At 71.5% G+C, this 57,671-nt stretch carries 41 protein-coding genes and 2 rRNA genes (2 of these 43 running past the window's edge); 25 read left to right on the forward strand and 18 right to left on the reverse strand.

Annotation, left to right across the window (positions count from 1 at the left end; translation table 11 throughout):
* From GWK25_RS36865 to GWK25_RS36885, 5 genes are all read left to right on the forward strand, one after another.
* On the forward strand, nucleotides 1-1,528 hold the 3' portion of the coding sequence (locus tag GWK25_RS36865) for a bifunctional glycosyltransferase family 2 protein/CDP-glycerol:glycerophosphate glycerophosphotransferase (protein WP_251829209.1). 716 nt of this gene lie to the left of the window's left edge; the window shows 1,528 of its 2,244 coding nt (coding positions 717-2,244); its start codon lies off the left edge, out of view; it ends in the stop codon at nucleotides 1,526-1,528.
* Nucleotides 1,529-1,778: 250 nt separating this feature from the next.
* The gene (locus GWK25_RS36870; protein WP_215455816.1) at nucleotides 1,779-4,016 is read left to right on the forward strand and encodes a CDP-glycerol glycerophosphotransferase family protein; all 2,238 of its coding nucleotides are present in this window, start codon (nucleotides 1,779-1,781) and stop codon (nucleotides 4,014-4,016) included.
* 4 nt (nucleotides 4,017-4,020) lie between these two features.
* The gene (locus GWK25_RS36875; protein WP_215455817.1) at nucleotides 4,021-6,267 is read left to right on the forward strand and encodes a bifunctional glycosyltransferase/CDP-glycerol:glycerophosphate glycerophosphotransferase; all 2,247 of its coding nucleotides are present in this window, start codon (nucleotides 4,021-4,023) and stop codon (nucleotides 6,265-6,267) included.
* Nucleotides 6,264-7,607, forward strand: coding sequence for a hypothetical protein (locus GWK25_RS36880; protein WP_215455818.1), 1,344 nt, complete (start codon nucleotides 6,264-6,266; stop codon nucleotides 7,605-7,607). The genes GWK25_RS36875 and GWK25_RS36880 overlap by 4 nt, the downstream gene beginning before the upstream one ends.
* A gap of 39 nt (nucleotides 7,608-7,646) precedes the next feature.
* Nucleotides 7,647-9,290: a hypothetical protein gene (locus GWK25_RS36885; protein ID WP_251829210.1), complete on the forward strand. Its 1,644-nt coding sequence runs from the start codon at nucleotides 7,647-7,649 to the stop codon at nucleotides 9,288-9,290.
* A gap of 76 nt (nucleotides 9,291-9,366) precedes the next feature.
* On the opposite strand, the gene GWK25_RS36890 is transcribed toward GWK25_RS36885, so the two are convergent.
* Nucleotides 9,367-9,780 carry an organic hydroperoxide resistance protein gene (locus GWK25_RS36890; RefSeq protein ID WP_184893393.1) on the reverse strand — a complete coding sequence of 138 codons (414 nt, stop codon included), beginning with the start codon at nucleotides 9,778-9,780 and terminating at the stop codon, nucleotides 9,367-9,369.
* 149 nt (nucleotides 9,781-9,929) lie between these two features.
* Here GWK25_RS36890 and GWK25_RS36895 point away from each other — a divergent pair, with 149 nt between their 5' ends.
* The 7 genes from GWK25_RS36895 to GWK25_RS36925 all read left to right on the forward strand — a co-directional run bounded on the left by GWK25_RS36895 (nucleotide 9,930) and on the right by GWK25_RS36925 (nucleotide 17,728).
* On the forward strand, nucleotides 9,930-10,457 hold the full coding sequence (locus GWK25_RS36895; protein WP_251829211.1) for a MarR family winged helix-turn-helix transcriptional regulator: 528 nt from the start codon (nucleotides 9,930-9,932) through the stop codon (nucleotides 10,455-10,457).
* A 134-nt stretch (nucleotides 10,458-10,591) separates the two neighbouring features.
* Complete coding sequence (locus GWK25_RS36900) at nucleotides 10,592-12,211, forward strand: glycosyltransferase family 2 protein (RefSeq protein ID WP_215455819.1); 1,620 nt, start codon at nucleotides 10,592-10,594, stop codon at nucleotides 12,209-12,211.
* A 110-nt stretch (nucleotides 12,212-12,321) separates the two neighbouring features.
* The gene (gene galE, locus GWK25_RS36905; protein WP_215455820.1) at nucleotides 12,322-13,284 is read left to right on the forward strand and encodes a UDP-glucose 4-epimerase GalE; all 963 of its coding nucleotides are present in this window, start codon (nucleotides 12,322-12,324) and stop codon (nucleotides 13,282-13,284) included.
* Nucleotides 13,285-13,409: 125 nt separating this feature from the next.
* A complete protein-coding gene (locus GWK25_RS36910; RefSeq protein WP_215455821.1) occupies nucleotides 13,410-13,844 on the forward strand; it encodes a DUF6507 family protein in 435 nt (144 codons plus the stop codon).
* On the forward strand, nucleotides 13,841-16,108 hold the full coding sequence (locus GWK25_RS44035) for a hypothetical protein (protein WP_308404411.1): 2,268 nt from the start codon (nucleotides 13,841-13,843) through the stop codon (nucleotides 16,106-16,108). Before GWK25_RS36910 ends, GWK25_RS44035 begins: the two co-directional genes overlap by 4 nt.
* 16 nt (nucleotides 16,109-16,124) lie before the next feature.
* Nucleotides 16,125-16,748, forward strand: coding sequence for a pentapeptide repeat-containing protein (locus GWK25_RS36920; RefSeq protein WP_308010835.1), 624 nt, complete (start codon nucleotides 16,125-16,127; stop codon nucleotides 16,746-16,748).
* On the forward strand, nucleotides 16,745-17,728 hold the full coding sequence (locus GWK25_RS36925) for an ADP-ribosylglycohydrolase family protein (RefSeq protein WP_374200664.1): 984 nt from the start codon (nucleotides 16,745-16,747) through the stop codon (nucleotides 17,726-17,728). The genes GWK25_RS36920 and GWK25_RS36925 overlap by 4 nt, the downstream gene beginning before the upstream one ends.
* A 9-nt stretch (nucleotides 17,729-17,737) precedes the next feature.
* Here GWK25_RS36925 and GWK25_RS36930 read toward each other — a convergent pair whose 3' ends face one another.
* Nucleotides 17,738-18,235 (reverse strand): DUF6174 domain-containing protein, encoded by a 498-nt coding sequence (locus GWK25_RS36930; protein WP_308010834.1) that lies wholly within the window; start codon nucleotides 18,233-18,235, stop codon nucleotides 17,738-17,740.
* A gap of 113 nt (nucleotides 18,236-18,348) precedes the next feature.
* The gene (locus GWK25_RS36935; protein ID WP_215455824.1) at nucleotides 18,349-18,987 is read right to left on the reverse strand and encodes a TetR/AcrR family transcriptional regulator; all 639 of its coding nucleotides are present in this window, start codon (nucleotides 18,985-18,987) and stop codon (nucleotides 18,349-18,351) included.
* Between the two features lie 194 nt (nucleotides 18,988-19,181).
* Here GWK25_RS36935 and GWK25_RS36940 point away from each other — a divergent pair, with 194 nt between their 5' ends.
* Entirely contained in the window at nucleotides 19,182-20,114 is a 933-nt protein-coding gene (locus GWK25_RS36940; protein ID WP_215455825.1) for an ABC transporter permease, read from the forward strand.
* The gene (locus GWK25_RS36945; protein ID WP_215455826.1) at nucleotides 20,107-20,964 is read left to right on the forward strand and encodes an ABC transporter ATP-binding protein; all 858 of its coding nucleotides are present in this window, start codon (nucleotides 20,107-20,109) and stop codon (nucleotides 20,962-20,964) included. Before GWK25_RS36940 ends, GWK25_RS36945 begins: the two co-directional genes overlap by 8 nt.
* A gap of 91 nt (nucleotides 20,965-21,055) precedes the next feature.
* Here GWK25_RS36945 and GWK25_RS36950 read toward each other — a convergent pair whose 3' ends face one another.
* Nucleotides 21,056-22,147 (reverse strand): glycosyltransferase, encoded by a 1,092-nt coding sequence (locus GWK25_RS36950; protein ID WP_215455827.1) that lies wholly within the window; start codon nucleotides 22,145-22,147, stop codon nucleotides 21,056-21,058.
* Nucleotides 22,144-25,026: a bifunctional glycosyltransferase family 2 protein/CDP-glycerol:glycerophosphate glycerophosphotransferase gene (locus tag GWK25_RS36955; RefSeq protein ID WP_308404412.1), complete on the reverse strand. Its 2,883-nt coding sequence runs from the start codon at nucleotides 25,024-25,026 to the stop codon at nucleotides 22,144-22,146. Before GWK25_RS36955 ends, GWK25_RS36950 begins: the two co-directional genes overlap by 4 nt.
* A gap of 193 nt (nucleotides 25,027-25,219) precedes the next feature.
* Between GWK25_RS36955 and GWK25_RS36960 the strand changes: the two genes are divergently transcribed.
* Nucleotides 25,220-26,263, forward strand: a complete 1,044-nt coding sequence (locus GWK25_RS36960) for a serine/threonine-protein kinase (RefSeq protein ID WP_215455829.1) — start codon at nucleotides 25,220-25,222, stop codon at nucleotides 26,261-26,263.
* Between the two features lie 221 nt (nucleotides 26,264-26,484).
* A complete protein-coding gene (locus tag GWK25_RS36965) occupies nucleotides 26,485-28,440 on the forward strand; it encodes a serine/threonine-protein kinase (protein ID WP_308404413.1) in 1,956 nt (651 codons plus the stop codon).
* A gap of 79 nt (nucleotides 28,441-28,519) precedes the next feature.
* Here the strand turns inward: GWK25_RS36965 and GWK25_RS36970 are convergent, their stop codons facing one another.
* Nucleotides 28,520-33,493, reverse strand: coding sequence for an NAD-glutamate dehydrogenase (locus tag GWK25_RS36970; protein WP_215455830.1), 4,974 nt, complete (start codon nucleotides 33,491-33,493; stop codon nucleotides 28,520-28,522).
* Between the two features lie 535 nt (nucleotides 33,494-34,028).
* On the opposite strand from GWK25_RS36970, the gene GWK25_RS36975 reads away from it, so the two are divergent.
* Complete coding sequence (locus GWK25_RS36975) at nucleotides 34,029-34,595, forward strand: DJ-1/PfpI family protein (RefSeq protein WP_215455831.1); 567 nt, start codon at nucleotides 34,029-34,031, stop codon at nucleotides 34,593-34,595.
* Between the two features lie 48 nt (nucleotides 34,596-34,643).
* On the opposite strand, the gene GWK25_RS36980 is transcribed toward GWK25_RS36975, so the two are convergent.
* Nucleotides 34,644-35,312 carry an HAD family hydrolase gene (locus GWK25_RS36980; RefSeq protein ID WP_215455832.1) on the reverse strand — a complete coding sequence of 223 codons (669 nt, stop codon included), beginning with the start codon at nucleotides 35,310-35,312 and terminating at the stop codon, nucleotides 34,644-34,646.
* Between the two features lie 105 nt (nucleotides 35,313-35,417).
* Nucleotides 35,418-35,933 (reverse strand): hypothetical protein, encoded by a 516-nt coding sequence (locus GWK25_RS36985; RefSeq protein ID WP_215455833.1) that lies wholly within the window; start codon nucleotides 35,931-35,933, stop codon nucleotides 35,418-35,420.
* 381 nt (nucleotides 35,934-36,314) lie between these two features.
* Here GWK25_RS36985 and GWK25_RS36990 point away from each other — a divergent pair, with 381 nt between their 5' ends.
* Nucleotides 36,315-36,848 (forward strand): Rv3235 family protein, encoded by a 534-nt coding sequence (locus GWK25_RS36990; RefSeq protein ID WP_215455834.1) that lies wholly within the window; start codon nucleotides 36,315-36,317, stop codon nucleotides 36,846-36,848.
* Nucleotides 36,849-37,034: 186 nt separating this feature from the next.
* Here GWK25_RS36990 and secA read toward each other — a convergent pair whose 3' ends face one another.
* Nucleotides 37,035-39,881 (reverse strand): preprotein translocase subunit SecA, encoded by a 2,847-nt coding sequence (gene secA, locus GWK25_RS36995; protein ID WP_215455835.1) that lies wholly within the window; start codon nucleotides 39,879-39,881, stop codon nucleotides 37,035-37,037.
* 280 nt (nucleotides 39,882-40,161) lie between these two features.
* Between secA and GWK25_RS37000 the strand changes: the two genes are divergently transcribed.
* Nucleotides 40,162-40,731, forward strand: coding sequence for a GNAT family N-acetyltransferase (locus GWK25_RS37000; protein ID WP_215455836.1), 570 nt, complete (start codon nucleotides 40,162-40,164; stop codon nucleotides 40,729-40,731).
* A 106-nt stretch (nucleotides 40,732-40,837) separates the two neighbouring features.
* Nucleotides 40,838-42,028 (forward strand): winged helix-turn-helix domain-containing protein, encoded by a 1,191-nt coding sequence (locus GWK25_RS37005; protein WP_215455837.1) that lies wholly within the window; start codon nucleotides 40,838-40,840, stop codon nucleotides 42,026-42,028.
* Nucleotides 42,029-42,031: 3 nt separating this feature from the next.
* Here GWK25_RS37005 and GWK25_RS37010 read toward each other — a convergent pair whose 3' ends face one another.
* The 7 genes from GWK25_RS37010 to mtnA form a co-directional block, all read right to left on the reverse strand.
* Complete coding sequence (locus GWK25_RS37010; RefSeq protein ID WP_184893352.1) at nucleotides 42,032-42,781, reverse strand: response regulator transcription factor; 750 nt, start codon at nucleotides 42,779-42,781, stop codon at nucleotides 42,032-42,034.
* A gap of 205 nt (nucleotides 42,782-42,986) precedes the next feature.
* The gene (gene hpf, locus GWK25_RS37015; RefSeq protein WP_374105775.1) at nucleotides 42,987-43,679 is read right to left on the reverse strand and encodes a ribosome hibernation-promoting factor, HPF/YfiA family; all 693 of its coding nucleotides are present in this window, start codon (nucleotides 43,677-43,679) and stop codon (nucleotides 42,987-42,989) included.
* Between the two features lie 315 nt (nucleotides 43,680-43,994).
* Nucleotides 43,995-44,789 (reverse strand): ComF family protein, encoded by a 795-nt coding sequence (locus GWK25_RS37020; RefSeq protein ID WP_215455839.1) that lies wholly within the window; start codon nucleotides 44,787-44,789, stop codon nucleotides 43,995-43,997.
* Between the two features lie 335 nt (nucleotides 44,790-45,124).
* Nucleotides 45,125-46,951: an LpqB family beta-propeller domain-containing protein gene (locus GWK25_RS37025; RefSeq protein WP_215455840.1), complete on the reverse strand. Its 1,827-nt coding sequence runs from the start codon at nucleotides 46,949-46,951 to the stop codon at nucleotides 45,125-45,127.
* Nucleotides 46,941-49,034 carry an MtrAB system histidine kinase MtrB gene (gene mtrB / locus GWK25_RS37030; RefSeq protein ID WP_215455841.1) on the reverse strand — a complete coding sequence of 698 codons (2,094 nt, stop codon included), beginning with the start codon at nucleotides 49,032-49,034 and terminating at the stop codon, nucleotides 46,941-46,943. Before mtrB ends, GWK25_RS37025 begins: the two co-directional genes overlap by 11 nt.
* A gap of 1 nt (nucleotide 49,035) precedes the next feature.
* On the reverse strand, nucleotides 49,036-49,725 hold the full coding sequence (mtrA, locus tag GWK25_RS37035; protein WP_189823911.1) for a two-component system response regulator MtrA: 690 nt from the start codon (nucleotides 49,723-49,725) through the stop codon (nucleotides 49,036-49,038).
* A gap of 8 nt (nucleotides 49,726-49,733) precedes the next feature.
* Entirely contained in the window at nucleotides 49,734-50,879 is a 1,146-nt protein-coding gene (mtnA, locus tag GWK25_RS37040; RefSeq protein WP_215455842.1) for an S-methyl-5-thioribose-1-phosphate isomerase, read from the reverse strand.
* 140 nt (nucleotides 50,880-51,019) lie between these two features.
* Here mtnA and GWK25_RS37045 point away from each other — a divergent pair, with 140 nt between their 5' ends.
* Genes GWK25_RS37045 through GWK25_RS37065 form a run of 5 tightly spaced genes read left to right on the forward strand, consistent with a single transcriptional unit; the run spans nucleotide 51,020 to nucleotide 56,633 of the window.
* On the forward strand, nucleotides 51,020-52,414 hold the full coding sequence (locus GWK25_RS37045) for a glycerophosphoryl diester phosphodiesterase membrane domain-containing protein (RefSeq protein WP_215455843.1): 1,395 nt from the start codon (nucleotides 51,020-51,022) through the stop codon (nucleotides 52,412-52,414).
* Between the two features lie 40 nt (nucleotides 52,415-52,454).
* Nucleotides 52,455-53,144, forward strand: a complete 690-nt coding sequence (locus GWK25_RS37050; RefSeq protein ID WP_215455844.1) for a DUF4129 domain-containing protein — start codon at nucleotides 52,455-52,457, stop codon at nucleotides 53,142-53,144.
* Nucleotides 53,141-54,334: a DUF4350 domain-containing protein gene (locus GWK25_RS37055; protein ID WP_215455845.1), complete on the forward strand. Its 1,194-nt coding sequence runs from the start codon at nucleotides 53,141-53,143 to the stop codon at nucleotides 54,332-54,334. Before GWK25_RS37050 ends, GWK25_RS37055 begins: the two co-directional genes overlap by 4 nt.
* A complete protein-coding gene (locus tag GWK25_RS37060) occupies nucleotides 54,334-55,323 on the forward strand; it encodes a MoxR family ATPase (protein WP_215455846.1) in 990 nt (329 codons plus the stop codon). Before GWK25_RS37055 ends, GWK25_RS37060 begins: the two co-directional genes overlap by 1 nt.
* Nucleotides 55,323-56,633 (forward strand): DUF58 domain-containing protein, encoded by a 1,311-nt coding sequence (locus tag GWK25_RS37065; RefSeq protein WP_215455847.1) that lies wholly within the window; start codon nucleotides 55,323-55,325, stop codon nucleotides 56,631-56,633. The genes GWK25_RS37060 and GWK25_RS37065 overlap by 1 nt, the downstream gene beginning before the upstream one ends.
* Nucleotides 56,634-56,740: 107 nt before the next feature.
* On the opposite strand, the gene rrf is transcribed toward GWK25_RS37065, so the two are convergent.
* Together rrf and GWK25_RS37075 are read right to left on the reverse strand one after the other, a co-directional pair.
* A 5S ribosomal RNA gene (rrf, locus tag GWK25_RS37070) occupies nucleotides 56,741-56,857 on the reverse strand.
* Nucleotides 56,858-56,952: 95 nt separating this feature from the next.
* Nucleotides 56,953-57,671 (reverse strand): 23S ribosomal RNA (locus GWK25_RS37075); it runs 2,405 nt beyond the window's last position.

Genomic DNA, 57,671 nt, shown 5'->3' on the forward strand with positions numbered 1-57,671 from the left:
GTTCGCGTACGTCGACGAGCGGCCGGAGCTCGCGCAGTGGCGGCCGGTGCTGTTCCGGCGCATGCTCGACCACCTCACCTCCGTGTACTCCCGGCGCCACCGGCTGCCGCGCGAGGCGCGCGCCGAGTTCCTGCGGACGGTCCGCGCGCACTGCGCCCGCTACCGCACCCCCGGCGTGCCCCTCCGCGCCCGCGCCCGGTTCCGGCACGCGCTCCTGCGGCTGGGCAGCCCGCGCCTCTACCGCGCCCTGTGGGCCGGAGCGCGGCTGGGCCGGGGGGCCGGGCGCCTGGTGCGGGGCGTGGCCGGGCTGTTCCGCTCCGCCGGTCTGCGCCTCCACTACCGCGTCCAACGGCTGCTCCCGCTGCGCGCGGACCGGGCGGTGTTCGCCGCGTACGGAGGCCGGGGCTACGAGTGCAGCCCGGCCGCGCTGGAGAACGCGTTCCGGACGTCCGTCCCCACGATGCGCACCTCGTGGGTCGCGCGCCCGGAGCACCACCACACGTTGCCGGTGGCGACCCGGCGCGTGCTGCCCGACTCGATGGCGTACTGGACGGCGCTCGCCCGCTCCAAATACCTGGTGAACAACGTCGGCTTCGACAGCCGGCTGGTCAAACGGCGCGGTCAGGTGCTGCTGCAGACCCAGCACGGCACCCCGCTCAAGCACATGGGGCTCGATCTGCGGGACCGGCCGGCGGCGGCGCGCGGCACGGACTTCGAGGACGTCCTGCGCGGCAGCGACCAGTGGGACTACGTCCTGTCCGGCAACCGCCACTCCACGCTCGTCTGGGAGCGGGTCTACCCCTCCCCGTTCACCACCCTCGAATACGGCTCGCCGCGCAACGACGTCCTGCTGAGGGCGAACTCGACGGACGTGGCCCGGGTGCGCGAGCACCTCGGGGTGCCCGAGGGCGCGGTCGCCGTCCTGTACGCCCCGACGCACCGCGACTACCGGCACTCGCAGCGCGCCCACCTGGATCTGGAGCGGGTGCTGCGCAAACTCGGGCCGCGCTTCGTCGTCCTGGCCCGCGCGCACCACGCGTACGACTCCCCGCTGACCGACCTGGCGCACGGCCGGCTGCTGGACGTCACCGGGTACCCGAGCGTGGAGAACCTCTGCCTGGCCTCGGACGCCCTGATCACGGACTACTCGTCCCTGATGTTCGACTACGCCAACCTCGACCGGCCCATCGTGATCCACGCGGAGGACTGGGAGGCGTACGAGGCGGCGCGCGGCACGTACTTCGATCTGCGGGCGTGTGCGCCGGGCGCGGTCGCGCGCAGCGAGGACGAGCTGATCGACATCTTCGCGACCGGGCACTGGCGGGGGTCGCGGTCGGCGCAGTTGCGGGCGGCGTTCCGGGAGCGGTTCTGTCCGTACGACGACGGGCGGGCGGCGGAGCGGGTGGTGCGGCGGGTGGTGCTGGGTGAGTGTGTGCCGCCGGGAGATGTGGTGCCGCTGGGGGAGCGGCGGCCGGTTCCGTCGGCGTCGGGGGTGCGGGCGGGGGCGGATGACTTGTTGGGCACGTAGGCGGTTTTCTCGCCCCCGCCGCCCCTACCCGTCCCGTCCTCAAGGGGCTGCGCCCCTTCGACCCCCAGGCGTCCGTCCGGTGGGGGCTGGTCGCGCAGTTCCCCGCGCCCCTGAAAAGACGGGCTGCGCCCCAGCCTTTTCAGGCCCGCAGGGCCTGAAGCCTTCAGGGGCGCGGGGAACTGCGCGAGAAGCCCCACCGGACCCGCACCCGACCACGCACCCCCGACAACGCACCCCCAGAAAGGAAAGAATGCCCCGCTTCAGCATCATCGTCCCCACCTACGGCGTGGAAGGGCGGCTGCCACTCGCTCTGGAGTCGGTCCTCGGTCAGCCGTTCGGTGATTTCGAGCTGATTCCGGTGCACGAGGCTGCGGTGGACTCACCGGCCGGGGCGATCAGCGCCGCGTACGCCGTCAGGGACACCCGCGTCACCCCGGTCGAGTCGCCGCCGACGGGCGGCCTGAGCGCTGCCCGCAACGCGGGACTGGCCGCGGCGCACGGGACGTACGTCCTCTTCCTGGACGGGGACGACACGCTCACGCCGGGCGCGCTGCGGGCGATCGCGGACCGGCTGGACGAGACGGACGACCCGGACGTCCTGCGCTTCGCGCACGAGCGGGCGCACTGGTGGGAGGGCGGCACGACCGTCGTGCGCCCGGTCGGCCCGGACGCCCCGGCGTGGAGTGCGGCCTACCGCCGGGACTTCCTCAACACGCGCCAACTCACCTTCCCCATCGGCCACTTCACCGATGTCGGCTGGAACGGCCTGGTCGCCCTCGCCGCCGACCGCACGGCCGAACTGCCGGACACGGTCTGCGTGCGCCATCTGCTGCGCCGACAGGGCAGCCGACTGTACGCGCCCGGCGCCCACCACCTCGAACTCCTCGACCAGGTGGAGCTGGTGCTCGCCCGGGCCGCGGCCGGGCAGGCGCTGACGGAGGCGTTGTTCGGGCGGCTCTTCGCGATCGTGCTGCGGAGTCTCGCGCACCCGGAGCGGCTGCCCGCCCACCACCGCCGTGACTTCTTCCGCCGCGCGACCCACCTCTACGGCCTCCACCGCCCGACCGGCTTCCAGGTGCCCACCGGCCACCTCGGACTCCAGCACCGACTGCTCGCGCGCGGCTCGTACGGCGGATTCCGGGTCCTGCACGCCGCCCGCCGCGCCGCCGTCGGCGCCCCGGCTGCGCTCCCCCGCCCGCGCACGCCCCTGGCCCGCGCCGTCCGCGCCGTGCGGCGGCGTCTGCCGCTGGACCCGAATCTCGCCGTGTACCGCGCGCACCGGGTGCGCGGTGTCGGCGGCGACCTCGCCGCACTCCACGCGAAGGCCCGCGAACTCGCGCCCCGGGTCCGCTCGGTGTTTCTCGTCGCGGCGGAGGCAGTGGACCAGGTCCCGCACGGCGCGGAGCACGCCGTGCTCGGCAGTCCGCGCGCCGGGCGGCTGCTGGCCCGCGCCAAGTACCTCGTCGACGACGCCGATCTCGACGACCTCACCGACCTCACCGACCTCAGCGAGCTCGGCGATCTCGGCCACACCGTCGTCGAGCGTCCCGGAGGTGTCCACGTCCGGACCTCGCCCGGCACCCCGCTGAAGGCGACGGGCCTGGACCGTTCCGCGTATCCGGCGGTGACCGCCGCGTCAGGCGGGCCCGCCGCTTCGGCCGCTCTCCTCGGGCGCGTGGACCGCTGGGACTTCGGCCTCTCCGCCAACCGGCACTCCACCGAGACCTGGGAGCGGGCCTTCCCCGGGCGGTACGAACAGCTGGAGTACGGCTGCCCGCGCAACGACGTCCTGTACACGTCGACGGCCGAGGACGTGGCGCGCGCCCGGCGCACGCTGGGTGTACCCGAGGGCAGGAAGGCCCTCCTCTACGCCCCGACCCACCGCGACCACTCGCCCGGCCACGAGCCCCGGCTCGACCTGGAGGCGTTCTGCGAGGCGGTGGGCGAGGAGTTCGTGGTGCTGCTGCGGGCACACCACCGCTCCGCCGCCCCTTCCCCGCGCGCGAGCGGCGGACGGATCATCGACGTCACCGCGCACCCCCGCGTCGAGGAGGTGTGCCTCGCCGCCGACGCGCTGATCACCGACTACTCGTCGCTGATGTTCGACTACGCCCACCTCGACCGGCCCGTCGTGATCCTCGCGGAGGACTGGGAGGTGTTCCGGGAGACCCGGGGCGTCTGCCTCGATCTGCCGGCCGCGCCGCCCGGTCATGTGGCGCGCACCGGGCGGGAGTTGGCGGAGCTGTTCCGGGACGGCTCGTACGCGGACGTGGAGGCCGACGCGCTGCGGGCCGTCTTCCGGGAGCGGTTCTGCCAGTTCGACGACGGGCGGGCGGCGGAGCGGGTCGTCCGGCGTGTGTTCCTCGGCGAGCGGCCGGAGGCGCTGCCGCCGGTCCTGCCGCTCGCCGAGCGCGCCCCCGCCCCGCCCTTCACCCCTCCGGCACCCGCCGCCCCGGCACCCGCCGCCGCGACCCTTGTGAGGAGCTGAGGACATGCCCCGTTTCAGTGTCGTCGTCCCCGTCTTCGAGGTCCGGGCGTATGTCCGCGACTGCCTGGACTCGGTCCTGGAGCAGTCGTACGGGGACGTGGAGGTGATCGCCGTCGACGACTGCTCGCCGGACGGAAGCGGCGAGGTGCTCGACGCGTACGCCGCCCGCGAGCCGCGGGTGCGGGTGCTGCACCTGCCCGCGAACGTGGGCCCGGGCCGCGCCCGCAACGCCGGACTGCCGTACGCCACCGGCGACTTCGTCCTCTTCCTCGACGGCGACGACACGCTGGTCCCGGGCGCCCTGCGCGCGCTGGCGGACCGGCTGGCGGAGGCCGGGGACCCCGATGTGCTGGTCTTCGACCACGCCCGGACGTACTGGTGGGGCGAGACGCGGCGCGACACCCACGCGCACCTCCTGGGCGCGGCGGGCGAGGGCACGTTCACGGTGGCCGAGCGCCCGGAGTTCCTCGGCCTGCCGAGGGTCGCGTGGAACAAGGCGTACCGGCGGGAGTTCCTGGAGGCGCACGGCTTCCGGTTCCCGCCGGGGCACTACGAGGACACGCCATGGACGTTCCCGGTGCTGCTCGGCGCCGGGCGGATCGCCACGCTGGACCGGATCTGTGTGTCCAACCGGCAGCGGCCGCGGGGCACCCTGCTGTCGACCACCGGCCGGGGGCACTTCGATGTGCACGACCAGTACGAGCGGGTCTTCGCCCATCTGAACTCCCGTCCGGAACTGACGCGTTGGCGGGACCGGGTGCGGGAGGCGATGGCGGACCACTGTCTGGAGATCCTCGCCGCACCGGACCGGGTGCCGTCCGGGGACCGGGCCGAGTTCTTCCGGCGGACGGCGGGGCTGTACCGCAAGCACCGGTCGGGCGACGACTCCCCGGTCCCTGCCCACCAGGTGCTGGAGGGCGGCTGGGCCGCCTACCGGGCGCGGCAGTGCGCGGCCCGCGCCCGTAACGCGCTCGGCGTGCGCGGGGAGCGCCTGCGGGCCGTCGGCACCGAGTGGATCGGCCGGGGCTGGTCGCTGGCCCACGAGCGGCTGCCGCTGGACCCGCATCTGGCCCTGTACTCGGCGTTCTCCCATCGTGGGGTGCTGGGGGACCCGGCGGCCGTGTACCAGGCCGCTCGTGAGTTCGCGCCGCACATCCGGGGGGTGTGGGTGGTGCGCCCGGAGCGGGTGCCGGCGCTGCCGCCGGGCGTGGAGTACGTGACGCCGGGCTCGGCCGAGTACCGGCGGCTGGCCGCGCGGGCGACGTACTTCGTCGGCAACGCCGACTGGCCCGGCGCCCTCACCAAGCGGCCGGGCAGCGTGCACGTGCACACCCACCAGGGAACGCCGCTGAAGTTCATGGGCGCCGACCTGCTGCACAAGCCGGGTGCCCGGCTCGGCGTGGACGTGCCGGGCGTGCTGCGGGGGGCCGACCGCTGGGACCACAGCCTCGTCGCCAACCGCCACTCCGAGCTGGTGTGGAGCAGGGCGTACCCGTGCGGCTTCGCCTCGCTGCGGACCGGCAGCCCGCGCAACGACGTGCTCGTGAACGCCGGGCCGGAGAGCGGCGCGGCGGTCCGTGAACGGCTGGGCGTCCCGGCCGGGCACACGGTCGTGCTGTACGCGCCCACGCCCCGCGACCACCGGCGCGGCGGCCACGCCGAACGCTTCGACCTCGCCCGGTTCGCCGCCGATCTGCGGCGCAGCCTGGGCGAGGCGCTCACCCTCGTCGTACGGCTGCATCCCGCGCTCGCGGACGGGCCGGCGCGCGGGTTCGGGCCGTCCGAGCTGCACCGGCGGGGTGTCGTGGTGGACGCGACCGAGGAACCGCATGTGGAGGAGCTGATGCTCGCCTCCGACGTCCTGGTCACGGACTACTCGGCCCTGATGGTCGACTACGCCAACCTGGACCGGCCGATCGTCGTCCACGCCGACGACCTCGACGCCTTCACCGCGAGCCGGGGCATGTACCTCGACATCACCGCCGACCCGCCCGGCCATGTCTCCCGGTCCTACCGGGAGCTGGCCTGGCTGTTCGACTCCGGGCAGTGGCGGGACAGGGAGTCGGCGCGGCTGCGGGCGGGGTTCCGGGAGCGGTACTGCGAGTTCGACGACGGGCGGGCGTCGGAGCGGGTCGTCCGGACGCTGATGCTGGGTGAGGCGGCGGGGGCGGTGCCCGCGCCCCGGCCGGCCCCGTCCCCGGCGGCCGCCAACGCTTTCCCGTCGTCGGCCGCTTTCCCGTCGTCGTCATGAGGGCGCCCACGGCCGACGGGCGGGCGCGGATCCTCGCGACGCGCGCGCGGGCGTGGGTGCTGCTGTTCGCCACCGTCTTCGCGCTGCTCCAACTGGCGAGCGTCACCGGGCGCGCCACCCCCGACACCAAGAACTACGTCTCGTACGCCCTCACGCTGGGCGGTGCGAGCGTGCGGGAGTCCGCGGCCGGGACCATCGACCACTACTGCGGGAGCCGGGCGGCGACGGCCGAGCGGAAGCGGCGCGTGGACGTGGTGCGGTTCCGGGCGCCGTCCCCGGCCGCGCGGGTCGCCGAGGAGTGTCGGCGGGAGCTGTGGCGGAAGGTGGACCGGCGGCTGGCGGCCGGGCAGTCGGGCGTCCCCGTCGCGCCGTTCACCTCGGAGCGGTTCCTGCGGATCTTCGAGGTGCGGCCCGGCTACCCGGTGCTGCTGGCCCCGTTCGTCGCGGTGTTCGGGGTCCTGTGGGGGGTGTGGCTGGCGAGCGTGCTGATCGCGGCGGCGGGGGGCGTCCTGGCCTTCCTCGTCCTGCGCGCCGTCCACGCCCCGGTCCCCGTCGCCCTCACCGGCCAGGCCCTCTACTACGTGCTGCCGTGCGGCGCGACCGCCATGCGGCCCATGACCGAGGGGGTGCTGCTGGCCCTGACGCTGGCGGCGCTCTGGGGGTGCGCTCTGGCGCGGGAGGGCCGGGTGCGGGCGGGGGCGCTGCTGGTCGGCGGTGCCCTGGCGGCGCTCTTCACGGTGAAGCACTCACAGGCGCTGTTCCTGGGGGTGTGCCTGGTGGGAGCGTGCGCGGTGGTCGCCGCACGGCGCGCACCCGGGGGCGCACGAACGGGGGGCGGGCGCGGGCGCGGGCCGGTCGGGGCCCGGGTGCGGGCGGTCGAGCCATGGGTGCTGGCGGTCGGAGCCGTGTCCGCAGGCGCGGCGGTGTGCACGCCGGCGCTCGCCTCGCTCCTGCACTACCCGGCGGCCTCGGAGAGCCTCCAGGATCTGCTGACCGATCACTTCACGCGCCCCGACCGGGCCCGGCCCTGGGCGGAGTTCCTGCGTCTGGAAGTGAACTTCTGGGCGGAGTGGGGGCGTCGGCAGCTGATCCAGCCGCTGTTCCTCGCCGCGTCGGCGGCGGGTGCGTGGGGCGCTCTGCGGCAGCGGCCGGTGTTCGGCTGGTTTGTGCTGGCCGCCGCGTGCACAGGGATCCTCAACCAGGCCGGGCATCCGGACATCACCATCTGGGGCGACCGGCTGATCGTCGCGGCGTGGCTGCTGCCCGTGCTGGGGCTGCCGTTGCTGCTGGAGCGGATCACCGCAACCCGCGACTCACTCGATGTGGTGACCGCGAGCTGAGCCGTTGACCGGTCCCGCCATACCGGGAATACACGGCAGATGCCCCGTACAGCCCAGAATCTTCCCGGTTCCGGCCCGGATCCGCGCGTCCGGCCCGACCCCGGTCCCGATCCGCGCGCCCGGCGCCGCCGGCGTGGCGCGCTCGGGGTCACCGCGCTGCGCGGCGGCCGTACCCGGCTGTCCCGGCGGCCGACGCCGTACGTCGTCATGGGTGCGCTGTTCTGGCTGGTCATCACGTTGGCCTACTGGCGGGTGCCGCTGTGCTGCGATGCCGGTCAGCACGCGGCGGTCGTCGAACGGCTGCGCTGGAACCTGCTGCACCCGGCCCACCCGACCGCCGATCTGCCGGGCGCGGGCAGCCCGTACTACTCCCCCTACACCGTCGCGCAGGGCGCGCTCGCACGGCTGACCGGGCTGAGCGGCTGGTCCCTGGTGAAACTGGCCGGACCGGTGAACCTGCTGGTGCTGCTCACCGGGATCGGCCGCTTCGTGCGCGTGCTGACGCCCCGGCCGTGGGCCCCGGTCCTCGCGGTGCTGTTCATGACGCTGCTGTGGGGCACCGAGCGGATCCTGTGGAGCGGTTTCCTCGGGCTGATGTCGCTGACCGTGAACCTCGGCTATCCATCGGCGTTCGCCACCGGGCTGACGTTCTGGGCCTGGGCGTGGACGGGGGCACGCGCGCGAGGCGGCGGCTGCGCCGGACGGGTTCGGTACGTCGGGCCGAGCGGTCTGGGCGGCGCCTGGGCGTACGCCGGACTCGGAGCCCTGTACGGGCTGATCACGCTGGCACATCCGATCACGGCGGTGGCCTCGCTGGCCGGGGCCGTGGCGATCGTGGCGGCCTGGCAGCGGGGATGGTCGCGCCCGGTGGTGGCCCGCTGGGCGCTGGCAGGCGCGAGCGCCCTCGCGGTGGCGGTGTCCTGGCCGTACTACGCCGTCCTGTCGCTGGCGGGGCACTCGGGCGTGGACGGGATGCACCGCCTTCTGTACGAGAGCGCACCGGGGAACCTCTGGCTGGCGCTGCTCGGGCTGCCGGCTCTGTGGGCGCGGGGCCGCCGGTCGCGGAGGGACCCGTTGGTGCTGATGTGGTCGGCGGAGTGCCTGGTGGTGGCGTACGGCTGGGTCAGCGGGCACTACACCTACGGGCGGGTGCTGGCGCTCGCGGCGGTGCCGGCGCAGTTCGCGCTGGCGGTGGAGCTGGCGGCGCCCCGGCCGTGGGGATGGGCCCGGCGCGCGCTGGGCGGGGCCGCCGCCGCCGGCGTCTGCGTGGGTTTCCTGACCGCCCAGGCGGGCGCGGTCGTACCCCGGGCGCTGGACCCCGTCGGCTTCGAGCAGCCGCCGCGCTGGCCTTCGTACGACTGGGCCGCGCGGCACGTGCGGGCGGGCGAGGTACTGATCACCGACGGGTACTCCGCGATGCGTGCGCTCGTCGGACACGGGGTGAACATGGCGGCGCCCACCTGGCCCGATCCCGCGCTGGAGGAGGGGGAGCGGCTCCGTCGGCACGCCGATGTGCGGGCGTACCTGGATCCGGCGTCGACGCGCGACCGGCGTGCGGTCCTCGCGCGGCGCTACCGGGTGCGCTGGCTGCTGCTGACGCGGTGGCAGAAGGTGCCGGAGGAGGCGGTGGTCGTGGACTGGAGTCCGCGGACCGGGGAGGTGCTGGCGCGGATCGCTCCGTGAGGGGGTGGTACGGAGCGATCCGCGGGACGGCCCGGGGGGCCTGTCGCGTCCCCTGCGGCGGGGACGCGCGGAGGTACTACTCGACGACCAGCTCGACCGGCATGTTGCCGCGGGTGGCGTTGGAGTAGGGGCAGACCTGGTGGGCCTGCTCGACGAGCTTGCGGCCGGTGGCCTCGTCGACGGTGTCGGGGAGTTCGACGCGGAGGGTGGCCTTCAGGGCGAAGCCCTCGCCCTCCTTGCCTATGCCGACCTCGGCGGTCACGGCGGCGTCGCTGACGTCGACCTTGGCGGCGCGGCCGACGAGGCCGAGCGCGCTGGCGAAACAGGCGGCGTAGCCGGCGGCGAAGAGCTGCTCCGGGTTGGTGCCCTGGCCGTTGCCGCCGAGCTCCACCGGGAGGGCCAGGTCGAGGTCGAGCTTTCCGTCGTTGCTGACGGCGCGACCGTCGCGGCCGTGGGTGGCGGTGGCGACAGCGGTGTAGAGCGCGTCCATGGGAGAACCATCCCTTTCACAGGTCAAGTCAGGTCGAGTCAGGTCGAGCCGTGTCCGGCGGTCCGGTCCGACCGCCGTTCACGGGCTCCAGTAGAGCACACAATTCAATTGCCCACAACTAAATGGCGGGCAGGGGTTACCCTGGAGTCATGAGCACGAGTGCCGCACCGACGCCCGAGGGGATCTCCCAGGAGATCTCCGGGCAGGTCTCCGGACAGGTCTCGGAGGAGGACTTCCTCCGCCTCGACCGGCAGATCTGCTTCTCCCTGCACGCCGCCTCGCGCGCCTTCAACGGCGTCTATCGCGTGGTCCTCAAGGACCTCGGCATCACCTATCCGCAGTACCTGGTGATGCTGGTTCTCTGGGAGCGCGGCGAACTGCCCGTGAAGAAGCTGGGCGAGCACCTCCGGCTCGACTCCGGGACGCTCTCACCGCTGCTCAAGCGCCTGGAGACGGCCGGCCTCGTCCGGCGCGAGCGCAGCGCGCGCGACGAGCGCTCGGTGGTGGTGCGACCGACCGAGGAGGGCGCGGCCCTGCGGGAACGCGCGCTGGCGGTGCCGCGCCGGATCGTCTCCGCGACCACCTTCGACCTCGACGAGATCCGCGATCTGCGCGACCGCCTGGACCGTCTGACGGCAGCGCTGGACGAGGCTGCGCTCGCGGAACCGGCCGGGTAGCCGTCGGCGCCCGCACAGAATCCGACAACTCCATACGGAACCCGAGCCTCCCGCCCGCCATCTTCCCCACGGGGCCGCGAAGCCGCCCGTAAGGGAAGATTTGCACACATACCTCTCACAGGTGCGGGGCAACCATGGCTCTTCAGCAGGCGCAGGTCTCCGTCGTCGTCATCGGGTACGACGACGCGGCTCATGTGGCGGACGCCGTGCGCTCGGCGCTCGCGCAGGGACCGGCCGTCCGTGAGGTGATCGCCGTCGACGACTGCTCCACCGACGGCAGCGCGGACCTGCTGGAGCGGCTCGCCGAGGACGAGCCCCGGCTGCGGGTGGTCCGGCGCCCGGTCAACAGCGGCGGCTGCGGCACCCCGCGCAACACCGGGCTGGACGTCGTGACCTCGCCGTACGTCATGTTCCTGGACAGCGACGACGTGCTGCCGCCCGGTGCCGTGGACGCGCTGCTGGGGGCGGCCCTGGAGCACGACGCGCCGGTCGCCTCCGGGCTGTGCGTGCGCAAGGAGCTGCCGTCCGGCCGCGAGACCCCTTGGCAACCCGAGCTGTACGCCCGGCGCGCGCTGCTGGAGCACTCCTCCCAACGCGCACGCCTGGTGCACGACACCCTCTGCGTCAACAAGCTCTACCGGACCTCCTTCCTGCGCGAGCGCGCCATCCGTTTCCCCGAGGGCCGCTTCCCGTACGAGGACTTCGTCTTCGGCGCGCGCGTCCTGGCCGCCGCGCCGCGCGTGGCGCTCGTCCCCGACCCGGTGTACGTCTGGCACGTGCGCCGCGCGGCGGCCCGGCTGTCCATCTCCCTGGACCGCTCCGACATCAGCAACTGGCGGGCCCGCCTGGACGCCGACCGGCTGTCGTACGACATCCTGCTGGGCGCCGGCGAGAAGGGCCCGGCACGGGCCACCCGGACGCGCTTCCTCGACCACTCGCTGCGGATGTACGCCCGCGAGCTGGGCCTGCGCGGCACCGAGTACCAGCGCGAGTGGTGGACGCTGACGCGCGCGTACCTCGCCACGTTCGACGAGGGCGACTTCGCGCCGGCGCCCGCGCCCGGCCGGGTCGTCGCCCGGGTGATCCTCGCCGCCGAGGAGCCGCGCGACCTGCCCCGCCTCCGGGAGATGTCGGCTCGCCCGGCCCGGCTGACCCCGCCGTACGCGCGCGGGGCCGACGGCTCGCCCGTCTGGTCGGCCGAGCTGCCGCAGGTGGAGCTGGACCACCTCCTCGTCCGCCCCGTGGAGCTGCTGCCCGCCGCCGTCGACGCGGAACTGCGGCCCCGCGCACGGGGGACGGTACTGCGACTGCGGCTCCACGAGCTGTACGGGCGGATGGCGGAGGCGGGGCCGCTGACCGTGCGGGCGGAGTTCACAGAACGCAACGACGGACGGGTGGGCTTCGCCGGCACGGCGCCGCTCCTGGCCGACGCGGAGGGCGACAGCGGCGCGGACGCGCCGGACGTCGACAGCTGGACGGCGGAGGTACCCCTGGACCTGACCGCGTTGGGCAGCGGCACGTGGGACCTCCGGCTACGGCTGCGCTTCGCGGACGGCAGCAGTCGGGAGACCACCGCGCACGCCGTCGCGGGCGCCGGGCTCCTCCGCCGGAGCGCACTGTTCAGCGCACGCCATGGAGTGCTCCTGGTGCAGCCGTACGCGACCCACGCGGGGGCGCTCGCGGTGCGACTCGCGCCCGGTTGGCGAGGATTGACCGAGGTCGTCCGCCGACGCCTCAAACGCCTGCTTCACTGAGACCCGACGCGGGCGCGGCCCCGCCACCACGACTACGACTGACTACAACTACGACTACGACTACGACTACGACTACGACTACGACTACGACTACGACGGGACGGTCGTCCATGACCTGGCTGATCACCGGTGGCGCCGGATACATCGGGGCGCACGTGGTGCGCGCGATGCTCGACGCGGGCGAGGAGGCCGTCGTGTACGACGACCTGTCCACCGGCGTCGCCGAACGGGTACCCGCCGGCGTCCCGTTGGAGGTCGGCTCCACCCTCGACGGGGACCGGCTGGCCCGCGTGATCCGGGAGCGGCACGTCACCGGCGTCGTGCACCTCGCGGCGAAGAAGCAGGTCGCCGAGTCCGTCGAACTGCCCCTGCACTACTACCGGGAGAACGTCGAGGGCCTGCGCACCCTGCTGTCCGCCGTCACGGACGCCGGGGTCGCGTCCTTCGTCCTCTCGTCCTCCGCCGCCGTGTACGGCATGCCCGACGTGGACCTCGTCACCGAGGAGACGCCGTGCCTGCCGATGAGCCCGTACGGCGAGACCAAGCTGGTCGGGGAGTGGCTGGTCCGGGCCACGGGCCGGGCCACCGGGCTGTCGACGGCTTCCCTGCGCTACTTCAACGTGGCCGGCGCGGCGACCCCCGAACTGGCCGACACCGGCGTCTTCAATCTCGTCCCCATGGTCTTCGAGAAGCTCTCCGAGGGCGCCCCGCCCCGGATCTTCGGCGCCGACTACCCGACCCCCGACGGCACCTGCGTCCGGGACTACATCCATGTCGTCGACCTCGCGGAGGCCCACGTGGCGACCGCGCGGCGGCTGCGCGAGGCGCCGGGCACGGACCTCACCCTCAACATCGGGCGCGGGGAGGGCGTATCGGTGCGCGAGATGGTCGACCGGATCACCGCGCTCACCGGTCACGACCTGCCGCCCGTGGTCGTCGACCGGCGGCCCGGCGACCCCGCGCGCGTGGTCGCCTCGGCGAACCGGATCGCCGCCGAACTGGGCTGGAAGGCGCGGTACGGCGTCGAGGACATGATCGCGTCGGCGTGGGCGGGGTGGACGGCGCGGCAGTAGTACCTGTGACGGAATCGACGAGCAGTGGGAACTGTTCGGTGCCGTTTGCTCGTGTGTACTAGGGGAAGCGAACGACGAGCAGACCATGAGTACGAGTACGACAGGGCGTTACGGGGGTAGCGACGGTGCCGGCTTGGGACATCGATCCGATCAACGTGCAGACCACGCTGAAGTCGACCGGTGAGGCGGCCGGCGGTCTGGAGAAGGCCGCCAACTCGCTGGTGTCGAACATGGCGAGCGCGGCCGAGTCGGCCGGTACGGCCGTACCGGGTGGGCAGTTCAACGGACCGATGATCGGGCCGGTGGCCGCGGGCACGCCACGGGTGCCGGTCGGTCCGGTCGCGGCGGCGCTGAGCCAGTACCTCCAGGAGCGGCAGCAGAAGCTGGCGTACATGGCGCAGCGGACCATCGACTCCGTGCAGGGCGCTGCCGATGCCACCAACGCCTACGTCACCGGCGACCTGGACATGGCCGCCACGCACCAGGCCAACGCGCTCAAGGCGACGGTCGTACCGCCACCGCCGGGTGTCGACGGGAACGGCGGGCAGGGGCCGAAGTGAGCGACGACATCCCCGTCATCCCGGAGGAGGTCCCCGAGTTCACCGGCAACCTGGAGCTGCTCGACCAGCACATCGCGGGCGTCCGTTCGGCCGGTACCTCCCTGAAGGACTCGGGCTCGGCGATCCACACCCGCTTCGGCGGCCTCTCCGCGTACTACAAGGCGCCCGAGGCGGAGGCGTTGTTCGCGACGACCGCGCCGGTGGCGGCCAAGGGCGCTGAGTTCGCGACCGAGTTGGAGACCGTGGCCTCGGCGCTGGACACGTACGCCGCCGCCGTCGGCCCGCTCAAGCAGAAGTTCGACCAGCTCCGCCGGGACGCGATCGCCTTCCGCGCGAAGATCGAGGGCGACGACGAGTGGCGCGCCGACGGCGACCTCGTCGAGGAGAACAACAACCGCCGCTCCGACATCAACGCCGCGTACGCCGCGTTCCAGGCCGCCGAACGCGACTGCTACAACAAGATCGTCGGGCTGGTCGGCGGCGAGGCGCTCGTCGTCAACGACGGTTCGAACAAAGAGAACATGTACGGCTACCGGGGTGAGGACCTCGACAACGCCGGTGGTCTGCCCTGGGGCGACCCGGTGGAGGAGTCCAACCCCTGGTACTACATCCACGAGCACGCCTGGGACTTCACGGTCGGCTTCGTCGTGGACGGCGTGTGGGGCACGATCAAGGGCCTCGGCACCCTGGTCGGCTTCAACGGCTGGGACGCGGCGGGCCAGGCCTGGGTCGGCCTCGGCAAGCTCGCCACCGGCATCCTCATCACCGCCGTACCGGTGGTGGGCACCGCGTACTGGCTGGCGCCCGACGACAAGCTGCCCTCCTGGCTGCGTGACTCCCGCACGGCGGTCGTGGAGACCGGCAAGGCGCTGATCGCGTACGACGAGTGGGGCAAGAACCCCTCCCGGGCGGCCGGGGCGGTCACCTTCAACGTCCTGACCACGATCTTCACGGGCGGCGCGGGCGGGGCGGTCTCCGGCGCGGGCAAGGCGGGTGCCATCGCCAAGGCGATCTCCTTCGCGGGCAAGGCCGGCAAGATCGTCGACCCGATGACGTACCTCACCAAGGGCGTCGGCGCGACGGCGGTGAAGATCAGCGACGTCATGGCGAGCCTGCGCGGCATCACCGACGGCACGCACATCCGGCTCGGCGAGGGCACGTACCAGATCGCCGACCCGCCGAACATCGCCGACGAGCTGCCGGCCGGTCTCACCCCCGAGAACAGTGTCCGGATGGAGACGCCGCAGGGCGAGGTCGTCTACCTCGACACCCAGACCCTCGTCGTCCACAACGCGGACGGCACGGTACGGGAGTCCCTGGACGCCATCAGGCACGAGGGCACGGCGGCCGAGCGTGGCGTCGACGCCACGCGACCCGAGACCGAGCTGGTGGGCGCGGGGGCGAAGGTGGGCGAGGGCGGCACCGCTGTGGGGCGCGTCGGCGACGACCGCCTGCCGTCGGCGAACCACGAGACGCCGGGTGGCAACGGAGGGCACGGCGGCGACGGCCGGACCGGTGCCACCGGAGGCGGCCGTACGGAGACCCCGCCCGGCGGACGTACGGAGCACCCGACCGGCGGCCACACCGAGACCTCGGGCGGCGGCCACACCGGGAATCCCTCCGGCGGTGGGCACGGCGGGACACCGGGCGGCGGCCACACCGAGCCCCCCACCGGCGGGCACGGCGGCACCCCGGGCGACGACGGCACAGGCGCCCCGCGCGAGCCGTCGGAGGGGCCCACGCCCCCCGAACGCGGCAACGAGCCGCCGCCGGAGCTCACCCCGCAGCAGAAGGCGGACCACTGGGACCACCTCGACGAGGTCGAGTCCCGCAGTCCCGATGAGTTCGACCAGCTCCAGCGCGACCCCGACAAGAACGGCGGTATCTCCGAGCCCTCCAAGGACGAGGCGAGGGTCGGCCTGGACCTGGCCGAGCAGGGGCGTCTCCCGGACGACATCCAGCGCCCCACGGAGGCGGACCGCGGGGAGTTCTACTCACCGAGCACCGGACGCTACTACGACATCAAGGGCGTCCATTCCGACTGGCCTCCCTTCAACAATGTCCGGGACAAGTCCCTGCCGTTCAAGGGCGCTTATGACCCCGCCAAGAACGAACGCTGGGTCAAGAAGCTGGCGGAACAGATCGTCGAGAAGCAGCGCGTCGTTATCCTGGACATGCGCAATGCGAATCAGGCGGCGATCGACGACATCAAGTCCATCGTCGAGAAGAATGGCTGGGAAGACGATGTCATCTGGTACCCGTAGGAATTGGGCACCCCGCGTGTTCCCGACGGATCCGCAGGCAAAAGCCCGCCTGGAGGAGTGGCTGGGCGCGGGAGGCGAGGGCGCCCTCGACGTCATCGGGCTCGACCTGCGTGACGCGGACCTCTCCGAGGCGAACCTCCAGGAGTCCTGGCTCACCGGCGCGAAACTGGCCGGGGTCAAGCTGGTGGGAGCGGACCTCTACCGTTCCGACGCCGAAGGGGCCGACTTCACGGAGGCCGATCTGACGCGGGCCTCGCTGGTCCGTGTCAACCTCGACGACGCCGTGCTCCGGGGCGCGGTCCTGGACGGCGCGGATCTGGTCAAGGCCTCGCTCTACGACGTGGACGCGACGAATGCCTCCTTTCGCGGCACACGTTTCCTGGGCGCTTCCCTCCTCGATGTGGATTTCCGCGGTGCGGACCTCTCCCATGCCGTTCTGCGGGAGAATTCCTTCAAGGTGACCGTCGATCACCGCACCAAGGTCGAGGGCCTTTCGGGAACCGTGTTCGGCCCTGTCCGGGTGATCGACGATCAGGGTGGCGAGCACGAGGTCGCGGGAGCGGCACTGGAACGTTGGGTGAGCGAACGCGGCGGATCCATCGAGGTGCTTCCCGTCCCCGAGGCGAAGCGCAGCCTGTGACCGGATCTCACCGGCGGCCCCAGGCGCTCTCGGACGTGGTCGATCCGCGGCGCGCGCTCGGTGCGGTGCTCGGCTCCGCCGTCGGGGACGCGCTCGGCGCGCCCTTCGAGTTCGGTCCTGAAGGCGCCTTCTCCGCGCGTTTTCCGAAGGCCGGGCACGGCGGAGAGATGTGCGGGGGTGGTGGATGGGACCCCGGTGAGGCGACCGACGACACCCAGATGGCCGTCCTCGTCGGGGAGTCTCTCGTCGAGCACGGTGGGCTCGAACTGCCCGACGTCTTCCGCCGGTTCCAGCGCTGGGCGGTCTCCGGACCGAAGGACATCGGCATCCAGACCGAGGACGTCCTCACCGGCGGCGACCCCTGGGACCTCGCCGCCGCCCGCCATTTCCAGGTGAACCTGCGGGCCGCGGGCAACGGCGCGCTGATGCGGGCCGCCACCTCGGCCGTGTTCTTCGCGCCGTACGGGCGCGACCCCAGCATGGACGCGGCCCGGCGCCTGTCCGCCCTCACGCACGGCGACCCGGCCGCCTGGGAGGGCACCGCCGTCCTCCACGAACTGGTCCGGATCGCCGTGGCCGGCCGCGACCCGCTCACCGCGCTCCCCGACACCCTGGCCGCGCTCCACCCCGACCACCGCCCCCGGTACGAGGTCGTCCTCGCCGCCGACTGGCACCCCGACCGCGCCACGGAGTTCAACGGCGCCGTCTGGCCCTGCCTGGGCTCCGCCGTCTGGGCCGTACGGACGACCGACTCCTACGAGGACGCCGTACGCGCGGCCGTGGACCTCGGCGGCGACACCGACACGGTCGCGGCCGTGACCGGCGGGCTCGCGGGCGCGGTGCACGGGGTCGAGGCCATCCCGGAGCGCTGGCTGGAGCCGCTGCACGTGCCCCTGCCGGGGTTCGCGGACCGCGTCCTGCGCGTCCCGGAACTCACCCGCCTGGCCACGGAGTTGGCGACCCGGCCCGCCGCCCGCTGACCCTCGCTCTCAGCCCGCACCCGGCTGGTAGCCGCTGATGACGTACTCCGCCTCGTCGTCGATGGCGTCCTCGTCCACGTCCAGGGTGATCCGCGCGGGATGCCCGCCGGCGGCGTACTGGATCTCCGCCGTGTCCGCCTGCTCCTGCCAGGCCTGCTCCAGCATGTCCAACAGGTCGCCGATCTTCGGTATGCGGTCGGGCCCCTGCTCCACCACCGACCGGCTGCCCTCGTCGAGTCCGACCGCCTCGGTCACCTTGCCGTCCCGGACCGTCACCCGGAACCTCCCCGCCAGGACCATCGAGGTGGACGTGAGGGTGTAGACGTACGAGGGGGGCTCCTCCCAGGTGATGGGGGTCCCCGCGGTGGGACTGGTCTGCCTCGGCGAGGCTCGTCCCTTCGGTTCCGAGGACGTCCCGCCGTCGCACGCGACGGTCGTCCCCGCCGTCCCCGCGATCAGCGTGGCGACGAGGAGCGCGGAACGAGCACGGGAGCGTAGGAGAGTCACGGCGACCCCATTCATGAGCGGCTGTGACTAAGACGCCATCCGCCGCCGGAACGTTCGGTCTTCGGCGCGTTCGAGTCGTGTCGCCCCGTCCCGGCACCCCCGGGCCTGCGCCCCTACAGCGCCCGCAACGCCGCCGCCGTGGCCCGCGTCAGGCTCTCCAGATAGCCCTTCGGCAGCTTCGGGGCGCGGACGACCACCGAGCGCCAGTACAGCGGGCCCGAGATCACGTCCAGGGCCAGGTCCTCGTCGACACCCGCGCGGACCTCGCCCCGGGCCACCGCCGCCGCGACGATCCCCGTGGCAACACTCTGCTGCCCCTCCTTCAGCGCCTTCTGCATCGCCTCGGCGATCTCCGGATTGCGGGCGGCCTCGGCCTGGAGGTCGGGGATGATCTGGCCCGCCACCGGGTGCCGCAGCGCGCGGGACGTGACCTCGTAGAGCAGTCGGAGATCGCCCTCCAGCGAGCCCGTGTCCGGCATCGGCAGGCCCTGGACCGCCACCGCCGACACCAGGTCCAGCACCAGGTGCAGCTTGGAGCGCCAGCGGCGGTACACCGCCGTCTTGCCGACGCCCGCGCGGCGCGCGATGCCCTCGATGGACATCCGGGCGTAGCCGACGGCCGCCAGTTCCTCGAAGACCGCCGCCCGGATCGCCTCCGTCACGTCCTCACGGAGCACGGCCGCCCCGGCGGGGGCCCGGCGGCGCGGCCGTGGCGGCGGCTGCCCCTCGGAGGGGTCGGCGTTCGTCGTCATGGTGGACAGCATAGGCCGCGACGACGAAACGGTTGCGTTCCGACGTCGAATCGGCTTAGGCTCACGTTGCGACGATACGGTCCCGTCCCGACGTAAGTGCGGGACAAGGACACCGTAAGAAGCTCCAGCGGTACAGCACTGCGAGCAGTACGCGGACGCCCCCACCAGCGACCTCACCAGCGAAAGCAGCGGATGTGAGCCAGGTCCTCCACACACCACCCCCGACCAGGGCGGACACCCCCCGAAGTGCCCCCGTCGCCGAGACCCCGGCCCAGCTCGCCGAGCGGTACGGCCTCAGCGTCAGCGGGGCCCGCCCGTCGCTCGGCGCGTACGTGCGGCAGCTGTGGGCGCGGCGGCACTTCATCACCGCGTTCGCCACGGCGAAGCTGACCGCGCAGTACAGCCAGGCGAAGCTGGGCCAGGTCTGGCAGATCGCGAACCCCCTGCTGAACGCGGCGGTCTACTACCTGATCTTCGGCCTGCTCATGGACACGAAGAAGGGCGTGCCGGACTACGTCCCGTTCCTCGTGACCGGCGTGTTCGTGTGGACCTTCACCCAGAGCTCGATCATGGCGGGCACCCGCGCCATATCCGGCAGCCTCGGCCTGGTCCGGGCCCTGCACTTCCCCCGGGCCTCGCTCCCCCTGTCGTACTGCCTCCAGCAGCTCCAGCAACTGCTGTTCTCCATGGCCGCGCTGGTCGTGATCCTGCTGGCCTTCGGGGTGCCGGTCGCCGCGTCCTGGCTGCTGATCGTCCCCGCACTGTCACTGCAGTTCTTGTTCAACGCCGGCGTCGCGATGGTGATGGCGCGGATCGGCGCCAAGACCCCCGACATCTCGCAGCTGATGCCGTTCGTGCTGCGCACCTGGATGTACACCTCGGGCGTGATGTTCAGCATCGACCACATCGTCGCCGACCGGAACATCCCGGCGTTCGTACATCTGCTGCTGGAGTGCAACCCGGCGGCCGTCTACATCGACCTCATGCGGTTCGCGCTGATCGACAGCTTCCACGGGAGCCAGCTGCCGCCGCACGTCTGGGCGATCGCGGCGGGCTGGGCGCTCCTCGCGGGCGTCGGCGGGTTCATCTACTTCTGGAAGGCTGAGGAGACGTACGGCCGTGGCTGACACCGTCATCAACCCCACCGTTCCCGGCACCCGGCGGACGGCCGACCAGGTCACCGGCCCCGGCGCCGGCGCCCCGGAGCCCGTCCCGACCGTCGTCGTCGACGGCGTCGACATCGTCTATCGCGTCAACGGCACGGGGGCCGGTCGTGGCACCGCCACCGCCGCGCTCAACCGCATCCTGCGGCGCAAGAAGGCGGAGAAGGCGGCCGGCGTCCGCAAGGTGCACGCCGTGCGGAACGTGTCGTTCACCGCGTACCGGGGCGAGGCCATCGGGCTGATCGGGACGAACGGCTCCGGGAAGTCGACCCTCCTCAAAGCCGTCGCCGGGCTCCTCCCCGTGGAGAACGGACGCATCTACACCGACGGTCAGCCGTCCCTGCTCGGTGTCAACGCGGCCCTGATGAACGACCTCACGGGCGAACGGAACGTCCACCTCGGCGGGCTCGCCATGGGGATGTCCCGGGAGCAGGTCAAGGAGCGGTACCAGGAGATCGTCGACTTCTCGGGCATCAACGAGAAGGGGGACTTCATCACGCTCCCCATGCGTACGTACTCCTCCGGGATGGCGGCCCGGCTGCGGTTCTCCATCGCCGCCGCCAAGGACCACGACGTGCTGCTGATCGACGAGGCGCTGGCGACCGGTGACCGCTCCTTCCAGAAGCGCTCCGAGGCGCGGATCCGTGAGCTGCGGAAGCACGCGGGGACGGTGTTCCTCGTCAGCCACAACAACAAGTCGATCCGGGACACGTGCGATCGGGTGCTGTGGCTGGAACGCGGGGAGCTCCGCATGGACGGGGCGACGGACGAGGTCCTGAAGGAGTACGAGAGGTTCACCGCGGGGAAGAAGTAGGTCCCTTCGCCTCAGACTCGGGGGAAGTTGCGGTTCGGCGAGTGCGCGATCGTCGTGGTTGATCGCGCAGTTGGCCGCGCCCCTTCCCTGCTCACCTCTCCAGGAAAGCGAACAGGGCCTCCCACCGGTCCACGATCTCCTCCGTGCCGTAGCGGCGGATGTTCTGCCTGGCCTTGTCGCCCATGCGGTCGCGCAGGGTCTTGTCGGTCATCAACCGGTCCAGTTTGCGGGCCAGTTCACCCGTGTTGCCGGGGCGGACGAGAAGGCCGTCCTCGCCGTCGCGCACGATCTCGTGGACGCCGGGTGCGCAGTCGAAGGCGACACAGGGGACGCCCATGGCCATGGCTTCCATCAGGGCGAGGGGGAAGCCCTCGCCCCGGGAGGACAGCGCGAAGACCGAGCCGCCACGCAGGGCGCCCGGCACGTCGTGCGTGCGGCCCATCCAGGACACCGAGCCGTCGAGACCGAGGGCCGTGCACTGCTTCCTGAGGAGTTCCTCGTCCTCGCCGGAACCGTAGACGAGCAGCGCCCAGTCGGGGTGCCGGGGCGCCACCTCGGCCCAGGTGTCGAGGAGCATGTCGACACCCTTCTCGTCGCTGAGCCGGCCGATGCTGACGACGGCCTTCGCGGTGCGCGGCGAGGGCTCCTCCGGAATCCAGGGCACGGCGTTGGGCAGGTACGAGGCGTTGTTGAGGCCCTGGCCGATCCACAGGTCGGCGTCCTCGCGAGTGAGGACGAGCATGCGGTCGACGTCCCGGTAGTACGTGAGCACCCGCCGGAAGCGGGAGGAGCGTCGGGAGGTCTCGAAGGACTCGTGGCTCATCCCGATGACGGTCAGACCGCCGGTGTCGGCGAGCCGCACCCACTCCATCGCCCACACCTGGGTCACGATCACGACCCCGCCGGGGCGCGCGGCCCGGAACAGGCCGGTCAGCACGGTCGCCCGGTCCCGCATGCTCGCCTCCCGCGCCCGGCCGGGGGGCGGCGGCTGGCCGTCGTACAACCGGGTGGTGGGGTACGGGAGTTCACCGAGGGGGTGCGGGTCCTCGGGGGTGGTGATCCCGATGACGTGGACACGGTGGCCGCGCTCGGTGAGGAGCCGGGCCAGATGATGGGACCAACTGGTCACACCACCCGTCTCGTCCACACTGTTGGACACCAGGAAGACGTCCCGGCCGATCACTTGCGCCTCCACTCGGAGAAGAACTGGTCGACGACGCTCCGGGCCGCGGTCCCCTTGTCGTACTCGCCGAAGGCGGCCGTGAACCGATCCCGCGCGGCGGCGTACTTGAGCGTCTGCTCGTCCAGCGAGGAGTCGCGCAGGACGGCGTGCAGCTCCTCCTCCGTGCGCACGATCGGACCCGGCGCGCGTTCGAGGAGGTCGAAGTAGGTGCCGCGGCCCTCGTGGACGTACTCCTCGTAGTCGTAGGTGAAGAAGAACATCGGGCGGTCGAGCAGCGCGTAGTCGAACATCACCGACGAGTAGTCCGTGATCAGCGCGTCCGCGAGGGCGAGGACGGGCGTCACGTCGTGGTGGTCGGACACGTCGACGACGCGGCCCCGGACCGACGGCGGGAGCACGACGTGGTTGAGGTAGTGGGCGCGGACGAGCAGCACGTACTCGTCGCCGAAGGTCTCCGCGAAGCGCTCCACGTCGAAGGGGAGGGCGAAGCGGCGCTGCCCCTGGTGGCGGAAGGTGGGGGCGTAGAGCAGGACCTTCTTGTCCGCCGGGATCGCGGAGATCTCGGGGATGCCCAACTCGGCGGTGAGCCGCGCGCGTTGGTCCGCCCGGTCCGTCTCCCGGGCCCGGACGAGCGCGTCGTTGCGCGGATAGCCCACCCGCAGCAGCACCTTCTCCCGCAGCCGGAAGGCCTTCGCCAGGGTGCGCACGTCGTGCTCCGAGCGGATCAGGAAGTGGTCGAAGCGGTCGAGGGTGCGCTGCTGCTCGGCCTGCTCGGCGCGGGACTTGAGCTTCCAGCCGGGCTCGTCGAAGCCCATGCGCTTGAGCGCGGAGCCGTGCCAGGTCTGGAGGTAGGTCGTGCCCGGACGCTTGGTCAGTTTCAGCGGGAAGCTCTGGTTGTCGATCCAGAACTCGGCGCGGGCCAGCGCCCGCAGATACGGCAGCGACCAGCGCCGGACGAGGGTGGCGTCGGCCGGGAACCCCTCGGGGCGGCCCGTGTACGACCACACCGCCTCGAAGTCGAGACCCTGGCGGCGCATCTCCTCGTAGATCGCCCGGGGGCTGTCGCTGTACTGCCGACCGAGGTGGCTCTCGAACACCACCAGCCGCCGCTGCTTCGGCATCCGCTGGAACACCTCGCGATACAGGCGGATTTTGGCGTCTCCGGAGGTGGCCTTCTTGCGCAGCGCCTTCGCCTTGCGGTAGCCGGACTTGGCGAGTCTGCCGGGCGCACCCTGGAGGCCCCGGGTGACGAGGACGGTGGCCTTCTTGTCGGGGACCAGCCGGAACGCGAGGTGGCCGCGGGCGGAGATCTGCGGCTCGACCCGGTCGCCGACCAGCCGCGTGAGCCGCGGCCGGACCGGCAGTTCGCCGCCCGCCAGCCCCGGTTCGGCGGCCGTCAGCCGGCTCGTGGTGCGCTCGCCGTCGACGTCGAGGTGGAGGCGTACGTCCCACACGGCGTCCACGATGCCCAGCGGGCGGAGCGTCCGGGAGATGTCGGCGTCGGCCCGCCACGTGATGTACGGGCCGTCGTGCCGGATGGTCGCCACCGGCACCCGGAAGGTCTGGAACCGCACGCCGGGGCGGCGGGCGTAGAACTCCAGCGAGGCGGAGAGCCGGGCGCCTGGCGGGACGACCCCGAGGGGGTTGGTGACGCGTCCGGCGAGACGGACACCGCCCCGGCCCGACTCCTCGTACTCCGTCAGCTCGTTGCGCAGGAAGAGCTTGCGGACCGGTCGGGCGTGGTAGCCGAGTTCGGTGACGTCCAGGATCCGGCGCGCGAACTCCCCTTCCTCCCCGGGGGCGTCCAGGTGCTCGGCGCACCAGTAGATCCGCCCGTCGCGCTCGACGAGGGGCGCGGAGACCTTGTCGCGGTTGGTGAGCGTGTCCACGGCCGGCAGCAGGTTGTCCCAGTCGCCCATCCGCAGCAGATAGGCGCAGACGGCGTGGATGGGTTCGACCTCGTCGTAGGCGGCCGGGTCGATCGACGCCAGATAGGCGCGGGCCAGTCCGGCGAACTCCTGACGGTAGGCCGCGTCCCGGAACGGCAGGTCACGCAGGTGCAGCACCAGGTCGTGCTTGAGGAACTTGACGTCCTTGTGGAACTTCAGCTCCGCCATGCCCTGGCCCGCGAGGAGCCGGTCCACCCGGCGGTGGATCTCCATCCGGTGCGCGAAGTTGGCGATCTCGGCCCGCCGGTTGCTGATCGACTTGGCCTGCGCCTTCTCGGCCACGTTCCAGTCGTAGACCCGGTTGGGGATGAGGGCGATGCGGCGGGCGGCCGCGTACGCCTGGGCGGAGAAGAAGAGGTCCTCGTAGTGGATGCCGACGGGGAACAGCAGCCCGCCCTCGACGAGGAAGTCCCGGCGGTAGCACTTGTTGGTGGACAGCGTGTCGTAGACCAGCAGGTCGGGCAGCTCGGAGACGGAGTCGAGGGTACGGGTGCGGGTGTACAGCCACGGGTACCACGGGACCTCCTTCCGATTGCGGGTGTCCACGTGGACGCGGACGCAGAGACCGGAGACGAGATCGGCCCCTGTGCTCTCGGCGGCCTCCAGCAGGTTGCGGCAGGCGTTGCGCTCCAGGACGTCGTCGCTGTCGAGGAAGACGACGTACTCGCCCCGGGTCTCCCGGATGCCCGCGTTGCGGGGCGCGCCGCAGCCGCCGCTGTTCTCGGGCAGCCGGTACGCGCGCACGCGGTCCGGGTGCTCGGCGGCGAGGCGGGCGGCCACCTCGTAGGAGCCGTCCGTGCTGTGGTCGTCGACGATCACGACCTCGACGCTCCGCAGCGTCTGCTCCAGCACCGAGCGGACGGCCGTGGGCAGCCTGGCCTCGTCGTTGTAGACGATCACGACGACGGATACGGCGGGTCGCTGGTCCACGTCCGCGTTCACCCCATCAATCCCGTTCGTTCCGTTCGTTCCTTACCTACCTGCTTCTACCCTCTATAGACCGTGGTGCGGCCGAGGGCCACTTGGGTAGATGTCCTCGGCGGTACGCGGGTTGCCTCACCGCCCTCTGCCGGCCCCCTGCCGCGATACCCTCCGAAGACGTGCTGAGCGGAGGGGGCGGTCGATGCGTGGGGTGGTACCTGAGCCGCTGCGGACGGAGGATCCGCGGGAGATCGCCGGGTATCCCCTGTACGCCCGGATCGGTGAGGGCGGCATGGGCACCGTCTATCTCTCGCGCAGCCGGGGCGGCCAGCCGGTCGCGCTGAAGCTGGTCCGCCCGGAGTACGCGGGCAGCCCCGCCTTCCGTGAACGGTTCGCCCGCGAGGTGGCCGCCGGGCGCCGGGTGTCCGGCTACCACCTGGTGCCGATCGTCGACCACGACGCCGGTGCCGAGCGGCCCTGGCTGGCCACGCACTACGTTCCGGGTGTCCCCCTCGACCAGGCACTGGAGGCCCACGGCCCGCTCCCGGTCGCCACCGTCCTGCAACTGCTGGCGTGCGCCGCGTACGCCCTGGACGCCGTGCACACCGCCGGGGTGATCCACCGTGACGTCAAGCCCGCCAACCTGCTGCTGGCCGCGGACGGGCCCTGGCTGCTCGACTTCGGCATCGCCCGGGCGGCCGGCGCGGCGACCCTCACCACCGCCGGACGCCTGATCGGCACCCCGCGCTACATGTCCCCCGAGCACGCGCTCGGCCGCCGGGTCACCTCCGCGTCCGACGTGTTCGCGCTGGGCCTGATCGCCGCGGTCGCCGCGACCGGCAGCCATCCGTACGGGCGCGGCAACCCGCTGGCCATCGCCACGCGCATCGCGGCCACGGACGTTTCCCCGCCCGCGCTGGACGGCATCGGGCGCCCCCTCGTGGACGTCATCCGCCGCTGTCTGACCGCCGACCCGGCGTCCAGGCCCTCCGCGGCGGCCGTCGCCGAGCACTGCGCGGGGGCGGCCCGCCGGGACGTCCGGGACTTCGCGGGCTGGCTCCCGGGGCCGGTGGCCACGTCGGTGAGCATCATCGAGACGGCCTTCCGGACGCTGTCCCTGACGGAGGCACCGACGGCTCCGACGCCCCACATCTCGGAGGCGCCGACCGCCCGGCGTCTCCCGCCGACGGCACCGATCACCGTGCGGGACGAGGAGTGGCGGCGCCGGGTACGCCGGGATCCGTGACTTCGGTGCGGATGGGTGGGGTGCCGGCTCTGCGGGCCTGAAAAGCACGGGACGCAGCCCCTGCTTTTCAGGGGCGCGGGGAACTGCGCGGGAAGCCCCACCGGTCCACACGGCGCCGACGCACCCGAACCCCCGAGCTATAAGGCGCACCCCCAACCCCCGGGAACCGCAACACCCACCCCAAGTGTCATAAGTGCCGTATAAGCTTCGGACCGCTCCAAGTGCCCACACCGGCACCAGAGTTCGGCACCGCACCGGGGGAGGCTCCCATCAGTACCCACACCGGCGACATTCTGAGCCCTCTGGGACCGCAGGACCCACGAGAGACGGCCGGCTACCACCTGCAGGCCCGCATCGGCGAGGGCGGCATGGGCACGGTCTACCTGTCGCACACCCGCGGCGGCCAGCCCGTCGCCCTGAAGGTCATCCGCCGCGAGTACGGCCAGGACGCCGACTTCCGCCGCCGTTTCGAGCAGGAGGTGCAGGCCGCCCGCCGTGTGCAGGGCTACCACATCGTCCCGGTCGTCGACCACGACACCACCGGCGAACTCCCCTGGCTGGCCTCGGCGTTCATCGCCGGCATCCCCCTGCACGACGCCCTGGTCGCCTTCGGCCCGCTCCCCCTGCCCGCCGTGTTCCAGCTCGTCGGCTGCGCCGCCCGCGCCCTCACCTCGATCCACGCGGCCGGAGTCATCCACCGCGACCTCAAGCCCAGCAACATCCTGCTGGGCTCCCAGGGCCCGTACGTCATCGACTTCGGCATCGCCCGCGCCGCCGACGCCACCCATCTCACCCAGTCCGGCGGCCTGATCGGCACCCCGCAGTACATGTCGCCGGAACACGCCCTCGGCGAGCAGGTCACCCCGGCCACCGACGTCTTCTCCCTCGGCCTGATCGCGGCGGTCGCCGCCACCGGACGCCACCCGTACGGCGACGGCGGCGCCATCACCATCGCCGCACAGATCGCCAACACCTCCCAGCGCCCGCCGAAGCTCGACGGCTACGACGAGCGGCTGCGCCCCCTGCTGGAGCGCTGCCTGACCGCCGACCCGGCCGAGCGCATCGGCACCGAGGAACTGGCCGCGCTCTGCCAGGAGTCGGCGGGCCGCGGCATCAGCGACTTCACCGGCTGGCTCCCGGAGCCGCTCACCGCCGAGATCGCCCGCCGCGAGCAGTCCGCCCAGGCCCCGCCCCAGCCGGCGGCACCCCGGATGCCGGCCGCGCCCCCGACCACGGCCCCGTCGGCTCCCGCACCCCCGCCCCACGACCCGACGGCCCAGGGCCAGGCGTACGCCCAGGGCACCACCCAGGGCGTGCCCCAGGCGGCCCCGACACCGCCGCCGACCGGCTTCGGCCCGCCGGCCCAGGGCCAGGCCCCGACCCCCGGCTACGGCTACCCGCCCCCGGCCACCGACACCTACAACCTCAGCCCGCAGGCCCCCGCCTCCACGCCGGCCCCGCCCAAGAAGAGCCGTCGCGGCCTGAAGGCGGCCCTGGTCGCCCTCGCCCTGGTCCTCGTGGCCGGCTCCGGCGCGGCCGCCGCCGTGTACGTGATGGGCAAGGACGACAGCAATAACTCGGCGAGCAACGGCACCAAGGACAGCGGCAGGAAGGACGGTGCCGACGGCGACAAGGGCTCCTCCACACCGAGCCCGTCCCCGACGAAGGCCGACACCGGCTCCGACACCGGCTCCGGCGACCAGGGCGGCGAAGGGGACGGAACAGACCCGAGCGCCTCCCCCTCCATCCCCGCGAACGCCCAGTACTCGGAGATCTTCGAGGGCAAGTCGTTCACGCTCCGCACACCCGCGGGCTCGGCCTACGTCAACGTCGACTTCGACAAGCCGGAGGTCGACACCGAGGACGAGATGGTCGACACCCTGAAGGACATGTACCTCGACAGCAGTTACTGGTACTTCGACACCACGATGGGCAAGAGCGCGGGCACCACACCGCAGGAGTGCGCCGAGGGCACGGGGACCGACGTGCTGCCCTCCAGCCTGGACTCCGGCGCCTTCGGCGAGGAAGCCGAGATCGACAAGGGTGTCAGGCTCTGCACGGTCACCAAGCAGGGCAACCTCGCCATGTACGAGATCACCGGCCTGACCCCGGGCGAGTACAGCTGGGAAGTTCCCACGGTGCAGGGCAAGCTGACCCTCTGGGAGATCACCGAGTAGTCCCGGCGACCCGCACGCGGAAGGGGGCGCCCCACAGCCGTGGAGCGCCCCCTTCGCCGTGCTCGGCGTACCCGTACCGCTACGAGTGCGAACGCAGCAGTGTCCGCATCGTCCGCATCGCCACCGACAGGTTGGCGAGGTCGAACGCGTCGGAGCCCTGGATCTCCTCCAGGGTCGTCCGCGCCCGGCCCAGCAGCGCGGCGTTCTTCTGCTCCCACAGCTTGAAGCGCTGCTCCGGCGTGGAGGTGCCGTTGCCCGCCGAGAGGACCTCGGCGGTGAGGGAGGCGTGGGCGGCGTACAGGTCCTCGCGGATCGCCGCGCGGGCCATGGACTGCCAGCGGTCCGCGCGCGGCAGCTCGATGATGCGGTCCATGAGCTGGGTGATGCGCAGCCGGTCGGCGAGGTCGTAGTACACCTCGGCGACCTCCATCGGCGTCCGCCCGACCCGGTCGGCGACCGCGACGATGTCGAGCGTCGGGAAGGCCGAGGAGAAGCCCGCGACGCGCGTGGCCAGCTCCTCCGGGACTCCGGCGCCCGTCAGCTCGTCGTAGATCTTCTGGTACCACTCCAGGTCGGCGCCGCGCAGGAGCTTCGGCAACTCGCCCCAGACCAGGTGCACGCCCTCGGAGAAGAACGCGATGGTCTCGCTGAGCTGCAGCGGCTGCGGCCGGTTGTTGAGCAGCCAGCGCGTGCCGCGCTCGACCAGGCGACGGGAGTGCAGCCGGATCCGGGTCTGGACGGCCGCGTCGACCTTGTTGTCCAGGCCCTCGACCGCGTCCCACACGGCGCCCGATCCGAAGATGGCGCGGGAGGCGGTCTGCGCGCGGACGATCTCCTCCAGCGAGGCCCCGGTCTCCTCGCGCAGCCGGTGCAGGAAGCTCGTACCGCCCGTGTTGACCGTGTCGTTGACCAGCAGGGTCGTGACGATCTCCCGGCTCAGCGGGTGGCTGTCGACATGCTCGGGGAACCGTTCGTGCAGCGCGGCAGGGAAGTACGCGTGCAGCAGCTTGCGCAGGTAGGGGTCGTCCGGCAGCGAGGTGTGCAGCAGCTCCTCGGCGACCGTGATCTTCGTGTACGCCAGCAGGACGGCCGTCTCGGGGCCGGTGAGGCCGTGCCCGGTGTTCAGTCGCTCGCGGATCTGCCGGTCGGTCGGCAGGAATTCGAGCGCCCGGTCGAGGTGGCCCTCCCTGACCAGGTGGCGCATGAAGCGCTGCTGGGCGTGGAGCATGTCCGAGGACTGGGCGAGGGCGTTGGCGATCGCCGTGTTCTGCGCGTAGTTGTTGCGCAGGACGAGCCGGCCGACCTCGTCGGTCATCTCGGCGAGCAGCTTGTTGCGCTGCTTGACGGTCATGTCCCCGTCGGTGACCAGGCCGTTGAGCAGGATCTTGATGTTCACCTCGTGGTCGGAGGTGTCCACGCCCGCGCTGTTGTCGATGGCGTCGGTGTTGACCCGTCCGCCGTTCTGCGCGAACTCGATCCGGCCCAGCTGGGTGAGGCCCAGGTTGCCGCCCTCGCCGACGACCTGGACCCGCAGGTCGGCGCCGTCGACCCGGATCGCGTCGTTGGCCTTGTCGCCGACGTCGGCGTGCGACTCGGACGCGGCCTTCACGTACGTACCGATGCCGCCGTTCCACAGCAGGTCGACCGGGGCCTTGAGGATGGCCTTCATCAGGTCGGCCGGGGTCATCTTGGCGATCTTGTCCTCGATGCCGAGGACGTCCCGGATGTGGGCGTTGATCGGGATCGCCTTGGCGGTGCGGGGGAAGACGCCGCCGCCGGTGGAGATCAGATCGGTGTCGTAGTCGGCCCAGCTGGAGCGGGGCAGCTCGAAGACGCGGCGGCGCTCGGCGTAGGAGGTGGCCGCGTCGGGGCTGGGGTCGATGAAGATGTGCCGGTGGTCGAAGGCGGCGACGAGCCGGATGTGCTCGCTGAGCAGCATGCCGTTGCCGAACACGTCACCGGACATGTCACCGATGCCGACGACCGTGAAGTCCTCGGTCTGGGTGTCGACCCCCAGCTCCCGGAAGTGCCGCTTGACCGACTCCCAGGCGCCGCGCGCGGTGATGCCCATGCCCTTGTGGTCGTATCCGGCGCTGCCGCCGGAGGCGAAGGCGTCCCCGAGCCAGAAGTTGTAGCTCTCGGCGACCTCGTTGGCGATGTCGGAGAAGGTCGCGGTGCCCTTGTCGGCGGCGACGACGAGATAGGTGTCGTCCTCGTCGTGCCGTACGACGTCGGCCGGCGGCACGACCTCGCCCGCGACCATGTTGTCGGTGATGTCGAGCAGGGCGGAGATGAAGGTCTTGTAGCTGCGGATGCCCTCGGCCAGCCAGGCGTCCCGGTCCACGGAGGGATCGGGCAGCTGCTTGGCGACGAAACCGCCCTTGGCGCCGACGGGCACGATGACGGTGTTCTTCACCATCTGCGCCTTGACCAGGCCGAGGATCTCGGTCCGGAAGTCCTCGCGGCGGTCGGACCAGCGCAGCCCGCCTCGGGCGACCTTCCCGAACCGCAGGTGCACGCCCTCGACGCGCGGCGAGTACACCCAGATCTCGAACGCCGGGCGCGGCGCCGGGAGATCCGGGATGGCCTGCGGGTCGAACTTCATGGAGACGTAGTCGTGCGGCTTGCCGCCGGCCGCCTCCTGGAAGAAGTTCGTGCGCAGCGTCGCCTTGATGACGGTGAGGAAGGACCGCAGGATCCGGTCCTCGTCGAGCGAGGCCACCTGGTCGAGCGCGGCGTCGACCTCTTCGAGGAGCGCGTCGACGATCTCCCGCCCGGCGCGCTGCCGGTCCGGCGACATCCGCGCTTCGAACAGCGACACGAGCAACCGGGTGGTGTGGACGTTGTTGCGGAGGGTGTCCTCCATGTAGTCCTGGCTGAAGGTGGACCCGGCCTGCCGCAGGTACTTGGCGTACGCGCGCAGCACCATGGCCTGCCGCCAGGTGAGGCCGGCGCTCAGCACCAGCGCGTTGAACCCGTCGTTCTCGGCCTGCCCGGTCCAGGTGGCGGCGAAGGCCTCCTGGACCCGCTCCCGGGCGTCGTCCCCGGCGTAGTCCACGCTCCCGGCCTGCGCCCTGGGCATCCGCAGCCCGAAGTCGTAGATCCACGCGGTCGTCCGGTCCGAGCAGCGCAGCTCGTACGGCCGCTCGTCGATGACCTCGACGCCGATGCGGTTGAGGACGGGCAGCACCGCGGAGAGCGAGACGGAGCCGCCCTTGCGGTAGATCTTGAAGCGGCGCTCGTCGGGCGCGGCGCCCACCGGCTCGTACAGGCTCAGCTCGAAGTCCTCGTCCTGGTCGAGGGCTTCGAGGCGGCAGAGGTCCGCGACGGCGGAGCGGGGGTTGTGGTCGGCCTTGTACCCCTCCGGAATGGCGTTGCCGTACTTGCGCAGCATCTCGGCGGCGCGTTCCTCGCCGACCTCGGCGTTGAGCGCCTCGGCGAACCCGTCGGACCAGGACCGGGCGGCCTCGACGAGCTTGGCCTCCAGCCGGTCCTTGTCGGCGTCGCTGAGGTGCGGCAGTTCGGTGCCCGGCTGGACGCGGACCACGAAGTGCAGCCGGGAGAGGATCGATTCGGTGTTCCAGGCGGTGAAGTCGACGCTGATGCCGCCCAGTTCCTCCTTCAGGATGTCGATGATCCTCAGGCGTACGCCGGTGGTGTAGCGGTCGCGCGGGAGGTAGACAAGGGCGGAGTAGTAACGCCCGTACTCGTCCTGGCGCAGGTAGAGCCGCAGCCGTCGGCGCTCCTGGAGGTAGAGCACGGAGGTGACGATGGACCGCAGCTCGTCGGCAGATGTCTGGAACAGCTCGTCGCGCGGGTAGGTCTCCAGGATCTGGAGCAGGTCGCGTCCGTCGTGGCTGTTGGGCGAGAACCCGGCGCCGACGAGGACCTCGTCGACCTTGCGGCGGATGACGGGCACCCGGCGCACGGACTCGGTGTAGGCGGCGGAGGAGAACAGGCCGAGGAAGCGCCGCTCGCCGATCACGTTGCCCTCGGCGTCGAACTTCTTCACACCCACGTAGTCGAGGTAGGACGGCCGGTGGACGGTGGCCCGGCTGTTGGCCTTCGTCAGGACGAGGATCTTGTGCTCACGGGCCTTGGCGCGGGCGTCGGCGGGCAGTCGCTCGAAGGAGGAGCTGACGGGGTGCTGGTCCTCCCCGGCGTGGTGCGGGTCGGAGCGCAGGATGCCGAGGCCGGTGCCGGCGACGGCGGCTAGCGAGTCGTCCTCGCGCAGCTCGTACTCGCGGTAGCCGAGGAAGGTGAAGTGGTCGTCGGCGAGCCAGCGCAGCAGCTCGCGGGCCTCCTCCACCTCCTCTCCGCGCAGGTCGTCGGCGGTGTGCTCGGCGGGCAGCCCGTCGGCGATCCGGACCGCAGCGTCCCTCATCTTCTCCCAGTCCTCGACGGCCTCGCGGACGTCGGACAGGACGCGCAGCAGATCGTTGTTGATCTGCTTGAGGTCGGCGCGGTCGGTCTCGCGGTCGATCTCGACGTGGATCCAGGACTCGATGTGCGCGTCGTGCGGCAGCGTCTCCCCTGCGGCCACGGCGGCGGACGCCGCGGCGACGGCGGCGGGGTCGACGATCAGCTCGACGAGCTTGCCGGTGACGTCCCGCCGGACGACGACCTGGGGGTGGATGACGACGTGGATGCCGCGTCCCTGCCGTGACAGCTCGTTGGTCACGGAGTCGACGAGGAAGGGCATGTCGTCGGTGACGACCTCGACGACGGAGTGGCTGCACGTCCAGCCGTTCTCCTCGACGGTCGGGGTGTGCACCCGCACGTTGGCCGTTCCCTGGGGGCGGTTCTCGGCCAGCCGGTAGTGGGAGTGGGCGGCTCCGAAGACGTCGACCGGGTCGCGGCCGCTGAGGTCCTCCGGGGCGGTGTGCAGGTAGTAGCGCTGGAGGAACGCGAGCACGGTCTCCCGGTCCGGGATGTCGGAGGTACTCTCGCTCGTCGTCCCAGTCGGTAGATACCCCCCGACCGGGCTGTTCTCAGCTACCCGGGCGGCCCGTTCGAGCAGCTCGGCCTTGGCTTCGTCCAGCTTGGTCTGCATTGTCCTCTGGCTCCTGTCGCGCGCCGTTGCGTGACGTAGAAGGAAGTACGAACTCGTCCCCTCCGAAGCGCCACCACGACACGGGGTGTCCGGTCTGTCTCGACGCTATGCCGCAGGGGGAGACGAGCGGGGGGTAATCAGCCATTCTCGGCGCCCGGCAGGGGTGTGACGCTGCTCTCGGCACCGTCCGTCCCGTGGGTGCGCCCGGCCTCCCGGGAGCCTCGGTGGCTCCCTCCCGCCCGCGAGGACCAGCGACCGCCGCCCGGACACGGATGACGTCCGTGCTCACCGGGCGCAGGGCAGGGACGACGACGTCCCCGCGAGCTATCGCGCTGATCACGCCACAAGGCTATCCCTCCGGACGGGGGGCACGTCATGAGCCGTATGTGTACAAATCCGAGGGTCGAACTTTGACGTTCTGCACAGTACCCACCGCGCACTTTTGAGCTTACCTCCGCGCAAGCGAGCCTATACGCGCCACCCGGGAAGCCATAGCCTGACGAGGAGAACCCTGCCGCAGCGAGGGGAGCCCACCATGACGGCCAAGATCCTGATCGTGACCGGCGACGCGGCGGAGTCGCTGGAGGTCCTCTACCCCTACCAGCGCCTCCGCGAGGAAGGGTACGAGGTCGACATCGCCGCCCCGAGCCGCAAGACGCTCCGGTTCGTGGTCCACGACTTCGAACCGGGCTACGACACCTACACCGAGAAACCCGGCTACACCTGGCCCGCCGACCTGGCGTTCTCCGAGGTCGACCCCGGTCAGTACGTCGCCGTGGTCGTCCCCGGCGGCCGGGCCCCGGAGTACCTGCGCAACGACCCCGAGCTGCGCAAGATCCTCAAGTCGTTCTTCGACACCGACAAGCCGGTCGCCCAGATCTGCCACGGCCCGCTGCTCACGGCCGCCGTGGACGCGCTGTCGGGGCGCCGCGTCACCGCGTACCCCGCCCTCGAACTCGACATGCAGACCGCCGGCGCCACCTTCCAGGACGCCGAGACCGTCGTCGACGGCGCCCTCGTCTCCGCCCGCGCCTGGCCGGACCACTCCGCCTGGATGCGGGAGTTCCTCAGGGTGCTGCGGGCGAAGGCGCCGGTGACCTGAAAGGCGGAAGGTCGTGACGTAAAGGCGGAGAGCGAGGTGGGCCGGGGGTCACGCGGCGAGCCGCTCGGCCTCCTCGACGGCCTCCTCCAGGGTGTCCACGACGGGCACGCCGACCCCCTCCAGGCTGGCGCGACTGTGGGAGCCCCCGGTGTAGAGCACGGCCTGTGCGCCCACGTGCAGGGCGGCGACCGCGTCGTCGGCGGCGTCCCCGATCACCACGGTCCGTCTCGGCTCCACCCCCACGAGCCGACGCAGATGCCGCACCATGTGCTCGGCCTTGCTGCCTCCGGAGGGCCCGGTGCGCCCGTCGACCCGTACGAAGTGGGGCTCGATACCGAACCCCCGCACCAGCGGAACCAGCTCCTCATGCACATACATGCTGAGGATCGACTGGCTGCGCCCGCCGGAGACCCACTCGGTGAGCAGCCCCGGCACTCCGTCGGTCAGCCCACAGGCCACCCGGTGCTCGGCGTAGTACCGGTGAAAGACCACATCCATGGCCTCCCACTCCTCGTCCGTGGGCAGCCGCCCGATCAGCCGCTCGTAGAACTTCGGCACCGGCACGCAGTACAGCTCCCGGTACCGCTCCAGCGTGATCGGCTCGATCCCCAGCTCCGCGAACGCCGCGTTCGTCGCCCCGATGATCGCCTCGTTGTCATGGAACAGCGTCCCGTTCCAGTCCCAGACGATATGCGCCCCGACTCCGTTCATCCCCATACCCGAAAACGTACCCCGCGCCACCGACAGGACAGTCCTGCCCCGTGGAGCAGAGGGCACCGCGCACCCCCGCCCCCGTCCCGAGGCGCCCCCATCCGGGCCAGGTCAGCCCTCCAACCCCACCAGGTTCGGAATCTCCTGGGTCGCGTACCAGAGCAACTCGTGATCATCGGCCCCGTCCACGATGAACTGCGCGTCATCGTCCCCCTGATCCGCCGCGCCCAACGCGTCCGCGGCCTCGCCCACCTCCCCCTCGGCCTCCACCGAGTCGACATGCACAGCCGCGGCCTTGCTCAGCGGCACCGGCCCGGCCACCCGCACCTCCCCGAGCGCCACCGGATCGAGCCCCCGGTCGGGATCGGCCACCGCATCCCGGTCGGCCACATCAACGGCCACCACGACCCGCCGCCGAGCCGCGCCCGGATCCACGGCCACCAGCCGCAACGACGCGAGCGCCGCCCGGTTCAGCGCCGCGTACTCCAACTCCTCGATGTCGTCGGACAGGTACCACTCCCGCAGAGCGGGCGTGACGGCGTACGCGACGAACGCCCCCTCCCCCAGCTCACCCGTCTTGTACGCCTCGGCGAGCCCGGGAAGGGTCAGGGGGACGTAGACGCGCATGGCAGTCCGCTTTCGTAGTCGTTGTCACGCTTCTCGGATCACGTCGGAGGACCGCGGAGCACTCTCCGCGCGACGCAACGCATGTCGACGGTCCTCGCGAAGCCTCCTCCAAAGGACCTTCAGGATACGTGTGGGCGTCCCCTTTCGAGCCCCCGCCCAGCCCTCCGGAGGCGTCCACCCCGCGCCCTCCGACTCACCCGGTGCAACCCGGCCCGGTCGGCCCCGCTCCCCCTCGCCGTCACCCTGATAGGTGAACATTTCGCGGCCCCCGCCGCCCCGCCACGCTCCCTTGCGAGCGCCCCCTCCCCCCTCGTAACAAGATCCCCAACGCCAAGTTACCGACTGGTACCCGGCGGCCTCACCGACGAACGGGGATCCCCGATGAACAAGGTCATGACCAGGACCAAGCGCCACCCCGGCACCCGCCCGCCCGTCCGCCACGACCCCCGCCGCCCCGGCCGCACCCCGTCCCGCACGAAGCCGGCGGCCGGCCGCCTCGCGACGCCCCAGCACCGGGCATCTGCCGCACCCGCGACACCCCCGCCCCCGCCCCACACCGGCCCCGTCCCCCAGCCCCGCCCCACCGACCGCTTCGCCGACCTCCTCCTCGCCGTACTCAGCGGCCGCCGCCCGGTCCACAGCATGCTGCGCCACACCGCCGGCAGGGCCTACGACGAACTGGCCCGGCTCGCCGAACGCGGGCCCCTGCGCAGCCCTCACGCCACCCACCCCGTCGTCCGGGACATCGGCTACTACGTGGCGGCCCCGGGCGCCCTGGAGGTCTTCGCCCGGATCGGCGCGGGCGACCGCGTCCGCGCCATGGCCTTCCGCCTGGAACACGGCCCCGACCACCGCTGGCGCTGCACAGCGCTGGAACTCGACGGCCCGAGGCTCCCCCTCCCGGACGACGACTGAGCCACACGACGACCGAGCCGCGCGACGCCCCGGGCCGAGACAGCGAAAGGGCCGGACACCCGAAGATGCCCGGCCCTTCCCAGCCTCACGACCTACCGCTCACCGCGCGCCACACGAAAGCCCCGTACGAACGTCACGCACGGAACGCCCAGCGCGGCGCGCACTCGCCCCTCCCGGGGCGAACCCTCACTTCTTGCGGCGGCGGCTCGCCTTGCCCTGCTGCTTGCGGCGCTCCGCGCGGGTGAGGCCGTCGGCCTCGGAACGGATCGGCTCGTCCTCGGGCAGGTCGCCCTCGACGATGCCGCCCTCGCCGTCGACCGTGGGAGCGGAGAAGTGCAGACGGTCACGCCGCTGCGGCGCCTCCAGGCCCTTCGCCCGGATCTCCGGCCGCGAGGCACCCGCCTGCGCCGGCACCGCGTCGCTCTTGTCCAGGGACGGCTTCGCGTCCTCGACCGGCACCTCCTCGACCTGCTGCTCGACCTGGACCTCCAGGTTGAACAGATAGCCGACGGACTCCTCCTTGATGCCCTCCATCATGGCGGTGAACATGTCGAAGCCCTCACGCTGGTACTCGACCAGCGGGTCCTTCTGGGCCATCGCGCGCAGGCCGATGCCCTCCTGGAGGTAGTCCATCTCGTAGAGGTGCTCACGCCACTTGCGGTCCAGCACCGACAGCACCACACGGCGCTCCAGCTCACGCATGATCTCGGAGCCGAGCTGCGCCTCACGCGCCTGGTACTGCTCGGTGATGTCGTCCTTGATGGACTCGGCGATGAACTCGGCGGTCAGCCCGGCCCGGTCCCCGGCGGCCTCCTCCAGCTCCTCGACGGTGACCTTCACCGGGTAGAGCTGCTTGAAGGCGCCCCACAGCCGGTCGAGGTCCCACTCCTCGGCGAAGCCCTCGGCCGTCTCGGCCTGGATGTAGGCGTCGATGGTGTCGTCCATGAAGTGCTGGATCTGCTCCTGCAGATCCTCGCCCTCCAGGACGCGGCGACGCTCGCCGTAGATGACCTCGCGCTGCCGGTTGAGGACCTCGTCGTACTTGAGGACGTTCTTCCGGGTCTCGAAGTTCTGCTGCTCGACCTGCGACTGGGCCGAGGCGATCGCGCGCGTGACCATCTTGTTCTCGATCGGCACGTCGTCCGGCACGTTCGCCATGGACATCACGCGCTCGACCATCTGGGCCTTGAACAGACGCATCAGGTCGTCACCGAGCGACAGGTAGAAGCGTGACTCGCCCGGGTCGCCCTGACGGCCGGAACGACCGCGCAGCTGGTTGTCGATCCGGCGGGACTCGTGCCGCTCGGTGCCCAGGACGTACAGACCGCCGAGGGACTCGACCTCTTCCTTCTCGGCCTTCACCGCCGCCTCGGCCTTGGCGAGCGCCTCGGGCAGGGCGTGCGCCCACTCCTCGATGTGCTCCTCGGGGTCGAGGCCGCGCTGGCGCAGCTCCGCCTCCGCGAGGTCCTCGGGGTTGCCGCCGAGCTTGATGTCCGTACCACGGCCGGCCATGTTCGTCGCGACGGTGACGGCGCCCTTGCGGCCGGCCTGGGCGACGATCGTCGCCTCCCGGTCGTGCTGCTTGGCGTTGAGCACCTCGTGCTGCACACCGCGCTTGCTGAGCTGCTGCGACAGGTACTCGGACTTCTCGACCGACGTCGTGCCGACGAGGATCGGCTGGCCCTTCTCGTGCTTCTCGACGATGTCGTCGACGACCGCCTCGAACTTGGCGACCTCGGTGCGGTAGATCAGGTCGGACTGGTCCTTGCGGACCATCGGCCGGTTGGTCGGGATCGGCACCACACCGAGCTTGTAGATCTGGTGGAACTCGGCGGCCTCGGTCATCGCCGTACCGGTCATGCCGCACAGACCGGGCTGTTCCTTGCCGTTGTGGTCGTGGCGCTTGTAGAGGCGGAAGAAGTTCTGCAGGGTGATCGTGGCGAGCGTCTGGTTCTCGTCCTTGATGTCCACCCCTTCCTTCGCCTCGATCGCCTGGTGCATGCCCTCGTTGTAGCGGCGGCCGGCGAGGATACGGCCGGTGTGCTCGTCGACGATCATGACTTCGCCGTCCATGACGACGTAGTCCTTGTCCTTCTTGAAGAGCTCCTTGGCCTTGATGGCGTTGTTCAGGTAGCCCACCAGCGGCGTGTTCACCGACTCGTAGAGGTTGTCGATGCCCAGCCAGTCCTCGACCTTGGAGACACCGGCCTCGTGGATGGCGACGGTGCGCTTCTTCTCGTCGACCTCGTAGTCGCCGGTCTCCTCGATGCCCTTGAGCTGGTTGCCGGGCTCGCCCTTCTTCAGGCGCGTGACCAGCTTGGCGAAGTCGCCGTACCACTTGGTCGCCTGGTCGGCCGGGCCGGAGATGATCAGCGGCGTGCGGGCCTCGTCGACGAGGATGGAGTCGACCTCGTCGACGATCGCGAAGTTGTGGCCGCGCTGGACGAGCTCGTCCTTGGACCACGCCATGTTGTCGCGGAGGTAGTCGAAGCCGAACTCGTTGTTCGTGCCGTAGGTGATGTCGCAGTTGTACTGCTCGCGGCGCTGGGCCGGCGTCATGTTGGCGAGGATGCAGCCGACGCTCAGACCCAGGAACTTGTGGACGCGACCCATCATCTCGGAGTCGCGCTCGGCCAGGTAGTCGTTGACCGTGATCAGGTGCACGCCCTTGCCCGCCAGCGCGTTCAGGTACGCGGGCAGCGTGCCGACGAGGGTCTTGCCCTCACCGGTCTTCATCTCGGCGACGTAGCCGAGGTGGAGGGCGGCGCCGCCCATGATCTGCACGTCGTAGTGGCGCTGGCCGAGTGCGCGCTTGGCGCCCTCGCGGACGGTGGCGAACGCCTCGGGGAGCAGGTCGTCGAGGGTCTCACCGTCGGCGTACCGCTGCTTGTACTCCTCGGTGAGGGCTCGCAGCTCGGCGTCGGAGAGGTCGACGAAGTCCTCTTCGATGGAGTTGACCTGGTCCGCGATGCGGTGCAGCTTGCGCAGGATTTTGCCTTCGCCTGCACGCATGATCTTCGAGAGGACGGACACGGGGGTTTGTCTCCTTGCCGGTCGGGCCTGGGACGGTCGGTTTCAATGACAGTTGGCAGTTTTCAATCACAGCTTGAGCAACGGCCATCGTAAGCGAGGACCCCGCCGTGCCGGGAGGTCTGGCAGTGACAGCTACCAGGACAACGGGTGGGCGTTGCGGATGGTGCCGCGTTCCGCCCACGAAATGCGCGAATTGTGACCGCCCCTTCACCGCCCGTGCGCCGCGCCCGCCCTCCGTAATGACATGGCGCCCGTCCGCTCCGGCGAGCAGAATCGCCCGATGGACCCCGTCACCCTGACCACCGAGCGCCTGCTGCTGCGCACCGTGGACCGGCGCGACACCGACACGGTGTACGCCGCCGCGCAGGACCCGGACATCCAGCGCTGGACCACGATCCCCTCCCCCTACCGGCGGGAGCACGCGGTGGGTTTCGTGGAGCAGGCCGTTCCCGAGGGCTGGGCCACCGACTCGATGTTCACCTTCGGTCTCTTCCCGGCCTCGGGCGAACTGGCGGGCATGCTCGGCATCACCATGCGCTCCCCCGGCACCGGCGAGATCGGCTTCTGGGCCACCAGGGAGCACCGCCGCCGCGGCTACATCGCGGAGGCGACCCGCGCCGCCGCCCACTGGTCCTTCACGACCCTTGCCCTGGACCGCCTCGAATGGCGCGCCGAGGTGGGCAACACCGCCTCCCGCGCGGTCGCCGAACACACCGGCTTCACCCTCGAAGGCACCCTCCGCTGCGCCCTCGACAACAACGGAGTCCGCCGCGACTGCTGGATAGCCTCCCTACTCCCCTCAGACCTGGGCCTCCCTTCGACGGCGCCCTACCTACCGGCCCGGCCTTGATGTCCACCCGACTGCGGGCGGCCATCGCGGCTCGTCACCGCGCCCGCCCCGACCCATTTCCCCAGCTCAACCCCGCCTGTCAGTCCCCTCGCCTACCCTGCGGAGCATGACCTCCCTCCCGCGCCCCACCACAGAACTCACCGCAGACGAGGCCCGCCGCATCGCCCTCCGGGCACAGGGCTTCCTCGGCGCCCCGGACCGCAGATCCGGCGTCCGCGGCGTCCTGCGGCACCTGGGCGCGGTCCAACTCGACACCATCTCGGTCCTCGCCCGCTCCCACGAACTCATCCCCTACGCCCGCCTCGGCGCGGTGGGCCGCGCCACGGTCGACAAGGCCTACTGGTCGACGGCGGCCACCGGCACCTCACCGGCCCACCCCCACGCCTTCGAGTACTGGTCCCACGCCGCCTGCATCCTCCCCATCGAGGAGTGGCCCCACTTCGCCTTCCGCCGCCGCGCCTACCGGGCGCGCCCCCAGTGGGGCCACCAACTCCCGGACGGCGCCTACGACCGCGTCATCAAGCAGCTTCGCGCGGAGGGCCCCCTGACCGCCACGGAACTGGGCGGAGCCAAACGCACCAGCGAGTGGTGGGACTGGTCGGGCGAGAAGGTCGCCGTCGAACGCGCCCTGATGTACGGCGAGGTGGTCTGTGTGGAACGCCGTGGCTGGAAGCGGGTGTACGACCTCGCCGAGCGCGCGATCCCGGGAGACCTCCTCCACGACGAGCTGGACGACACAGAGTGCGTGCGTCGTCTGGTCCGCCTGGCCGGCGAGGCCCTGGGCGTCGGCACCCGCGCGGACATCGCCGACTACCACCGGCTCAAGGGCGAGCAGTTCGACGCGGTGGTCGCCGACTCGGGCCTGGTCCCGGTGACGGTGGCGGGCTGGGCCAAGCCCGCCTGGGCCGACCCCGCGGCCCTGGCCGCACCCCCGCGTGGCCGCCACCGCACCACGCTGCTGTCCCCGTTCGACTCCCTCATCTGGGAACGGGCCCGCACGGAACGCATCTTCGGCTTCACCCACCGCCTGGAGGCGTACGTCCCCAAACAGAAGCGGATTCACGGCTACTTCGCGATGCCGGTCCTGTCCGGCGGCCGCCTGGTGGGCCGCGTCGACCCCGCCCGCGACGGCCGCACCCTGGTCGCCAAGCAGGTCACCCTCGACGGCCCCAAGGCGATCCCGGCGGTCGCCCAAGCCCTCCTGGAGGCCGCGACCTGGGTCGACTGCACCGACGTACGCGTGGAACGGGTGGACGCCCCGGAACTGCGCGAGCCCCTGCAGCGCGCACTCGCCTAGGGTCTAGCGGATCTCCAGGATCTTCTCCCGCATCGCGTACACCACGGCCTCCATCCTGGAGTGCAGCTGCAGCTTCTCCAGGATGTTGCGCACATGGTTCTTCACGGTGTTCTCGGAGATGAACAACTCCTTGGCGATGTCCCGGTTGTTCATCCCGGTCGCCACGAGTTTGAGCACTTCCAGTTCCCGGTCGGTCAGCCGCGGCGCCGGCACCAGGCGCCGCTCGTCCGTCCGCTGGATCATGGACTTGAACTCGGTGAGCAGCTTCGACGCCATCGAGGGGCTGATCTGCGACTGCCCGTCGGCCACCGCGCGAATGGCGGTGGCCACCTCGTCCGTGGAGATCTCCTTGAGGAGATAACCGGTGGCCCCCGCCTTGATCGCGTCGTAGAGGTCGGCCTCCTCGTCGCTGATCGTCAGCATGATGATCTTCGCGCTGGGGGCCACCTCCTTGATGGAGGTGCACGCCTCGATACCGCCGCGCTTGGGCATCCGCACGTCCATCAGCACGATGTCGGGCAGCAGATCCGCGGCCTTGTCGACCGCCTCCGCCCCGTCACCGGCCTCGCCGACGACCTGGATGTCCTCCTCGGCGGCGAGCACGATCTCCAGTCCGCGGCGAAATAGCGCGTGGTCGTCCACCACGAGAACGCGGATCGGTTCCTTGCGCGGGGAGCCCGCGGCGGATCCCATGCCGACGGAGCCTTCGTCGGCATCCTGGTCACGCATCGGTCCGAAACTGCTGTCCGCCATCGTTCCTCCCCCTGAAGGCCGTGGCCTGTCTTTCTGTGCCATCGCCAACCCAAGGCAACGGCCCGCCGGTTGGGGCCGGTTCGGCCATGATTTCATGCCCCGCCGACACCGCGGTGACAGAGCGGGCCACAAGGGGTCGCACACCGGTGCCCCTGGGGGCGCACAAGCGCTCCAGGGGCACCGGCTCAGCTGTTACCCGGCGCGGTCAGCCGCCGAGCGCGCCGCCCGCGGCGTCCGAGTGCGCCTGGGCGACCATCGGGTCCGTGCTGAGGTGGATGACGCCGTAGTCGTAGGCGTGCCGCCGGTAGACGACACTCGGTTCCTTGGTCTCGGAGTCGACGAAGAGGTAGAAGTCGTGCCCGACCAGCTCCATCTCGTAGAGAGCCTGGTCGAGGGTCATCGGGGAAGCGACGTGGGTCTTCTCGCGGACGATGAGGGGGCCTTCACCCTTCACCTCCAGCGAACCGATCTTCTTGGTGGGTACGGCGTCCGACTGCTCCTCGTCGGCGACGTATCCGTTGCCGTTGAGGGTGGCCACGCCGGGGACGTGGTCGGCCACCTCCGCGGCCGTGAGCCTGCGCGCGCCTCGGCGCGTGTAACGCTTGTCGTGCTGCTTGCGCAGCCGGGCTTCGAGCTTGTCCGCCGCCAGGTCGAGCGCCGCATACGGATCGCTGGCCGCTGCCTCCGCCCGGATCACCGGTCCGCGTGAGTGGAGCGTGATCTCCACCCGGTCACTGCGGTCGGCCTGTCGGGGGTTGGGCTCCTTGGACACCTCGACGTCGAGGCTGATCACCTTGCCGTCGAGCTTCTGGATCTTCTCCAGCTTCAGCTTCTCGGCCACGTGCTTGCGGAACCGCTCGGGCACCTCGGTCTTGCGGCCCTTGACGACGATGTCCACGCAGAACTCCGTTCCCGGATCGCTCCGCTCCACTGGCGGAGCATCTCCCTTGTGCACCAGGTTCCGGCGACTCCCGGAACCGCGGACTCGGTGACTTCCACCTCCTCCTCCCCCGTGGGCAAGATCTCCACCCCACCGGCGCGGGGTGATTCAGAAAACCCGCAGCACAGCATTCGGATATGTGGTGAACGGCCGGGGCCATTCCCTCACAACCGAACATATCTCGCTCGGACGGATGTCGTCACCCTCTACCGAGACGTACCTCCGTTCAGGTGAATTGACCCTCTTATTACCTGCAACGATGCAAGTCAGCGGTCAGTTCCGGTTTATTTGGAAAGAGTCGGGAGGCGCGGCGACCACCGCCGCCCGGAGCCCGTCTCCGGCGTCTTCCGAGCGGGCCCTTCCCGTCACCCCTCGTGTTCGGGCCCCCTCCTTTCTCCTCGCTCCCGCTCCGTACTCCCCCGACACCGCCACCCACGGGCCCCTCGCCGCCCGCACCGCCCGTGCCGCCTCCGCGAGCGAGGCACCGGTCGTCATCAGGTCGTCCACGAGCACGACCGCACCACCGTCCAGCAACCGGTCACCCCCGGCGGCCACCTCCAGGGCGCCCGCGAGGTTGTCCAGCCGCTGCCGGGAGTCCAGCCCCGACTGATCGGCCACGGCCCGTCGCTGCCGCAGCACCCCTGCCACCCGGGCCGGTGTCCCGGTGCGCCGCAGCACCCCGGCCGCCGCGAGCGCGATCCGCCGCGCCGGGTCGTGCCCCCGCGCCCGCACCGCCCGTCGCGCGGACGGCACCGGAACCAGCAGCACCGGCCCCTCACCGCCGCCCGCCCGCACGGCCCCCGCCAAGGCCGTGCCGAGTGGTCCGGCGAGCGCCAGCGCACCCCGTTCCTTGTGCGCGATCAGCGCGGCCCGCACCGCGTCCTCGTACGGCGCCACGGCGTGCACCACCGGGAGCCCGGACGGCTCCGGCTCCGGTCGTACCCGACACGGCACGGCCCCGGTCAGAGCCGCGCGGCACTCCGGGCAGAGCACCGCGCGAGGCCTCCCGCAACCTCCGCACTCGGCCGGCAGCACCAGATCCGTGAGGTCCTGCCACCACCCCCGCATGCCCACCACTGTGCCAACGCATGCGGCCCCCTGCCACCCCTGTGGACAACCACCTGTGGACAACCCACCGCAACGACAGAGGGGTTGTCACCCACACGAACGACGGGTGCCCGAAGAAGACCGAACGCCACCCCAAAATGACCGACCGCCCAAAAAACCGGCCACAACCGAACCCACGCCCCCGCCAGCCACCGCCACACGAGCCGGAAGTCCCCCAGCACCCGGCCTGGACGACCCGGCCGACACCGTGCCTTCACCACCGAAGTCCGGGAGGCCTCGCGGCGAGCCCGCGAACCGGTGCCGACTCCGACGAGACGAGGCACCGTCACCCGGACTCACCCCGGATAGACCGGCGCCGACCCCTCCTTGACCACCGTCTGCCACTGCTGCCCCGGCGACAGCCGTACGATCCCGTCGGCCGAGTGCGCGACCAGCGGCTGGCTCTCGTCCTCGGACGCGGCGATCTCCTCCACGCCGGTGAGCGCGGAGGGCCCGGAACCCGGTATCGGGGAGCCGTCGACCCGGACGTACCGCATCTGCTGCACCCCACCGGGTTCGCGCCCCACGACCACGAGCTGGCTGTCGCCGGCCCACGACATGGCGGTGACGTCCTCCAGGTCCGGCGTCACGGACCGCAGTTCGACGATCGAGACGGTGGTGCTCTCCGCGTCGGCGTCCCGCTCGATGCGCCCGATGTAGAGCGCCCGCTTGCCCTTGCTCTCCAGGATCAGCGCGATGCGCACCCCGTCGGCGGCCACCCGCACCGCCTCGATGCGCCCGTCGAGGTTGGGCGTCCGGACCTCCAGCGGCTCACCCATGCCGTCCGCCAGGACCAGCAGCCGCGGCTTCTCGGGGTCGCGGTCGGCCACCCACAGGTCGCCCCGCCCGTCCCAACTGGGCGTCGTCAGCCGGTCCTTCGCGGTGGCACCGCCGCTGCGCAGGACGGGATCGCCGAGCGTGCCCTCGGCCGTCATGTGTGTCACATACAGCTCGCTGCCGTCGGCCGACACTCCCGCCGCCCGGTCCTCGCCACGCGACACGGCCGCGGACCTCAGCTGCTTCTCGCCTTCACCGAGCGCCCCGGGAACCGGCGACGGCGTCGTCACGGGATCCCGATCGGACAGCCGCACGAGCTTGTGGTCGCCGTCGATGAGGTACTCGTACCCCGCGCCCCCGTCGACGCCGTGCGAGGCGACCGTACCGGCGTCGTTCTCTCCGAGCGCACACAACAGGGCGCCCTTCGACCCCTGCAGCTCCACCTCGTCCACACCCGTGGGCATGTAGTCCTGGAGGGTGAACAGGAGTTGGGCCGCCATCTCCCGGCATCTGCTGGCCGAGACGCGGTTGGCCTTCTTGTTCAGGGGCACGACCAGCCTGTTCTGGTCGTCGGGCGTCAGTGCCTTCGTGCCCTTCAGCAGGGCCGTACCGGACGGAAAACTCGTCCTCGCGACCGGGTTGAGCCAGCTGGTGGGACCCTCCAGCAGATCCCGGACCACCTGGGTCACCGGGTCGACCTGGCTACGCACATAGACGGGGTCGGCAACCGTCCCGGGCTCACCGGACTGCGCGGCGGAGGTGAAGTAGTACTTGTTGATGGACTCGTAGTTGCGCACGAAGTCCGACCGGCCGAGCACCACACCCTGCGGCAACTCGTCGATGCGCCACTGCCCGGTCCCCTTCACGCGCGTGAGGTGCACGAGCTTGCGGTACTGACCGCTCGTGGGCGTGTACGCGTGCTGCCCGTCGACCCGGGCCACGTTCTTCCCGGACAGCTCGAACCCGTACTCGTCGGCCTCCGGCCGCTCCCCCGTGACCCGGGTGAAGGCGGTGGGTGCCTCGTCGAGGACGGTGGTCGACCGCGCCGGGTCCCAGGTCTTCAGCGCGTCGCCCGTAAGGTACTTGCGGGCCGTCTCGTAGTTCACATCGTCGCTGGTCAGGGCCTCCAGGAAACCCTGCACGATCTCCTGCGGCTCGGCGTCCGGTGCGGGCGGCAGCGCGAAGACCCGCACCTTGGCGTCCTGCCTGGGGGTGGACTCGACATCGCGCATGTCCCCGCTGTCCGGCATCGAGGCGCATCCCGCCAGCAGTACGGCACCGATGCCGACGTACGCCGTCGCCCGCACCGGACGCCCACGGCCGCGTTTCGCACGGTCAGCGTCCACGGAATGCCTCCCCCTGCTCGTGCTGCCGCTCCACGGCGCTCTCGGCCGGCTGCTCCTCGGCGCGGCCCTCGTGTCCTTCGCCGTCCCCGGTCCGCCGCGCGGGCACCGCCGGGGACGGGGTTGCGGACGGTGAGCCGGGCCGGGGCACCACACGCGCGCCGCTGCCCGGCAGTGCCGTCGGGTCCGCCGTGGGAGCCTGTCCGGCGCCCGGCCGGGGCCCTATGGCCGCCCGCGCGCCACCGTGCTCACCGGCCTGGACCGGCACCGTGGCGAGCTTGCCGCCACCGCCGAGCGGCAGACCGGCGTCGCTGAGTCCGCGGTTGCGCCGGGAGTCCTTCGGTTCCAGCGGTATCGGGGACCCGCGCAGCGGCTCGTCCGCCGTCCTCGGCAGCGTGAGCCGGAACTGGGAACCGCCGCCCGGCTCACCCCACGCCTGCAGCCAGCCCCCGTGCAACCGGGCGTCCTCCAGGGCGATCGACAGCCCCAGACCCGTACCACCGGTGGTACGCGCGCGTGCCGGGTCCGCCCGCCAGAAGCGGCTGAACACCCGCGTCGCCTCGCCCGGCTTGAGTCCCACTCCGTAGTCCCGCACCGCGACGGCGACCGCGCCGCCGGCCGCCGCGAGCTTGACCACGACGTCCTTGCCCTCGCCGTGCTCCACGGCGTTGACCACGAGGTTGCGCAGCACCCGCTCCACCCGTCGGGCGTCGGCCTCGGCCACGACGGGCTGCTGGTCCCCCAGCACCCGTATCCGGGTCCCCTTGCGCTCGGCGAGCGGCTCGGCCCCGCTGACGACCTTCCGCACGACCTCGCGCAGATCTATCGGCTCGGCCTCCAGGGCCGCCGCGCCCGCGTCGAACCGGCTGATCTCCAGCAGGTCCGCCAGCAGTGACTCGAACCGGTCCAACTGATCGGCCAGCAGCTCGGCCGACCGGGCGGTCACGGGATCGAAGTCCACGCGCGCGTCATGGATGACGTCCGCCGCCATCCGCACCGTCGTCAGCGGCGTCCGCAACTCGTGCGACACGTCGGAGACGAACCGCCGCTGCATCCGCGACAGGTCCTCCAACTGCTGGATCTTCAGCTGGAGGTTCTGCGCCATCTTGTTGAAGGCCTCGCCGAGCCGTGCGATGTCGTCCTCGCCACTGACCTTCATCCGCTCCTGAAGACGCCCGGCGGACAGCCGCTCGGCGATCCCCGCTGCCATCCGCACGGGCGTGACCACCTGCCGCACCACCAGCCAGGCGATCGCTCCGAGCAGCACGACCACGAACAGCCCGGCCGTCGCCAGCGTCCCCTTGACCAGACTCAGGGACTTCTCCTCCTGAGTGAGCGGGAAGAGGTAGTACAGCTCGTACTGGTTGCTCTTGTGGTCGCTGACCTGCTTGCCGATGATCAGCCCCGGCTGGGACTCCTGACCGTTGTCGTAGTAGATCCGCGTGTAGCTCTGGACGGCACTGGTGCCGTCGTCGACCTGCTCACGCAACTCCACGGGCACACTGAGGTCCCATTGCACGCCCCCGGAGGCACGCGGTGCGAGCCCCCCGGTGTCGCCGTCGGCGGAGGCGGGACTGAGCGTCACGACGTCGAACGCGCCCTGGCCACCGCTGGAGAGCGAGTCCACCAGGGTGGTCATCCACTCGACGACGTTCTGCGACCGGTCGCCGCCCGGCTCCGTGCTGTCGTTCCCCGTCCCGTCCGCGTCGCTGACCGCCTTCTGCTCGGCGACGGTGAAACCACCGGTGGCCTGGCTCTGCGAGGCCTTGACCTTGGCGTCCAGCAGCCCGTTACGGACCTGCCCGATGACGACGAAGCCCAGCAGCAGCACGACGCTGAGCGACATCAGCAGGGTCGTCACCACGATCCTGAGCTGGATGTTGCGTCGCCACAGCCGCATCACGGGCAGCAGCGGTCGACGCACCCAGCGCATGAACAGCCTCAGGACCGGGCTGCCCTGGACCCCGCCCTGCAGCAACCCGCCGTCGAGGAGGCGCCCCCAACGGGAACCCGACTTCCGGCCGACAGGCCGCTCCGCGCGGGTCCCCGGCTGGCCGGGCGCCGAAGCGGCACTGTCACCGGACATGTCAGCTGGGCCCTGCCTTGTATCCGACACCACGGACGGTCACCACGATCTCCGGCCGCTCCGGGTCCTTCTCGACCTTGGAACGCAGCCGCTGCACATGAACATTCACCAGACGGGTGTCCGCCGCGTGGCGGTACCCCCAGACCTGCTCCAGCAGGACCTCCCGGGTGAACACCTGCCACGGCTTGCGTGCCAGCGCGACCAGCAGATCGAACTCCAGCGGCGTCAGCGCGATGGACTGCCCCTCGCGCTTCACGGAGTGCCCGGCCACATCGATGACCAGGTCACCGATGGCGAGCTGCTCCGGCGCCGGCTCCTCCGACCTCCGCAGCCGCGCCCGGATCCGGGCGACCAGCTCCTTCGGCTTGAAGGGCTTCACGATGTAGTCGTCCGCGCCCGACTCCAGGCCCACGACCACATCGACGGTGTCGCTCTTGGCCGTGAGCATCACGATCGGCACCCCGGACTCCGCCCTGATCAGGCGGCACACCTCGATCCCGTCCCGGCCCGGCAGCATCAGATCCAGCAGCACCAGGTCCGGTTTGGCCTCACGGAACGCGGCCAGCGCCTTGTCGCCGTCGGCTACGAAAGACGGCTCAAAACCTTCACCACGCAACACGATGCCGAGCATCTCGGCCAGTGCGGTGTCGTCGTCGACGACAAGGACTCGTCCCTTCATGAATGCCATCATCCCATTAACTAAATCGTTACCTGGCGTGACCTGTCACACAGCCCTGCCAGCGCCTCACCGGTCACTGGCGAAACAACCCCCTCCTCGGTGACGATCGCGGTCACCAACTCGGGCGGCGTCACATCGAACGCCGGGTTGTACGCCTGGGTCCCCAGCGGTGCCACCGCGACCCCACCTCCCGCTTCCGCTCCCGCCACCGGCACCTGCGGCGCCGTGATCTCCGTCACCTCATGACCCGCGCGCTGCTCCACCTCGATGGACGCCCCGTCCGGGGTACCAAGATCCACCGTCGTCACCGGCGCCACCACGATGAACGGCACGTGGTGGTACCGGGCGAGGACCGCGAGCGGATAGGTCCCGACCTTGTTCGCCACCGAACCGTCGGCGGCGATCCGGTCGGCACCCACCAGCACGGCGTCCACCTCACCCGCGGCGAACAACGAGCCCGCGGCATTGTCCGTGAGCAAGGTGTACGCCATTCCGCTGCGCGCCGCCTCATAAGCGGTCAGCCGGGCGCCCTGCAGCAACGGCCGCGTCTCGTCCACCCACAGCCGCCGCAGCCGTCCCACCCGGTGTGCCGCGAGCGCCACCGCGAACGCGGTGCCCTCACCACCCGAGACCAGCGCCCCGGTGTTGCAGTGCGTGAGCACCCGGTGCCCGCCGCCCGGCAGCAGCTCGTCGAGCAGCGCCAGCCCGTGCGCGGCCATACGGGTACTGGCCTCGGCGTCCTCCCGGTGCAGCGCCCGCGCCGCGGCGAGCGCCGCCTCCGCGGCCTGCTTCTGGTCCCCCGTACGACCGAGCTCGGCCCGGTGCGCGGCCCGCGCCCGTCCCACCCCGACCGCGAGGTTCACCGCGGTGGGCCGGGCGCCCTCCAGCGCGTCGGCGGCCTCGTCCACGTCGAAGCCCCGCGCGGCGGCGAGCGCGACGCCGTACGCCCCGGCGATCCCCAGCAGTGGCGCCCCGCGCACGGCGAGCGAACGGATCGCCTCCACCAGCGCGGGCGCGTCCGTGCAGACCAGCTCGACCTCCTCGGCCGGCAGTCTCGTCTGGTCGAGGAGGACCAGGACGGGACCTTCGGGTGGCTCGTCCCAACGGATCGCCGGTATCTCGGTGGGCCGGATGTCGTCGCCGGATCGCGCGTACTGATCAGCCATGCGGTCAGTCTGCCCCGTATCCGTCGGACAATTGAAGGTGCGCAGCGGATACGGCCCCCGATCACTTCCCGGACACCGCGTGGCACGATGGGCGCCAACCTGCCGCCGCGACCGCGGACGAGCACCGTGAAGGAGCGACGATGAAGGACACTCCGGGCTGGGCCTCGCCCGGATCCGCCCCCTCGGGCGGCGAGCAGCCGGACCAGCAGGACCCCGCACAGCCGACGGACCCGACCGGCGCCGGCCAGGCGCAGCCGACGGACCGGCCGGGCACGAACCAGGCGCAGCCGCCGTCCAAGTGGTCCAAGGCGCAGCCGCCGCCCGCCCAGTGGTCCGCTCCGAATCCGCAGGCCCCCGGCCAGTCCTCGCCACCGCCCCCGCCCGTCCCGGGCTGGGGCGGCCACCCCGGCCCTCAGCACCCCGCTCCCGGTGGCTACGGCCCGCCCGGCGGCCCCGGAGTCCCCGGCGGCCACCCCGGATACGGCGCCCCCGGCCCCGGCTACGGCACTCCCGGCTGGGGCGGCGGCTGGGGAGGCCCCCCGCCCGCCGCCAAGCCCGGTGTGATCCCGCTGCGTCCGCTCGGCATCGGCGAGATCCTCGACGGGGCCGTCTCCACCATGCGCACGCACTGGCGCACGGTCCTCGGCATCTCCCTGGCCGTCGCGGTCGTCACCCAGATCGGGGTCATCCTGCTCCAGGGCCTCATCCTCAACGACACCGCGAGCACGGACGCCCTCAACGACCCGACCGCCACCCCCGGCGAACTGGGCCGCGCCCTGGGCGACACCCTGCTGAGCACCTCCGTCGTCATGGTGATCTCCCTGCTGGGCACCATCATCGCGACGGCCCTGCTCACGACCGTGACCAGCCGCGCCGTCCTCGGCAAGTCGGTCACCACCGCCGAGGCCTGGCGGGACGCCCGCCCGCAACTCCTCCGACTGGGCGGCCTGACCGTCCTGCTCCTCGTGATCGCCGCCCTGATCATGGCCGTGGGCATCACACCCGGCGTCCTGCTCGCCGCGGGAGGCTCCACCGGAGCCGGCGTACTCCTCGCCCTCCTCGGCGGCCTCGGCGCCTTCGTGCTCACCGTGTGGCTGATGATCCGCTTCTCCCTCGCCTCTCCCGCCCTGATGCTGGAGAAGCAGGGGGTCCGCAAGTCGATGAGCCGCTCCGTCAAGCTCGTGCGCGGCTCGTGGTGGCGCGTCCTCGGCATCCAGCTGCTCGCCGCGATCATCTCCTACGTCGTCGCGTCGATCGTCGTGATCCCCTTCTCCTTCGCGGGCGCCGCCCTCGACGGCGACGGCATCTCCGGCCTCCTCGCCACCGGCGGCACCGCGCTGGGCTGGACCTACCTCGTCATCAGCGGCGTCGGCGCGGTGATCGGCTCCACGCTCACCTTCCCGATCAGCGCCGGTGTCACCGTGCTCCTCTACATCGACCAGCGCATCCGCCGTGAGGCCCTCGACCTCGAACTGGGCCGCGCCGCCGGCCTCCAGGGCTACGGCGACGCACCGGGCGCCACCCCGGGGAGCTGATGGGGTGACACGGTCGGGGGGAGCACTGACAGCCGTACCGATGTCGTGGCTCACGGCGGACGAGCCGCCCATCACCCTCCCGCGCGATCCCGCGCGGGAGGCGGCCCGTCGCGAACTGTCCAAGGGCATGTACCACGAGAACGACCCCAGCTGGTACGAGCGCGCCCTGGACGCCTTCTGGGACTGGCTCGACAAAGTGTTCGGCGCCGCCTCGACCGCCACACCCGGCGGCACACTCGGCCTCGTCGTCATCGTCCTGGCCGTGCTCGCCCTCCTCGGAGCACTGTGGTGGCGCCTCGGCACCCCGCGCCGCGCCCCGGCCTCCTCCGCCGTGCTCTTCGACGACCGGCCGCGCAGCGCCATGGAACACCGCGCCGCCGCCGAGGCACAAGCCGCCCAGGGCCACTGGAACCAGGCCGTCCAGGAACGCATGCGCGCCGTCGTCCGCTCGCTGGAGGAACGCGCCCTGCTCGACGTGCGCCCCGGCCGCACCGCCGACGAGGCGGCCTCCGAGGCGGGCTCGGTGCTCTCCGCCCACGCGGACCGGCTGCACGCCGCCGCCCGGGACTTCGACGACGTCACGTACGGCGGCCGATCCGCCGTCGAAGGAACGTACCGCCGCCTCGCGGATCTCGACACCGACCTGGAGCGCGCCAAGCCCGCCCCGGCGAGCAGCACCCCCAGCACCGCGAGCACGGCACGGAACACCCACCCGGGAGCCGCAGAATGACCACCGGGACGACGCCCCCCTCCACCTCGGTCTCGCCCACGGCCCGTCAGGTGTGGACCCGCGCGCGCGGCGTCGTCCTCGCGGCGGTCGTCCTCCTGGCGGCCGCAGCCGTGATCGCCGTGATCCGCTCCGGCGCGGAACACGGCCGTCTGGACCCCCGCTCCGCCGACACCGACGGCAGTCGCGCCGTCGCCGAACTCCTGGACGACCGGGGCGTGTCCACCCGACTGGTCACCACCCTCGACGAGGCCGGCGCGGCCGCCGACCCCGACACCACCCTCCTGGTCGCCGTCCCCGACCTGCTCACCGACTCGCAGCAGCTCCGCCTGCGCGAGGCGACCGAGGCCTCCGGCGGCCGCACGGTCCTCGTCGCCCCCGGTCCGCCGTCCGTGCACGGCCTCGCCCCCGGAGTCACCGCGGACGCGGCCCTCAGCCTCGACTCCACCCTCACGCCCCGCTGCGAACTGCCCGCCGCCCGCCGCGCGGGCAGCGCCGACACCGGCGGGCTCCGCTACCACGTCACAGCGCGCGCGGCCGACACCTGCTACCCCGAGGACGGCCTGCCCACCCTGGTCCGCGTCCCGGCGGCCGGGGGAGACGGCGACACCGTCGTCCTCGGCGCCCCCGACATCCTCCTCAACAGCAGCCTCGACGAGCAGGGCAACGCCTCCCTCGCCCTCCAACTCCTCGGCTCGCGCCCCCATGTGGTCTGGTACCTCCCCTCGCTCTCCGACGACGCGGCCCCCGACGCGGGCAACCGCAGCTTCGTCGACCTGCTCCCCTCGGGCTGGTTCTGGGGCACCCTGCAGCTCTTCGTCGCCGCAGTCCTCGCGGCCCTCTGGCGGGCACGCCGACTGGGTCCCCTGGTGCCCGAGAAACTCCCCGTCGCGATCCGCGCCTCCGAGACCGTCGAAGGCCGCGCCCGCCTCTACCGCAAGGCCAACGCCCGCGACCGCGCGGCCGCCGCTCTTCGCTCCACCACCCGCACGCGCCTCGCCCCCCTCGTAGGTGTCCCCGTCCCCCGGGCCCATGCGCCCGAGGCCCTGCTCCCCGCCCTGTCCACGCACCTCCACGGCGACGGACAGCCCCTGCACGCCCTCCTCTTCGGCCCGCCGCCCGGCGACGACAAGGCCCTCATCGCCCTGACCGACCAACTCGACGCCCTCGAAAGAGAGGTACGCCGTTCATGATGGACCCGACCACTGACAACGCCGGGACCACCGGGGACCCGGGCACCGCCCGTGCCTCCCTGGAGGCCCTGCGCGCCGAGATCGCCAAAGCCGTGGTCGGCCAGGACCCCGCCGTGACCGGTCTCGTCGTCGCCCTCCTCTGCCGCGGACACGTCCTCCTGGAGGGAGTCCCCGGGGTGGCCAAGACGTTGCTCGTGCGGGCTCTCGCATCCGCGCTCGATCTCGACACCAAGCGCGTCCAGTTCACCCCGGACCTGATGCCGAGCGATGTCACCGGCTCCCTGGTCTTCGACACCCGCACCGCCGAGTTCTCTTTCCAGCCCGGCCCGGTCTTCACCAACCTCCTCCTCGCGGACGAGATCAACCGCACCCCACCGAAGACCCAGTCGTCCCTGCTGGAGGCCATGGAGGAACGCCAGGTCACGGTCGACGGCACCCCCCGCCCGCTCCCGGACCCGTTCCTGGTCGCCGCGACCCAGAACCCCGTCGAGTACGAGGGCACCTATCCCCTCCCCGAAGCCCAACTGGACCGCTTCCTCCTCAAACTGACGGTCCCGCTCCCGTCCCGGCAGGACGAGATCGACGTCCTCACCCGGCACGCCGAGGGCTTCAACCCCCGCGACCTGCGCGCCGCCGGCGTACGCCCCGTCGCGAACGCCGCCGACCTCGAAGCCGCCCGCGCCGCCGTGGCCAAGACGACGATCTCCCCCGAGATCACCGCCTACGTGGTGGACATCTGCCGCGCCACCCGCGAGTCCCCGTCCCTCACCCTGGGCGTGTCCCCCCGAGGCGCCACGGCTCTCCTCGCGGCATCCCGCGCCTGGGCCTGGCTGACGGGCCGCGACTACGTCATCCCCGACGACGTGAAGGCACTCGCGCTCCCGACCCTGCGCCACCGCGTCCAACTCCGCCCCGAGGCCGAGATGGAGGGCGTGACGGCCGACTCGGTCATCAACGCGATCCTCTCCCACGTCCCCGTGCCCCGCTGATGGCACCCACCGGACGCGCCGCGCTCCTCGCGGCCCTCGGCACCCTCCCCGTCGGCATCTGGGAACCCAGCTGGACGGGCATCCTGGCCGTGAACGCCCCGCTGGCCCTGGCCTGCGCCTGCGACTACGCCCTCGCCGCACCCGTGCGCTGCCTGGGCCTCCTGCGCTCCGGCGACACCTCCGCACGCCTGGGCGAGACCGCGGACGTCACCCTCACGGTCACCAATCCCTCCGGTCGGCCCCTGCGCGCCCACGTCCGCGACGCCTGGCCCCCCAGCAGCTGGCTCCCCGGCACCGAAGTGACCGCGTCCCGCCACCGGCTCACGATCCCCCCGGGCGAGCGCCGTCGCGTCACCACCCGCCTGCGCCCCACCCGCCGGGGAGACCGCCAGGCGGACAGGGTCACGATCCGCTCGTACGGCCCCCTCGGCCTCTTCGCCCGCCAGGGCAGCCACCGAGCGCCCTGGACCGTACGGGTGCTCCCCCCGTTCACCAGCCGCAAGCACCTGCCGTCCAAACTGGCCCGCCTCCGCGAATTGGACGGCCGCACCAGCGTCCTGACCCGAGGCGAGGGCACGGAGTTCGACAGCCTCCGCGAGTACATCCCCGGCGACGACACCCGCTCCATCGACTGGCGCGCCACAGCCCGCCAGTCCTCGGTGGCCGTACGCACCTGGCGTCCCGAACGCGACCGCCACATCCTCCTCGTCCTGGACACCGGCCGAACCTCGGCGGCTCGTGTGGGCGACGCCCCCCGCCTCGACGCCTCCCTGGACGCGGCCCTGCTCCTGGCCGCCCTGGCCTCCCGCGCCGGCGACCGCGTGGACCTGCTGGCCTACGACCGCCGCGTACGCGCCCTCGTCCAAGGCCGCACAGCGGGAGACGTCCTTCCGTCCCTGGTCAACGCCATGGCTCTGCTGGAACCCGAGCTCGTCGAAACGGACGCCCGGGGCCTCACCGCCACAGCGCTCCGTACGGCACCCCGCCGAGCCCTGATCGTCCTCCTCACCACACTCGACGCGGCCCCGGTCGAACAGGGCCTCCTCCCCGTCCTGTCCCGCCTCACCCAACGCCATACGGTCGTGGTGGCCTCCGTGGCCGATCCGCACATCGCCCGCATGGCGAACTCCCGAGGCACCACGGACGCGGTCTACGAGGCCGCCGCGGCCGCCCAGGCCCAAGCGGACCGCCACCGTACCGCCGATCAACTGCGTCGCCACGGCGTCACGGTCGTCGACGCGACGCCGGACAACCTGCCGCCGGCTCTGGCCGACGCGTACCTGTCGCTGAAGGCTGCCGGGCGTCTCTAATTCCCCTCCCCACCTCATTCTCACGGGAAGGGGAGAGAGGCCCGGAAAGGGCCCGTAAATGCAGAAAGCCCCCGCCGGGTCTCCCGGCAGGGGCTTTCTCAAAAATTGTTCGGCGGCGTCCTACTCTCCCACAGGGTCCCCCCTGCAGTACCATCGGCGCTGTAAGGCTTAGCTTCCGGGTTCGGAATGTAACCGGGCGTTTCCCTCACGCTATGACCACCGAAACACTATGAAACTATGAATACCGCACCATCCCTCGTGACCATGAGAAATGGGGTTGTTCGTGGTTTCAGAACCAACACAGTGGACGCGAGCAACTGAGGACAAGCCCTCGGCCTATTAGTACCAGTCAACTCCACCCGTTACCAGGCTTCCATATCTGGCCTATCAACCCAGTCGTCTACTGGGAGCCTTACCCCATCAAGTGGGTGGGAATACTCATCTCGAAGCAGGCTTCCCGCTTAGATGCTTTCAGCGGTTATCCCTCCCGAACGTAGCCAACCAGCCATGCCCTTGGCAGAACAACTGGCACACCAGAGGTTCGTCCGTCCCGGTCCTCTCGTACTAGGGACAGCCCTTCTCAATATTCCTGCGCGCGCAGCGGATAGGGACCGAACTGTCTCACGACGTTCTAAACCCAGCTCGCGTACCGCTTTAATGGGCGAACAGCCCAACCCTTGGGACCGACTCCAGCCCCAGGATGCGACGAGCCGACATCGAGGTGCCAAACCATCCCGTCGATATGGACTCTTGGGGAAGATCAGCCTGTTATCCCCGGGGTACCTTTTATCCGTTGAGCGACGGCGCTTCCACAAGCCACCGCCGGATCACTAGTCCCGACTTTCGTCCCTGCTCGACCCGTCGGTCTCACAGTCAAGCTCCCTTGTGCACTTACACTCACCACCTGATTGCCAACCAGGCTGAGGGAACCTTTGGGCGCCTCCGTTACCCTTTGGGAGGCAACCGCCCCAGTTAAACTACCCATCAGACACTGTCCCCGATCCGGATCACGGACCCGGGTTAGACATCCAGCACGAC

The organism is Streptomyces sp. ATCC 21386 (assembly GCF_018728545.1).
GTDB lineage: Bacteria > Actinomycetota > Actinomycetes > Streptomycetales > Streptomycetaceae > Streptomyces.

What these genes read in the sequence shown, in the direction of transcription:
- GWK25_RS36870 (WP_215455816.1), top strand. Translation starts at nt 1,779, where the DNA reads ATGCCCCGCTTCAGCATCATCGTCCCCACCTACGGCGTGGAAGGGCGG.
- GWK25_RS36875 (WP_215455817.1), top strand. Translation starts at nt 4,021, where the DNA reads ATGCCCCGTTTCAGTGTCGTCGTCCCCGTCTTCGAGGTCCGGGCGTAT.
- GWK25_RS36880 (WP_215455818.1), top strand. Translation starts at nt 6,264, where the DNA reads ATGAGGGCGCCCACGGCCGACGGGCGGGCGCGGATCCTCGCGACGCGC.
- GWK25_RS36885 (WP_251829210.1), top strand. Translation starts at nt 7,647, where the DNA reads ATGCCCCGTACAGCCCAGAATCTTCCCGGTTCCGGCCCGGATCCGCGC.
- GWK25_RS36890 (WP_184893393.1), bottom strand. Translation starts at nt 9,780, where the DNA reads ATGGACGCGCTCTACACCGCTGTCGCCACCGCCACCCACGGCCGCGAC.
- GWK25_RS36895 (WP_251829211.1), top strand. Translation starts at nt 9,930, where the DNA reads ATGAGCACGAGTGCCGCACCGACGCCCGAGGGGATCTCCCAGGAGATC.
- GWK25_RS36900 (WP_215455819.1), top strand. Translation starts at nt 10,592, where the DNA reads ATGGCTCTTCAGCAGGCGCAGGTCTCCGTCGTCGTCATCGGGTACGAC.
- galE (WP_215455820.1), top strand. Translation starts at nt 12,322, where the DNA reads ATGACCTGGCTGATCACCGGTGGCGCCGGATACATCGGGGCGCACGTG.
- GWK25_RS36935 (WP_215455824.1), bottom strand. Translation starts at nt 18,987, where the DNA reads ATGACGACGAACGCCGACCCCTCCGAGGGGCAGCCGCCGCCACGGCCG.
- GWK25_RS36960 (WP_215455829.1), top strand. Translation starts at nt 25,220, where the DNA reads ATGCGTGGGGTGGTACCTGAGCCGCTGCGGACGGAGGATCCGCGGGAG.
- GWK25_RS36970 (WP_215455830.1), bottom strand. Translation starts at nt 33,493, where the DNA reads ATGCAGACCAAGCTGGACGAAGCCAAGGCCGAGCTGCTCGAACGGGCC.
- GWK25_RS36975 (WP_215455831.1), top strand. Translation starts at nt 34,029, where the DNA reads ATGACGGCCAAGATCCTGATCGTGACCGGCGACGCGGCGGAGTCGCTG.
- GWK25_RS36980 (WP_215455832.1), bottom strand. Translation starts at nt 35,312, where the DNA reads ATGGGGATGAACGGAGTCGGGGCGCATATCGTCTGGGACTGGAACGGG.
- GWK25_RS36985 (WP_215455833.1), bottom strand. Translation starts at nt 35,933, where the DNA reads ATGCGCGTCTACGTCCCCCTGACCCTTCCCGGGCTCGCCGAGGCGTAC.
- GWK25_RS36990 (WP_215455834.1), top strand. Translation starts at nt 36,315, where the DNA reads ATGAACAAGGTCATGACCAGGACCAAGCGCCACCCCGGCACCCGCCCG.
- GWK25_RS37000 (WP_215455836.1), top strand. Translation starts at nt 40,162, where the DNA reads ATGGACCCCGTCACCCTGACCACCGAGCGCCTGCTGCTGCGCACCGTG.
- GWK25_RS37005 (WP_215455837.1), top strand. Translation starts at nt 40,838, where the DNA reads ATGACCTCCCTCCCGCGCCCCACCACAGAACTCACCGCAGACGAGGCC.
- GWK25_RS37010 (WP_184893352.1), bottom strand. Translation starts at nt 42,781, where the DNA reads ATGGCGGACAGCAGTTTCGGACCGATGCGTGACCAGGATGCCGACGAA.
- GWK25_RS37020 (WP_215455839.1), bottom strand. Translation starts at nt 44,789, where the DNA reads ATGCGGGGGTGGTGGCAGGACCTCACGGATCTGGTGCTGCCGGCCGAG.
- mtrB (WP_215455841.1), bottom strand. Translation starts at nt 49,034, where the DNA reads ATGTCCGGTGACAGTGCCGCTTCGGCGCCCGGCCAGCCGGGGACCCGC.
- mtrA (WP_189823911.1), bottom strand. Translation starts at nt 49,725, where the DNA reads ATGATGGCATTCATGAAGGGACGAGTCCTTGTCGTCGACGACGACACC.
- mtnA (WP_215455842.1), bottom strand. Translation starts at nt 50,879, where the DNA reads ATGGCTGATCAGTACGCGCGATCCGGCGACGACATCCGGCCCACCGAG.
- GWK25_RS37045 (WP_215455843.1), top strand. Translation starts at nt 51,020, where the DNA reads ATGAAGGACACTCCGGGCTGGGCCTCGCCCGGATCCGCCCCCTCGGGC.
- GWK25_RS37050 (WP_215455844.1), top strand. Translation starts at nt 52,455, where the DNA reads ATGTCGTGGCTCACGGCGGACGAGCCGCCCATCACCCTCCCGCGCGAT.
- GWK25_RS37055 (WP_215455845.1), top strand. Translation starts at nt 53,141, where the DNA reads ATGACCACCGGGACGACGCCCCCCTCCACCTCGGTCTCGCCCACGGCC.
- GWK25_RS37060 (WP_215455846.1), top strand. Translation starts at nt 54,334, where the DNA reads ATGGACCCGACCACTGACAACGCCGGGACCACCGGGGACCCGGGCACC.
- GWK25_RS37065 (WP_215455847.1), top strand. Translation starts at nt 55,323, where the DNA reads ATGGCACCCACCGGACGCGCCGCGCTCCTCGCGGCCCTCGGCACCCTC.